Source organism: Microbacterium alcoholitolerans (assembly GCF_050408615.1).
GTDB lineage: Bacteria > Actinomycetota > Actinomycetes > Actinomycetales > Microbacteriaceae > Microbacterium.
In genome coordinates this window covers 734,814-792,035 of record NZ_JBNTKD010000001.1, presented here as the reverse complement: position 1 = coordinate 792,035, position 57,222 = coordinate 734,814, and the positions used below count along the sequence as shown (strand labels likewise).

51 protein-coding genes (2 of these 51 running past the window's edge) are annotated in these 57,222 nt (G+C 68.6%); 40 read left to right on the top strand and 11 right to left on the bottom strand.

Going from position 1 to position 57,222, the window contains the following annotated elements; genetic code table 11:
- From ACQUSX_RS03855 to ACQUSX_RS03790, 14 genes are all read left to right on the top strand, one after another.
- A protein-coding gene (locus tag ACQUSX_RS03855) for an MraY family glycosyltransferase (RefSeq protein WP_428905644.1) crosses the window boundary here: on the top strand, window positions 1–1,085 show its 3' portion. Its footprint begins 112 nt before the window's first position; 1,085 of the gene's 1,197 nt are visible here — the last part of the coding sequence; its start codon lies off the left edge, out of view; it ends in the stop codon at window positions 1,083–1,085.
- Window positions 1,082–1,591 carry a Cg1360 family ATP-synthase-associated protein gene (locus tag ACQUSX_RS03850; protein ID WP_428905643.1) on the top strand — a complete coding sequence of 170 codons (510 nt, stop codon included), beginning with the start codon at window positions 1,082–1,084 and terminating at the stop codon, window positions 1,589–1,591. Before ACQUSX_RS03855 ends, ACQUSX_RS03850 begins: the two co-directional genes overlap by 4 nt.
- A 116-nt stretch (window positions 1,592–1,707) precedes the next feature.
- Window positions 1,708–2,517, top strand: a complete 810-nt coding sequence (gene atpB / locus ACQUSX_RS03845; protein ID WP_428905642.1) for a F0F1 ATP synthase subunit A — start codon at window positions 1,708–1,710, stop codon at window positions 2,515–2,517.
- A 45-nt stretch (window positions 2,518–2,562) separates the two neighbouring features.
- A complete protein-coding gene (atpE, locus tag ACQUSX_RS03840; RefSeq protein WP_067198640.1) occupies window positions 2,563–2,799 on the top strand; it encodes an ATP synthase F0 subunit C in 237 nt (78 codons plus the stop codon).
- Between the two features lie 27 nt (window positions 2,800–2,826).
- Window positions 2,827–3,366, top strand: a complete 540-nt coding sequence (locus ACQUSX_RS03835) for a F0F1 ATP synthase subunit B (RefSeq protein WP_428905641.1) — start codon at window positions 2,827–2,829, stop codon at window positions 3,364–3,366.
- Complete coding sequence (locus ACQUSX_RS03830) at window positions 3,366–4,154, top strand: F0F1 ATP synthase subunit delta (RefSeq protein WP_428905640.1); 789 nt, start codon at window positions 3,366–3,368, stop codon at window positions 4,152–4,154. The genes ACQUSX_RS03835 and ACQUSX_RS03830 overlap by 1 nt, the downstream gene beginning before the upstream one ends.
- Window positions 4,155–4,204: 50 nt before the next feature.
- A complete protein-coding gene (gene atpA / locus ACQUSX_RS03825) occupies window positions 4,205–5,845 on the top strand; it encodes a F0F1 ATP synthase subunit alpha (protein WP_428905639.1) in 1,641 nt (546 codons plus the stop codon).
- A 19-nt stretch (window positions 5,846–5,864) separates the two neighbouring features.
- On the top strand, window positions 5,865–6,761 hold the full coding sequence (locus tag ACQUSX_RS03820; protein WP_428905638.1) for a F0F1 ATP synthase subunit gamma: 897 nt from the start codon (window positions 5,865–5,867) through the stop codon (window positions 6,759–6,761).
- Between the two features lie 26 nt (window positions 6,762–6,787).
- Complete coding sequence (gene atpD, locus ACQUSX_RS03815) at window positions 6,788–8,242, top strand: F0F1 ATP synthase subunit beta (protein WP_428905637.1); 1,455 nt, start codon at window positions 6,788–6,790, stop codon at window positions 8,240–8,242.
- 2 nt (window positions 8,243–8,244) lie between these two features.
- On the top strand, window positions 8,245–8,505 hold the full coding sequence (locus tag ACQUSX_RS03810) for a F0F1 ATP synthase subunit epsilon (protein ID WP_428905636.1): 261 nt from the start codon (window positions 8,245–8,247) through the stop codon (window positions 8,503–8,505).
- Between the two features lie 76 nt (window positions 8,506–8,581).
- Window positions 8,582–9,322, top strand: coding sequence for a YaaA family protein (locus ACQUSX_RS03805; RefSeq protein WP_428905635.1), 741 nt, complete (start codon window positions 8,582–8,584; stop codon window positions 9,320–9,322).
- 1,155 nt (window positions 9,323–10,477) lie between these two features.
- The gene (locus ACQUSX_RS03800; protein ID WP_428905633.1) at window positions 10,478–11,461 is read left to right on the top strand and encodes an aldo/keto reductase; all 984 of its coding nucleotides are present in this window, start codon (window positions 10,478–10,480) and stop codon (window positions 11,459–11,461) included.
- A 72-nt stretch (window positions 11,462–11,533) separates the two neighbouring features.
- On the top strand, window positions 11,534–12,358 hold the full coding sequence (locus ACQUSX_RS03795) for a PP2C family protein-serine/threonine phosphatase (protein ID WP_428905632.1): 825 nt from the start codon (window positions 11,534–11,536) through the stop codon (window positions 12,356–12,358).
- Window positions 12,359–12,416: 58 nt separating this feature from the next.
- Window positions 12,417–15,134, top strand: coding sequence for an FtsK/SpoIIIE domain-containing protein (locus ACQUSX_RS03790; protein ID WP_428905631.1), 2,718 nt, complete (start codon window positions 12,417–12,419; stop codon window positions 15,132–15,134).
- 45 nt (window positions 15,135–15,179) lie between these two features.
- Here the strand turns inward: ACQUSX_RS03790 and ACQUSX_RS03785 are convergent, their stop codons facing one another.
- Window positions 15,180–16,175 carry an asparaginase gene (locus tag ACQUSX_RS03785; protein ID WP_428905630.1) on the bottom strand — a complete coding sequence of 332 codons (996 nt, stop codon included), beginning with the start codon at window positions 16,173–16,175 and terminating at the stop codon, window positions 15,180–15,182.
- 40 nt (window positions 16,176–16,215) lie between these two features.
- Here ACQUSX_RS03785 and ACQUSX_RS03780 point away from each other — a divergent pair, with 40 nt between their 5' ends.
- On the top strand, window positions 16,216–16,692 hold the full coding sequence (locus ACQUSX_RS03780; protein ID WP_428905629.1) for an OsmC family protein: 477 nt from the start codon (window positions 16,216–16,218) through the stop codon (window positions 16,690–16,692).
- A 9-nt stretch (window positions 16,693–16,701) separates the two neighbouring features.
- Here ACQUSX_RS03780 and ACQUSX_RS03775 read toward each other — a convergent pair whose 3' ends face one another.
- Window positions 16,702–17,478: a lysophospholipid acyltransferase family protein gene (locus ACQUSX_RS03775; protein ID WP_428905628.1), complete on the bottom strand. Its 777-nt coding sequence runs from the start codon at window positions 17,476–17,478 to the stop codon at window positions 16,702–16,704.
- Between the two features lie 115 nt (window positions 17,479–17,593).
- On the opposite strand from ACQUSX_RS03775, the gene ACQUSX_RS03770 reads away from it, so the two are divergent.
- Both ACQUSX_RS03770 and dxr read left to right on the top strand, forming a co-directional pair.
- Window positions 17,594–18,541 carry an FKBP-type peptidyl-prolyl cis-trans isomerase gene (locus tag ACQUSX_RS03770; RefSeq protein WP_428905627.1) on the top strand — a complete coding sequence of 316 codons (948 nt, stop codon included), beginning with the start codon at window positions 17,594–17,596 and terminating at the stop codon, window positions 18,539–18,541.
- A 35-nt stretch (window positions 18,542–18,576) separates the two neighbouring features.
- Window positions 18,577–19,665, top strand: coding sequence for a 1-deoxy-D-xylulose-5-phosphate reductoisomerase (gene dxr, locus ACQUSX_RS03765; RefSeq protein WP_428905626.1), 1,089 nt, complete (start codon window positions 18,577–18,579; stop codon window positions 19,663–19,665).
- Here the strand turns inward: dxr and ACQUSX_RS03760 are convergent.
- Entirely contained in the window at window positions 19,653–21,266 is a 1,614-nt protein-coding gene (locus ACQUSX_RS03760) for a Mur ligase family protein (protein WP_428905625.1), read from the bottom strand. The genes dxr and ACQUSX_RS03760 overlap by 13 nt on opposite strands.
- 85 nt (window positions 21,267–21,351) lie before the next feature.
- Between ACQUSX_RS03760 and ACQUSX_RS03755 the strand changes: the two genes are divergently transcribed.
- Both ACQUSX_RS03755 and ACQUSX_RS03750 read left to right on the top strand, forming a co-directional pair.
- A complete protein-coding gene (locus ACQUSX_RS03755) occupies window positions 21,352–22,668 on the top strand; it encodes a M50 family metallopeptidase (protein WP_428905624.1) in 1,317 nt (438 codons plus the stop codon).
- Window positions 22,669–23,766 carry a hypothetical protein gene (locus ACQUSX_RS03750; protein WP_428905623.1) on the top strand — a complete coding sequence of 366 codons (1,098 nt, stop codon included), beginning with the start codon at window positions 22,669–22,671 and terminating at the stop codon, window positions 23,764–23,766.
- 33 nt (window positions 23,767–23,799) lie between these two features.
- Here the strand turns inward: ACQUSX_RS03750 and ACQUSX_RS03745 are convergent, their stop codons facing one another.
- The gene (locus ACQUSX_RS03745; protein WP_428905622.1) at window positions 23,800–25,680 is read right to left on the bottom strand and encodes a chorismate-binding protein; all 1,881 of its coding nucleotides are present in this window, start codon (window positions 25,678–25,680) and stop codon (window positions 23,800–23,802) included.
- 215 nt (window positions 25,681–25,895) lie between these two features.
- On the opposite strand from ACQUSX_RS03745, the gene ispG reads away from it, so the two are divergent.
- The 3 genes from ispG (at window position 25,896) to ACQUSX_RS03730 (ending at window position 28,815) form a co-directional block, all read left to right on the top strand.
- Window positions 25,896–27,047, top strand: coding sequence for a flavodoxin-dependent (E)-4-hydroxy-3-methylbut-2-enyl-diphosphate synthase (gene ispG / locus ACQUSX_RS03740; protein ID WP_428905621.1), 1,152 nt, complete (start codon window positions 25,896–25,898; stop codon window positions 27,045–27,047).
- A gap of 60 nt (window positions 27,048–27,107) precedes the next feature.
- Window positions 27,108–27,974, top strand: a complete 867-nt coding sequence (locus ACQUSX_RS03735) for a hypothetical protein (protein WP_428905620.1) — start codon at window positions 27,108–27,110, stop codon at window positions 27,972–27,974.
- A 127-nt stretch (window positions 27,975–28,101) separates the two neighbouring features.
- Window positions 28,102–28,815: an alpha/beta fold hydrolase gene (locus ACQUSX_RS03730; protein WP_428905619.1), complete on the top strand. Its 714-nt coding sequence runs from the start codon at window positions 28,102–28,104 to the stop codon at window positions 28,813–28,815.
- 12 nt (window positions 28,816–28,827) lie between these two features.
- Here the strand turns inward: ACQUSX_RS03730 and ACQUSX_RS03725 are convergent, their stop codons facing one another.
- Both ACQUSX_RS03725 and ACQUSX_RS03720 read right to left on the bottom strand, forming a co-directional pair.
- Window positions 28,828–29,655 carry a phosphotransferase gene (locus ACQUSX_RS03725; protein WP_428905618.1) on the bottom strand — a complete coding sequence of 276 codons (828 nt, stop codon included), beginning with the start codon at window positions 29,653–29,655 and terminating at the stop codon, window positions 28,828–28,830.
- Window positions 29,656–29,672: 17 nt separating this feature from the next.
- On the bottom strand, window positions 29,673–31,091 hold the full coding sequence (locus ACQUSX_RS03720; RefSeq protein WP_428905617.1) for an RNB domain-containing ribonuclease: 1,419 nt from the start codon (window positions 31,089–31,091) through the stop codon (window positions 29,673–29,675).
- A 60-nt stretch (window positions 31,092–31,151) separates the two neighbouring features.
- Here ACQUSX_RS03720 and ACQUSX_RS03715 point away from each other — a divergent pair, with 60 nt between their 5' ends.
- The 3 genes from ACQUSX_RS03715 to ACQUSX_RS03705 all read left to right on the top strand — a co-directional run bounded on the left by ACQUSX_RS03715 (window position 31,152) and on the right by ACQUSX_RS03705 (window position 34,822).
- Window positions 31,152–31,922, top strand: coding sequence for an isocitrate lyase/PEP mutase family protein (locus ACQUSX_RS03715; protein ID WP_428905616.1), 771 nt, complete (start codon window positions 31,152–31,154; stop codon window positions 31,920–31,922).
- A gap of 43 nt (window positions 31,923–31,965) precedes the next feature.
- A complete protein-coding gene (locus tag ACQUSX_RS03710; protein WP_428905615.1) occupies window positions 31,966–33,717 on the top strand; it encodes a proline--tRNA ligase in 1,752 nt (583 codons plus the stop codon).
- Window positions 33,718–33,787: 70 nt separating this feature from the next.
- Window positions 33,788–34,822 carry an LOG family protein gene (locus ACQUSX_RS03705; protein WP_428905614.1) on the top strand — a complete coding sequence of 345 codons (1,035 nt, stop codon included), beginning with the start codon at window positions 33,788–33,790 and terminating at the stop codon, window positions 34,820–34,822.
- Between the two features lie 11 nt (window positions 34,823–34,833).
- Here the strand turns inward: ACQUSX_RS03705 and ACQUSX_RS03700 are convergent, their stop codons facing one another.
- The gene (locus ACQUSX_RS03700; protein WP_428905613.1) at window positions 34,834–36,189 is read right to left on the bottom strand and encodes a flavin monoamine oxidase family protein; all 1,356 of its coding nucleotides are present in this window, start codon (window positions 36,187–36,189) and stop codon (window positions 34,834–34,836) included.
- A 125-nt stretch (window positions 36,190–36,314) separates the two neighbouring features.
- Between ACQUSX_RS03700 and nusA the strand changes: the two genes are divergently transcribed.
- The 4 genes from nusA (at window position 36,315) to rbfA (ending at window position 41,083) form a co-directional block, all read left to right on the top strand.
- Entirely contained in the window at window positions 36,315–37,298 is a 984-nt protein-coding gene (nusA, locus tag ACQUSX_RS03695) for a transcription termination factor NusA (RefSeq protein WP_428905612.1), read from the top strand.
- A 60-nt stretch (window positions 37,299–37,358) separates the two neighbouring features.
- Entirely contained in the window at window positions 37,359–37,631 is a 273-nt protein-coding gene (locus tag ACQUSX_RS03690) for a YlxR family protein (RefSeq protein WP_428905611.1), read from the top strand.
- A gap of 94 nt (window positions 37,632–37,725) precedes the next feature.
- Window positions 37,726–40,521, top strand: a complete 2,796-nt coding sequence (gene infB / locus ACQUSX_RS03685; protein WP_428905610.1) for a translation initiation factor IF-2 — start codon at window positions 37,726–37,728, stop codon at window positions 40,519–40,521.
- A 133-nt stretch (window positions 40,522–40,654) separates the two neighbouring features.
- Window positions 40,655–41,083 carry a 30S ribosome-binding factor RbfA gene (rbfA, locus tag ACQUSX_RS03680; RefSeq protein WP_428905609.1) on the top strand — a complete coding sequence of 143 codons (429 nt, stop codon included), beginning with the start codon at window positions 40,655–40,657 and terminating at the stop codon, window positions 41,081–41,083.
- 79 nt (window positions 41,084–41,162) lie between these two features.
- Here the strand turns inward: rbfA and ACQUSX_RS03675 are convergent, their stop codons facing one another.
- Window positions 41,163–42,059, bottom strand: coding sequence for an HhH-GPD family protein (locus ACQUSX_RS03675; protein ID WP_428905608.1), 897 nt, complete (start codon window positions 42,057–42,059; stop codon window positions 41,163–41,165).
- Between the two features lie 37 nt (window positions 42,060–42,096).
- Here ACQUSX_RS03675 and ACQUSX_RS03670 point away from each other — a divergent pair, with 37 nt between their 5' ends.
- The 7 genes from ACQUSX_RS03670 to ACQUSX_RS03640 all read left to right on the top strand — a co-directional run bounded on the left by ACQUSX_RS03670 (window position 42,097) and on the right by ACQUSX_RS03640 (window position 49,046).
- Window positions 42,097–42,759: a hypothetical protein gene (locus ACQUSX_RS03670; protein ID WP_428905607.1), complete on the top strand. Its 663-nt coding sequence runs from the start codon at window positions 42,097–42,099 to the stop codon at window positions 42,757–42,759.
- Between the two features lie 19 nt (window positions 42,760–42,778).
- Window positions 42,779–43,672 carry a tRNA pseudouridine(55) synthase TruB gene (gene truB, locus ACQUSX_RS03665; protein WP_428905606.1) on the top strand — a complete coding sequence of 298 codons (894 nt, stop codon included), beginning with the start codon at window positions 42,779–42,781 and terminating at the stop codon, window positions 43,670–43,672.
- Window positions 43,669–44,037 carry a hypothetical protein gene (locus tag ACQUSX_RS03660; RefSeq protein WP_428905605.1) on the top strand — a complete coding sequence of 123 codons (369 nt, stop codon included), beginning with the start codon at window positions 43,669–43,671 and terminating at the stop codon, window positions 44,035–44,037. Before truB ends, ACQUSX_RS03660 begins: the two co-directional genes overlap by 4 nt.
- A 44-nt stretch (window positions 44,038–44,081) precedes the next feature.
- Window positions 44,082–44,501, top strand: a complete 420-nt coding sequence (locus tag ACQUSX_RS03655; RefSeq protein ID WP_428905604.1) for a hypothetical protein — start codon at window positions 44,082–44,084, stop codon at window positions 44,499–44,501.
- Window positions 44,498–45,442 carry a bifunctional riboflavin kinase/FAD synthetase gene (locus ACQUSX_RS03650; protein WP_428905603.1) on the top strand — a complete coding sequence of 315 codons (945 nt, stop codon included), beginning with the start codon at window positions 44,498–44,500 and terminating at the stop codon, window positions 45,440–45,442. Before ACQUSX_RS03655 ends, ACQUSX_RS03650 begins: the two co-directional genes overlap by 4 nt.
- Before the next feature lie 201 nt (window positions 45,443–45,643).
- A complete protein-coding gene (locus ACQUSX_RS03645) occupies window positions 45,644–47,791 on the top strand; it encodes a DEAD/DEAH box helicase (protein ID WP_428905602.1) in 2,148 nt (715 codons plus the stop codon).
- 226 nt (window positions 47,792–48,017) lie between these two features.
- On the top strand, window positions 48,018–49,046 hold the full coding sequence (locus tag ACQUSX_RS03640; RefSeq protein ID WP_428905601.1) for a 6-phosphofructokinase: 1,029 nt from the start codon (window positions 48,018–48,020) through the stop codon (window positions 49,044–49,046).
- A gap of 144 nt (window positions 49,047–49,190) precedes the next feature.
- Here the strand turns inward: ACQUSX_RS03640 and ACQUSX_RS03635 are convergent, their stop codons facing one another.
- Together ACQUSX_RS03635 and ACQUSX_RS03630 are read right to left on the bottom strand one after the other, a co-directional pair.
- Window positions 49,191–50,039, bottom strand: a complete 849-nt coding sequence (locus ACQUSX_RS03635; RefSeq protein WP_428905600.1) for a DUF559 domain-containing protein — start codon at window positions 50,037–50,039, stop codon at window positions 49,191–49,193.
- A gap of 239 nt (window positions 50,040–50,278) precedes the next feature.
- The gene (locus tag ACQUSX_RS03630) at window positions 50,279–52,384 is read right to left on the bottom strand and encodes a S9 family peptidase (protein ID WP_428905599.1); all 2,106 of its coding nucleotides are present in this window, start codon (window positions 52,382–52,384) and stop codon (window positions 50,279–50,281) included.
- Between the two features lie 151 nt (window positions 52,385–52,535).
- Here ACQUSX_RS03630 and ACQUSX_RS03625 point away from each other — a divergent pair, with 151 nt between their 5' ends.
- The 4 genes from ACQUSX_RS03625 (at window position 52,536) to ACQUSX_RS03610 (ending at window position 56,823) form a co-directional block, all read left to right on the top strand.
- Window positions 52,536–53,996 (top strand): inorganic phosphate transporter, encoded by a 1,461-nt coding sequence (locus ACQUSX_RS03625; RefSeq protein WP_428905598.1) that lies wholly within the window; start codon window positions 52,536–52,538, stop codon window positions 53,994–53,996.
- A complete protein-coding gene (locus tag ACQUSX_RS03620) occupies window positions 53,993–54,322 on the top strand; it encodes a peptidase (protein WP_428905597.1) in 330 nt (109 codons plus the stop codon). The genes ACQUSX_RS03625 and ACQUSX_RS03620 overlap by 4 nt, the downstream gene beginning before the upstream one ends.
- 71 nt (window positions 54,323–54,393) lie before the next feature.
- The gene (locus tag ACQUSX_RS03615) at window positions 54,394–55,311 is read left to right on the top strand and encodes a phosphodiesterase (RefSeq protein ID WP_428905596.1); all 918 of its coding nucleotides are present in this window, start codon (window positions 54,394–54,396) and stop codon (window positions 55,309–55,311) included.
- A 51-nt stretch (window positions 55,312–55,362) separates the two neighbouring features.
- Complete coding sequence (locus ACQUSX_RS03610) at window positions 55,363–56,823, top strand: aspartate ammonia-lyase (protein ID WP_428905595.1); 1,461 nt, start codon at window positions 55,363–55,365, stop codon at window positions 56,821–56,823.
- Window positions 56,824–56,888: 65 nt separating this feature from the next.
- On the opposite strand, the gene ACQUSX_RS03605 is transcribed toward ACQUSX_RS03610, so the two are convergent.
- A protein-coding gene (locus ACQUSX_RS03605; RefSeq protein WP_428905594.1) for a fumarylacetoacetate hydrolase family protein crosses the window boundary here: on the bottom strand, window positions 56,889–57,222 show its 3' end. Its footprint extends 536 nt past the window's final position; 334 of the gene's 870 nt are visible here — the last part of the coding sequence; its start codon lies off the right edge, out of view — the gene reads right to left on this strand; its stop codon occupies window positions 56,889–56,891.

Sequence of the window (57,222 nt, the reverse complement as noted above, 5' to 3'; positions counted from 1 at the left end):
GCGACGTGCACAAGACGCCGACCCCTCGACTGGGCGGCATCGCGATGTTCATCGGCATCGCCTCCGCGATCCTCGTGTCGGCCGCCAATCCCTTCTTCGAGCGGGTGTGGGTGCCGCCGCAGACGCTGTGGTCGATCCTCGGCGCGGCGCTGCTCATCGCCGTGGTCGGAGTGATCGACGACCTGCTCGACCTGGACTGGATGATCAAGCTGGCCGCGCAGTTCCTCGCGGCGGGGATCATCACCGTCGGCGGCGGGCTGCAGATCCTCTCCCTGCCCGTCGGCGACATGATCCTGGTGTCGAGCTGGGTCAGCATCTCGATCACGATGTTCGCGATCGTCGTGGTGATGAACGCCGTGAATTTCATCGACGGGCTCGATGGGCTGGTGGCAGGCGTCTGCCTCATCGCGAACGGCATCTTCTTCGTCTACGCCTACATCCTCACCCGCGACTCCGGCGCCACCACCTACTTCAACCTCGCGACGTTCCTGGCCGCCGTGCTGATCGGAGCCTGTCTCGGCTTCCTGCCCCTGAACTGGAGCCCGGCGAAGCTGTTCATGGGCGACTCCGGAGCCCTGGTGCTGGGTCTGCTGATGGCCACCTCCGCGATCGCGCTCACCGGCCAGGGAGACGTGAACGCGTTCGACCCCGAGCAGTTCGGCCGCTCCCAGCTGCTCGGGGCGTTCATCCCGATCGTCCTGCCGCTGGTGATCGTCATGCTGCCGCTGCTCGACTTCGGGCTGGCGGTGTTCCGGCGCATGCGCGCGGGCAAGTCGCCCTTCGCGCCCGACCGCAAGCACCTGCACCATCGGATGCTGGATCTCGGCCACCGCGACCGCGACGCGGTGCTCATCTTCTACGCGTGGACGGCGGTCATCTCGCTGTCCGTGCTGCTGATGTACATCGCCACGCGCCAGGACTGGCCGGGCGGCTATCTCGTCGGCATCGGCTTCGGCGTCCTCGGAGTCGCCGCCTGTCTGTTGGTGACCCTCATGCCGCCGGCGCGCCGGCCATCCTCCGACGCCGCACCGCCGGCATCCGACACCTCGCCCACCTCGATCCCGACACCCATGGAGCCCCGATGACCCCGAGCCCCGTTTCCAGCAATCCGATCCTGCGGCGCACGCTGCTGTGGTCGGCCGCATCCGCAGCGGTGCTGGCTCTCGTCGCGGGTGGGATCGGCTATGCCGTCGCCGGCATGAACGGACTGTGGAGCGGGCTGCTCGGCGTCGTGCTCGCCGTCCTGTTCCTCGGGATCACCGCGGGCAGCATCCTGTTCGCCAACCGCTGGTTCGGCGACCCGCTCTACGTGCAGCTGTTCTTCGCGATCGTGCTCGGCGGCTGGCTGCTCAAGCTCGGCATCTTCCTCGTCGTGATGATCGTGCTGGCGGGGCAGTCCTGGGTCGTTCCGCTGGTGTTCTTCCTCTCCATCGTCGCCGGCGTGGCGATGTCTCTCATCGTCGACGTGATCGTGCTGACGCGCATGCGCCTGCCCAACGTCAGTGACATCTCGCTGCCGACCGTGAACCCCGAAGACGAGACGCCGGAAGGCTCGGATGGAGCGGGTTCCGCGGCATCGGAGGGGAAATGAGTCTGGTAGTGTTTTATCCGTGCCCGCCGCTCGTTCTGCGAGCGCTTGCGCTGTGATGCACACCGTCCCTCGTCGCCCCGGTTCAGACCGGTGACCCGAAGCTGGAGCCCGCGCTGTTGAATCTCGCTGCGACCCTGATCCCTCGCCCGATCGCCGGAGACGGTGAATTCCACGGTCCTTCGATGGACGAGTTCTTCCCCGAGACTCTCTTCAAGGTCTTCGGAGTCATCGATGTGAACCGCATCCACCTGATCCAGCTGCTCTCTGTGATCGCCGTGGTGCTCATCCTCTGGCTCGGCACCCGTCGCATGACCGTGGTGCCCGGCCGCTTCCAGAGCCTGGTCGAGATGGGCCTCGGATTCGTCCGCGGCGGCATCGCCCACGACCTGCTCGGACGCAAGGACGGCGACCGCTTCCTGCCGATCCTCACGACGATGTTCTTCATGATCCTGTTCATGAACATCACGGGGATCATCCCCTTCCTGAACATGCCGGGAACCGCGATCATCGCCGTGCCGCTCACGCTGGCCATCATCAGCTACGTGACCTTCATCTACGCAGGCATGAAGAAGAGCCCGCTCGGGTTCTGGAAGAACTCGCTCTTCCCGTCCGGAGTGCCGTGGCCGGTGTACATCATCGTCACGCCGCTGGAGTTCATCTCCACCTTCATCATCCGGCCGATCACGCTCACGCTTCGTCTCATGATGAACCTGGTCGTCGGTCACATGATCCTGGTGCTGTGCTTCGCAGCCACCCAGTTCTTCTTCTTCACCGCGGGCGGCGGATGGGCCCTCCTCGGTGTCGGAACCCTCGCCTTCGGTGGCGCGTTCACGATCTTCGAGATCCTGGTCGTCGTCCTGCAGGCCTACGTCTTCACCGTCCTCACCGCGATCTACATCCAGCTCGCGGTCGCAGAAGAGCACTGAAAGGGTCAGCCCACCAGCTGACCAGAATCGAAAGGAAACACCCCCGTGGACGCAACTACGGTTCTCGCTGACATCAACGGTCACCTCGCAGCGGTCGGCTACGGCCTCGCAGCAATCGGTCCGGCCATCGGTGTGGGCATCGTCGTCGGCAAGACGATCGAGGGCGTCGCCCGTCAGCCCGAGCTGGCCGGCCGCCTGCAGGTCCTCATGTGGATCGGTATCGCCTTCACCGAGGCGCTTGCATTCGTCGGCATCGCCGTCGGATTCATCCCCTTCCCGTAATCCGCACCGAGTTCTGAAGGAGACAGGATGCTGAACGCTCTTGTCACGCACCTCGCCGCGGAGGAAGCGCCTAACCCGCTGATTCCCGCGTGGTACGACATCATCTGGTCGGGGCTGTGGTTCATCGTCATCCTCGTCGTGGTGTGGAAGGTCGCACTTCCGCGGCTCACCGCAATGCTCGACGAGCGCTCGGCCGCCATCGAGGGCAACATCGCCAAGGCTGACGAGGCTCAGAAGCAGGCTGAGGAGGCGCTGGAGGAGTACACCCGCCAGCTCGCCGAGGCACGCACCGAGGCCGGTGAGATCCGTGAGGCCGCCCGCGAGGACGGCAAGAAGATCGTCACCGAGGCCAAGGACGCCGCGACTGCTGAGGCGAACCGCATCACCACCGCCGCTCACACGCAGATCGAAGCCGAGCGTCAGGCCGCCTTCGTGTCCCTCCGCAGCGAGGTCGGCACGCTCGCGATCGACCTCGCAGGCAACGTCGTCGGGGAGACCCTGACTGACGACAGCCGTGCGACGGCCGTCGTGGACCGCTTCCTGGCCGACCTCGAGAAGGCGAAGTAATGGGCAGCGCGACCACTCAGGCACTCGCGGCATCGACGGACGCGCTTGCCGCAGCGTCGGGCCTGACCCTCGACAGCGCGGCCGAGCTGTTCGCAGCCGCCCGCGCCATCGGGGACTCGGCCCAGCTGAGCGGCGCGCTCGCTGACCCTGCTGCTCCTGCTCAGGCGCGCACGGCGCTGGTCACAGCAGTGTTCTCCGGTGCTTCGGCACCGGTTCGCACGCTGCTGACCGCCGTCGTCGCGGAGCGCTGGTCGTCGGCATCCGATCTCGTCGACGGTGTCGAGGAGCTCGCGATCCGCGCGACCGCGATCTCGTCGGCGAAGGACGACGTCGCCGGGGAGCTCTTCAGCTTCTCGCGCATCGTCGCGGCCAACCCCGAGCTCGAGCTCGCGCTCGGCAGCCGCCTCGGCGACGCGGCGGCGAAGGGCGCGCTGGTCGAGGAGCTGCTCGGCACGTCGGCGTCGCCTGCGACCGTGCTGATCGCGTCCTCGCTGGTGCGTCAGCCGCGGGAGCGCCGCGTCCGCCAGCTGCTCTCCCGTGCGATCAGCATCGTCTCCGCACAGGACGGCCGCACGGTCGCCACGGTCTACACCGCAGCACCGATCGCCGTCGCGCAGGAGACCCGTCTCCGTGATGCGCTGGCACGCCGCTATGGGGGCGAGATCTCCATCAACCAGGTGATCGACCCCACCGTCGTCGGAGGCCTGCGCGTGCAGATCGCCGATGACGTCATCGACGGCAGCATCTCCGCCCGACTCGCCGACCTTCGCCAGAAGCTCGCGAGCTGAACTACTCGACGCGGGGAACCGCGCACACCCAGACACACAAAGGGAAGACAATGGCAGAACTATCGATCAGCCCCGACGTCATCCGTGACGCGCTGAAGAACTTCGCCGACGCCTACGAGCCCTCCGGGGCAGTGGCGACCGAGGTCGGCACCGTCATCGACGCGGCCGACGGCATCGCGCACGTCGAGGGGCTGCCGGGCGTCATGGCCAACGAGCTCGTCACCTTCGCGGACGGCACCAAGGGCCTGGCTCTGAACCTCGACGAGCACGAGATCGGCGTGGTCGTCCTCGGCGACTTCACCGGCATCGAAGCAGGTCAGGAAGTCACCCGCACCGGCGAGGTCCTCTCGGTCCCGGTCGGCGACGGCTACCTGGGTCGCGTCGTCGACCCGCTCGGCAACCCGATCGACGGCCTCGGCGCCATCGAGACCGAGGGCGTGCGCGAGCTCGAGCTGCAGGCGCCGGGCGTCATGCAGCGCAAGTCGGTGCACGAGCCGATGCAGACCGGCATGAAGGCCATCGACGCGATGATCCCGGTCGGCCGCGGACAGCGCCAGCTGATCATCGGCGACCGTCAGACCGGCAAGACGGCCATCGCGATCGACACGATCATCAACCAGAAGGCCAACTGGGAGTCCGGCGACGTGAACAAGCAGGTTCGCTGCATCTACGTCGCCATCGGTCAGAAGGGCTCGACCATCGCTTCGGTGAAGGGCGCCCTCGAAGAGGCCGGCGCGCTGGAGTACACCACGATCGTGGCCGCTCCCGCCTCGGACCCCGCAGGCTTCAAGTACCTGGCGCCCTACACCGGCTCGGCCATCGGCCAGCACTGGATGTACGGTGGCAAGCACGTGCTGATCATCTTCGACGACCTGTCGAAGCAGGCTGAGGCGTACCGCGCCGTGTCGCTGCTGCTGCGCCGCCCGCCGGGCCGCGAGGCATACCCCGGCGACGTCTTCTACCTGCACTCGCGTCTGCTCGAGCGCTGCGCGAAGCTGTCCGACGAGCTGGGCGCCGGTTCGATGACGGGTCTTCCCATCATCGAGACCAAGGCGAACGACGTCTCTGCGTACATCCCGACCAACGTGATCTCGATCACCGACGGTCAGATCTTCCTGCAGTCCGACCTGTTCAACGCCAACCAGCGTCCCGCTGTCGACGTCGGCATCTCGGTCTCTCGAGTCGGCGGTGACGCTCAGGTCAAGTCGATCAAGAAGGTCTCCGGAACGCTCAAGCTGGAGCTGGCCCAGTACCGCTCGCTCGAGGCATTCGCGATGTTCGCATCCGACCTCGACGCGGCATCGCGCCGTCAGCTCGCACGTGGTGCGCGTCTGACCGAGCTGCTGAAGCAGCCGCAGTACTCGCCGTACCCGGTCGAGGAGCAGGTCGTCTCGATCTGGGCCGGAACCAACGGCAAGCTCGACACGATCGAGGTCGAGGACGTGCTGCGCTTCGAGCGCGATCTGCTCGACTACCTACGTCGCAACACGAGCATCCTCGACACGCTGCGCGAGACCAACGTCCTCGACGACGACACGGTCGCAGAGCTCGACAAGCAGACGGATGCCTTCATCCTGGAGTTCCAGGGTGGCAAGGGTCACGCCATCGGCGCCCCGGGCCACGAGGAGCACGCTGCCGCCGAGGCGGAGGACGTCAACCAGGAGAAGATCGTCAAGGGTCGTCGCGCGTAATCGCGTGAGGTACTGATACATGGGCGCTCAACTCAGGGTCTACAAGCAGAAGATCTCTTCTGCTCAGACGACCAAGAAGATCACGAAGGCGATGGAACTCATCGCGGCTTCGCGCATCCAGAAGGCGATGGCACGCGTCAAGGCGTCCACCCCCTTCGCGCGGGCCGTGACGAGGGCCGTGTCGGCCGTCGCGACGCATTCGAACGTCGATCACCCGCTCACCCGCGAGCCCGAGAACATCCGCCGCTCCGCGGTGGTCATCTTCTCGTCGGATCGCGGTCTCGCAGGAGCCTTCAACTCGCAGATCCTCCGTGAGGGTCTCGAGGTGGCCGAGCTGCTGCGCGAGCAGGGCAAGGAACCGGTGTTCTACCTCATCGGCCGCAAGGCCGTCGGGTACTTCCAGTTCCGTCGGATCGAATCGGCTGCCGAATGGACCGGCGACACGGACACCCCGTCGTTCCACACTGCCGAGGAGATCTCGCAGACGCTGCTCGACGCCTTCTCCCGCGGAGGAGAGGCCGGCGGTGTCGACGAGATCACCCTCGTGTACAACCGTTTCGTCAGCATGATGACGCAGTCGCCGGAGAACGTGCGTCTGCTGCCGCTGGAGATCACGGAGTCCGACGACTCGGAGGCCGGCAACACGGTCTACCCGCTGTACGAGTTCGAGCCGGATGCCGAGACCGTGCTGGACGCGATCCTGCCGGTGTACATCCAGAGCCGCGTGTTCAACGCGCTGCTGCAGTCGTCCGCTGCCAAGCAGGCGGCGACGCAGAAGGCGATGAAGTCGGCCAGCGACAACGCCGACAAGCTGATCACCGACTACACCCGCCTTCGCAACAATGCGCGACAGGCCGAGATCACCCAGCAGATCGCCGAGATCGTCGGTGGCGCCGACGCTCTCGCATCCAGCTGACAGACCCTCAGGAAAGAGACGAAGAAATGACCCCCACCGCTACGGCTGACCAGCCCGCGACCGCGGTCGTCGGGCGCGTCGCACGCGTCAACGGTCCGGTTGTGGACATCGAGTTCCCGCACGACTCGATTCCCGACATCTACAACGCACTCAAGACCACGATCACCATCGGTGACGAGTCCACCGAGATCACGCTCGAGGTCGCTCAGCACCTCGGCGACGACCTGGTCCGCGCCATCGCCCTCAAGCCCACTGACGGCATCGTCCGCGGCCAGGAGGTGCGCGACACCGGTGAGGCGATCTCGGTGCCCGTCGGTGACATCACCAAGGGCAAGGTCTTCAACGTGATCGGCGAAGTCCTCAACGGCGAGCCCGGCGAGACCCTCGAGGTCACCGAGCGCTGGCCGATCCACCGCAAGGCGCCGAACTTCGACCAGCTGGAGTCCAAGACCCAGATGTTCGAGACCGGCATCAAGTCGATCGACCTTCTCACCCCGTACGTGCTGGGTGGAAAGATCGGCCTGTTCGGCGGCGCCGGTGTCGGCAAGACCGTCCTCATCCAGGAGATGATCCAGCGCGTCGCACAGGACCACGGTGGTGTGTCCGTGTTCGCCGGTGTCGGTGAGCGCACCCGTGAGGGCAACGACCTGATCCACGAGATGGAGGAGGCGGGCGTCTTCGACAAGACCGCCCTCGTCTTCGGTCAGATGGACGAGCCGCCGGGGACGCGTCTGCGCGTCGCCCTGTCGGCCCTGACCATGGCGGAGTACTTCCGCGATGTTCAGAAGCAGGACGTGCTGCTCTTCATCGACAACATCTTCCGCTTCACGCAGGCCGGTTCCGAGGTCTCGACGCTGCTGGGCCGCATGCCCTCCGCAGTGGGTTACCAGCCCAACCTCGCCGACGAGATGGGTGTGCTCCAGGAGCGCATCACCTCGACGCGTGGTCACTCGATCACCTCGCTGCAGGCGATCTACGTGCCGGCCGATGACTACACCGACCCCGCTCCGGCGACCACGTTCGCGCACCTCGACGCCACGACCGAGCTGTCTCGTGAGATCGCGTCGAAGGGTCTGTACCCGGCGATCGACCCGCTGACCTCGACGTCGCGGATCATGGACCCCCGCTACCTGGGTGACGACCACTACCGGGTGGCCACCACGGTCAAGCAGATCCTCCAGAAGAACAAGGAGCTGCAGGAGATCATCGCCATCCTCGGTGTCGACGAGCTCTCCGAAGAGGACAAGATCGTCGTGTCTCGTGCACGTCGCATCCAGCAGTTCCTCTCGCAGAACACCTACATGGCCAAGAAGTTCACCGGCGTGGAGGGCTCGACCGTCCCGCTCAAGGAGACGATCGAGTCGTTCGACGCGATCGCCAAGGGTGAGTTCGACCACGTGGCGGAGCAGGCCTTCTTCAACGTCGGCGGCATCTCTGATGTCGAAGAGGCGTGGGCGAAGATCCAGAAGGAGAACAGCTGACCATGGCACTGCACGTCAGTCTGGTCTCCGCGGACGCGGAGGTCTGGACGGGAGAAGCGAGCCTCGTGGTCGCCAAGACCGTCGAGGGCGAGATCGGCTTCATGTCCGGTCACGAGCCGGTGCTGGCCATCCTTGCCGAGGGCCAGGTCCGGATCACGCAGACCGACGGCACCAAGGTGCTCGCCAACGCCCAGGACGGCTTCCTCTCCATGGAGGGCGACGCCCTGACGATCGTTGCCGGCAACGCCGCGCTGATCGCCTGACAGCAATCCACTCAGCGTCCGTCCTCGCCCCGCGCATCGCAGGGCGAGGACGGACGCTTTGGTCTGTGCGGAGAACATGAAGATCCTGCTGCCCCCATCCGAGACGAAGCGCGCCGGCGGCACCGGCGCGCCGCTGCGGCTCGACGACCTCGCCCTGCCTGCGCTGCGCGAGGAGCGCGCAGTGCTCGTCGACGCGCTGGTGTCGCTGGCGCACGACCCTGTCGAAGCCCAGCGCGTGCTCAAGCTCAGCGACCGTCAGGCCGGCGAGATCGAGCACAATCGGATGCTGCGCACGGCGGTGACCATGCCCGCGATCGACCGCTACACGGGCGTCCTGTACGACGCACTGGGCGCCGCGGGGATGGACGCCGCGGCACGCAGGTGGCTGGGGGAGCACGTTCTCATCCACTCCGCGCCGTTCGGCCCCGTGGGCGCGCTCGACCTGCTCCCGGCCTATCGCCTCGCCGCGGGAACGTCGCTTCCCGGCGTCCCGCCGCTGCGCCGGCACTGGTCCGCACCCACCTCGGCGGCACTGGCGGATGAGAGCTTCGTGCTGGATCTGCGCAGCGAGTCGTATGTCGCACTCGGACCGATCCCGGCATCCGTTCCGTCGGCGTACGTGCGCGTCGTGACGGGCACCGGCCGCGCTCTCAACCACTTCAACAAGAAGGCGAAGGGCGAGCTGGTGCGCGCGCTGGCCACGACGCGGCCCAGAGCGCGCACGCAGAAGGGCCTGCTCGAGTGGGCCGCGCAGCAGGGCATCCGACTGGTCGCGACACCTCAGGCCGGTGTCCTCGATCTGATTGTCGCCGGCTGACGACACGCGCGGTGCGCGGCGCACCGCGGCTGTCGTTGCCCGGCGCGACGGCGCACCAGTAGCATGGCCGGTGCGACGCACGTCGCCGGGGAGCGCTATGGCTTCCTTTCGAACAAGGGATGTGAGCAACACATGGATTATTACGATCCGTATGGCTACGGGGGTCTGGTCGCGCTCTTCGCAGTGATCGGCCTCATTCTGCTGATTCTGGGGCCCGTCATGTACGTCGTGATGTCGCTCTTCCTGATGAAGCTCTTCGAAAAGGCGGGCGTCGAGGGCAAGTGGCGTGCATGGGTTCCCGTGTACAACGCCATGATCTTCTTCAAGCTCGGTGACATGAGCCCGTGGCTGGTGCTGTACGCGATCGGTGCGAGCCTGGTGCTCTCCTGGATCCCGGTCATCGGCTGGCTGCTGCCGCTGGCGACTCTCGCCATCTCCGCGATGGCCGCCTGGCGCGTCGGACTGAAGCTGCAGAAGGAGGCCGCATGGGTCATCCTCTACGTGCTCCTCTCGCCGGTCTGGCTCGGCATCCTCGCCTTCGACCGTTCGCGCTGGAACCCGGCCGTCGCGCCGGCTCCCTGGGCCGGCAACGGCTTCCTCGCCGACCGCACCGTCTGGGACGGCGTCCCCGTGCAGCCTTCGCAGTCCGTCACGCCGCCGGCGCCCGGCTACGCGCCGCCGCAGGGTTACGTTCCGCCGCAGGGCTACACGCCGCCCGCACCGCAGGGCTACGCCCCGCCGGCACAGCCCGGCTACGGCGCACCGCAGCCTCCGGCACAGCCCGGCTACGGCGCACCGCAGCAGCCCGCGCCCGGTGCACCGGTCCCGCCCCCCGCTGCGCCGCCCGCACCGCCCACGACTCCGCCGACAGCGCCGCCCGCGCCGCCGGCGGCGCAGGCGGCGCTGTCGGCGGAGTCGTGGGCGGTGCGGGCGGCGCAGCAGGGGGCGGGACCGGTGCACCGGTCCCGCCCCCCGCTGCGCCGTCCGCACCGTCCACGACTCCGCCGACAGCGCCGCCCGCGCCGCCAGCGGCGCCCGCCGATCCGCCGGCCGATCCCAACCAGCCGCCGGTGTGAGCCGATGAGATGTGAGGAGCCCCCGACTCGTGTCGGGGGCTCCTCGTCGTCCCGGGTGCGCATTCGATACGGTGGACGCATGGCAATCTCGCAGCGCCGCGTCGGCGCGTCCGGTCTCGTCGTCTCCGCGGCCGGGCTCGGCTGCAACAACTTCGGTCGCGCGGGAACAGTCACCGAGACCGTCGAGGGTACGCGCGCCGTGATCGACGCAGCCCTGGCCAGCGGCGTATTCTTCTTCGACACCGCCGACATGTACGGCGCTGATGCCGGGCGCAGCGAAGAGCTCATGGGCGAGGTGCTCGAAGGACGACGCGACCGCGTGGTGCTCGCGACGAAGTTCGGTCACGAGCGCGACATGGGCTATGACTTCCCGGCCGGTCGCGGATCGCGTCGATACGTGCGCCTCGCCGTGGAGCAGTCGCTGCGCCGGCTGCGCACGGATTGGATCGATCTCTACCAGCTGCACCTGCCCGATCCGCTGACGCCGATCGCCGAGACGATCGACGCCCTCGACGAACTCGTCGCGGAGGGGAAGATCCGCTACTACGGACACTCGAACCTCGACGGCTGGCAGATTGCCGAGGCGGAGTTCACTGCGCGGACCCGTTCCAGCGGGCGCTTCATCTCCGCTCAGAACCACTACTCGCTGCTGGCTCGTGCGGCAGAGCGCGAGGTGCTGCCGGCAGTCAACCGTTACGACCTGGGCTTCTTCCCGTACTTCCCGCTGAAGAACGGGCTGCTCACCGGCAAGTTCACCCGCGACGGGGGCCCCTCTGACAGCCGCATCATGCAGACTCGATCGCACATCTGGGCGGATGCCCCGTGGGACGCGCTCGAGGCATACCGGTCGTTCTGCGATGAGCGAGGAATCACCATGCTGCAGGCGACCTTCGGGTGGCTGCTCGCGCAGCCCGGCGTCTCCAGCGTGATCGCCGGTGCCACGACACCCGCACAGGTGGAGGCGAACGCCGCGGCAGCGGATGCGTGGGCGCCGACGGCATCCGACCTCGCCGCGATCGACGGGCTGTTCCCGCTGCCCGAAGACCCTGCAGCGCAGATGTGAGCCGGGGCACCATTACGATGATTGAGTACCCAGCGGCCCGCGTGCCGCACGCCGGCCCGACGGAGACCACCCGTGCCTGAGACCACAACGCAGACGCACCGCGTCAGCGACGACCTGCAGCTCGCCTGGGCCGGGGTCACGGACCGCGGCCGGCGCCGCGAGAACAACCAGGACGCGTATCTGGCGAAGTACCCCCTGTTCGTCGTCGCCGACGGCATGGGCGGGCACGCCGGGGGAGAGATCGCCAGCCAGAGCACGGTTGCGCGGCTGGAGGAGATGGTCGACGCGGGCGAGATCTCGGCAGAGACCATCGAAGCGGCGCTGCGCAGCGCCGTCGCCGACATCCACAGCCATCCGGAGACCACGGACGAGGGCACCGGCACGACGCTGACCGGGATCTACCTGGACCGCGACGACGACGGCGCGTGGCGCTGGGTCGTGCTGAACATCGGTGACTCGCGTGTCTACCTCGAGCGCGACGACCGGCTCATCCAGGTCACCACGGATCACTCGGTCGTGCAGGAGCTGATCGCCTCGGGCAAGATCAGCCCCGAGGAGGCCGATGGGCACCCGTACAGCAACGTGATCACCCGCGCGGTCGGCGCGAGCGAACTCGTGCCGCCGGATTACGTGGGAGTGGACCTGCATGATCAGGATCGGCTGATCATCTGCTCCGACGGCCTCACCAAGGAGCTCACCGACTACGGCATCCTGCATTTCCTGCGTGAGAACCCCGACCCCGGTGCCGCCGTGGACGCGATGGTCGACGCCGCGCTCGAGAACGGCGGTCGCGACAACGTGACGCTGATCGTCCTGCGCGTGCTGTTCTCCTCCCAGGACGCGGAACGACCGGCCGCAGGCGACTCCTCCTCCACAACAGCAGAGATCGCGGAATAGACGGGTCGGCCTGTGGAGAGGCCGGATCACGGGGTCGCCATGCGCTCGAATGGGACGCATGGATGCCACCACGATCGTTCTGCCCGCAGCGCCCGCTGACCCTCGTCGTCCGCCGCTCCCTCTGCTCGCGGCCATCGTCCCGGTGATCGCGGGCATCGTGCTGTGGCTGGTGACCGGCTCACTCTTCGCTCTCTGCTTCGCAGCCCTCGGGCCGCTCATGCTGATCGCCTCCTTCCTGGACGGAATGCGCTCGCGCAGGAAAGAAGCGCGTCGCTCGAAGCTCGAGGTCGACGCCGCCTGGCAGCGTGCCGAGGCAGAGCGCGAGCGGCTGCACCTGGAAGAGCACGCTGCCGCCTGGCGACGCGAGCCCGACGTCGCAGCGTGCATCGCAGAACCACCGCTGCGCGGTCACACTCCACTCGACCGGAGCACCCGAGTGGTCATCGGCCGCGGTCGCGTTCCCAGCAGGGTTCGGGCCACCGGCGGCGACGACGAGCGCTCGCGCTCCTTCCGGGAGCGGACGCAGCAGCTCGACGATGCGCCCATCTCCGTCGAGCTCGGAGGCGGGGTGTGCGTGCGGGCGCCGGCGCCGATCGCGGCCGCGGTCGTCCGCGCGATGGTCGCCCAGCTCTGCCTGAGGTTCGGTCCCGCACAGCTGGGTCTCATCGGCGCCGACGCCGAACGTTGGGGGCTTGCGGCACTGCCGCACGTCGATCGCTCACGTGCGAGGTTTGTGCTGCGACTCGGCGACACGGCCGAGCGAGCAGATGCGGCCATCTGCATCCGGACGTCGGGGGAGGAGCCGCCGGAGGGAATCACCACAGTGCTGGACTGCGCGGTCCCCGTCCGTGCGCGCGTGCGCACCCCGCAGGGAACGGCGGAACTCGCGGTCGAGGCGCTCTCGGAGCAGCAGGCGAACACCATCGCGGCGACGATCGCCGAACGAGACGGCGGTGGCGCCTCCGTTCCCGACGCCCTGGCCATGTCAGAGGTCGAACCCGCCCCCGCGACGGGTCTGTCAGCGGCCTTCGGGCACGGCGAGCACGGCGAACTCGTGGTCGACCTCGTCGACGACGGTCCGCACGCGATCGTCACCGGCATGACGGGAACGGGCAAGAGCGAGCTGCTCACGAGCTGGGTGACGGCGATCGCCCGCTCCCACTCGCCGGAGGACGTCTCTTTCGTGCTGATCGACTTCAAGGGCGGAACGGCGTTCGACCCGGTGCGGGTGCTGCCGCACGTCGTCGCCGTCATCACCGACCTCGACGCGGAGGGAGCCCGCCGCGGGGTGGGCAGCCTCACTGCCGAGCTGCGGCGCCGAGAGGCGGCGCTGGCTCAGGCGGGTGCGCGCGACGTGCGCGATTGCGCATCGCTGGCGCGACTGGTGATCGTCGTCGACGAGTTCGCCGCGCTGCTGCAGGAGCATCCCGATCTGGGTGCCGTCTTCACCGATCTCGCCGCCCGAGGACGTGCGCTCGGAATGCACCTCATCCTCGGCACGCAGCGCGCGAGCGGCGTCGTCCGAGACGCACTTGCGGCGAACTGCCCGCTTCGGCTCAGCCTTCGAGTCGCCGAGCAGGCGGACAGCCGTTTCGTGATCGGGTCGGATGCTGCCGCATCGCTCCCCGGCGGACCGGAATCCCGTGGACTGGTCTTCGTGCGGCGGCCGCGGGATGCCGAGGCGCTCACCGCGCGCGTGGCGCTCACCACGCCCCCGGATCTGCGTGCCGCGGCGCAGCGGTGGAGCGGAAGCACGGCGGGGGCGAGTCCATGGCTGCCTCCGCTGCCGACGCGACTGTCCGTTCCCGATGACGCCTCCCTCGGCGAAGAGGTCGTGCTCGGCCTCGCCGACGAGCCGGAGAAGCAGCGGCAGCAGTGGATCACGCTCGCCGGCGGGGAGGGACTCGCGCTGATCGGCGGTCCCGGCGCGGGCAAGAGCACTGCCCTTCGCGCGCTCGTCGCGCAGCTGCCCGACGCGGTGGTGATCCCCGCGGATCCGGAGGGTGCGTGGGATACCGTCGCGGAGCTGGCGACTGGAAGGCACGGTCCAGTGCTGTGCGACGACCTCGATCACCTGGTCGCCCAGTATCCGCCCGACTACGCGCAGCAGTTCCTCAGCCGGTGGGAGGCGATCGTGCGCGCGCCGGCGACGACCGTGATCGCGGTGTCCCGGGTGTCCGGACCGGCCGGGCGTCTGATCGACGCGCTGCCGAATCGCGCGCTGCTGCGGCTCGCCAGCAAAGTCGAGCACATCGCGGCTGGCGGCGAGACGGCAGCGTTCGACCCGCGGCGCGCGCCGGGCCGCGCGTGGATGGCGGATCGGGAGGTGCAGCTGTGCTGGGCTCCGGTGCTCGACGAGAGCGAGGCCCATGCCGTGCCGCCGCGACCGTGGCATCCGACCGGGGAGACCTCGGCCGTGGTCACGGCTGCCGTAGACGCCACGGTCGCCGTGCTCGCGGCCGCGCACGCCGGTCATCGCGTGCTCGCCCTGGACGAACTGGGACAGTCGGATGCCATGGCTCCGGCCGCCCGGACGACATGGGCAGCCGCGAGCACGCCGTCCATCATCGTCGGCGACCCGGAGCAGTGGCGGCTGCAGTGGGCGCGCCTGCAGGCGGTGCGCACGGGCGGCGAGCTCGTGATCGCCGCGGAGAACCCGGCGGAGCTGCGACAGCTCGCCGGCGTGCGTGAGCTGCCTCCGTTCGCCCATGCGCACGCCGACCGTGCCTGGGCGGTGCAGCCCGGTCGTCCGCCACGGCGAGTGCTGCTCGGCTGAGGCTCCGAGCTCTGGGCTCAGAGCTCGGAGCTCAGAGCTCTGAGTTCACAGATCCGGGCTGAGCCGGATCGCACCGACAGGCTCTCCGCCGCCGAGCACCGTGAGCGGCAGCGCGGCCTCGAGCGCGCCGACGTCGCCATCGCCCAGGGCGCCCGCACGCGCCAGCAGCGCCGCAGCGACGAGGGTCGCCGCGCGCCCGTTGCCGTCCAACATCTTCAGAGCGACGGTGGCGCCGTTCGGGGCGACCATCACCATCACCCCCTCAGCGCCGCCCTTGGCGAAGACGCCGAGCGTCTCGATCGCGATCGTGTCGGGCTCGCCGGGACCGGCGATCGTCCACGGATTCTCCCGCACCGCGCGCACCAGGGTGCCGGCCACACGATGCAGGGCGAAGGGGGACCGCTCCGAGGCGGATCCGATGCGGTGGATGCCGCGCGCGAGCGCGGTCAGCGTGACGGCGAAGACGGGGGCACCGCATCCATCGATCGAGGTGTGCGCGACCTTCTCACCGGTCAGTCGCTCGACCACTTCCCGGATGTGCACCTGCAGCGGGTGCGACGGGGCGAGATAGCCGTCGGTCGGCCAGCCGGTGGCGACGCATGCGCGCAGCATGAGAGCGTGCTTGCCGGAGCAGTTCATCCGAATCCGCGACTGCTCTGCATGATCGCGCACCATCTCGCGGCGCGCGCCGGCATCCGACGGCCATGCGGGAGGGCAGGCCAGGTCGTCCTCGGTGAGTCCTCCCGCGGCGAGCACCTCGCGGACCACCTCGACGTGCCGATCAGTGCCGCTGTGGCTCGCAGTGCCGAGCGCCAGCTGCTCGCCATCCAGAGCGGCGCCGGCAGTGACGGCCGCGACCGCCTGCAGCGGCTTGAGGCTCGAACGGGGCAGAATCAGCGCGTCGGCGTCGCCATGTGCTGCGACCACGTCGCCGTCGGGCGACAGCACGACCGCGGCGCCCGCGTGGCGGGACTCCACGAAGCCGCTGCGCTCCACGACGGCGAGTTCGACAGCATCACGGACAGTCAGGGTCTGCAGCACCAGACCAGCCTAACGCCGCCTGTCGTGGCAGACTTGCGGCATGCCACCGCTCGGAGAACACCGATACGAACTCACGGCGACGTGGACGGGGAATCGCGGCACCGGCACCACCGGCTACCGCGACTACGCACGCGACGTCACCATCGAGGTGAAGGGCAAGCCCGATCTGCTCGCGTCAGCGGACAAGCCGTTCCGCGGCGACAGCAGCAGATGGAATCCGGAGGACATGCTCGTCGCTGCTCTGTCGGAATGCCACCTGCTGGCGTATCTGCACGCGTGCGTCACCGCCGGTGTGGTCGTCACCGCGTACCGCGACGACGCAACAGGCCTGATGCGCGAGGACGGCAGTGGTGGCGGAGCGTTCGTCGAGGTCACCCTGCGCCCGCAGGTGACCGTGGCCGAGGCCTCCATGATCGAGGCGGCGGAGAACGCGCACCACCAGGCGCACGAGTGGTGCTTCATCGCCAACTCGGTGAACTTCCCGGTGCATCACGAGGCGGTCGTCACCGCCGCTTGAGCGTGATGCTCAGCGACGCTCGTGGGGCAGCGCCTGCTTGATCTTCTCGAGCGGGTTCGCCGCCGGCGGCTCGTTGTAGACGCCGGCGAGCTCCTGCTCACTGAGGGCGTGGATCGCCGACATGATCTCGTCGGTCGCAAGTCGTCGCGCCCTGCCGCTGTCGGCCCCGCCGTGTTTGGTGACGTCGATCGGCTCGCCGAACCGCACGGTCACCTTCTCACTGAGCGAGGGCATCTTCGCGCCGACCGGCATGACGCGATCGGTGCCGATCAGTCCGACCGGAACGACCGGCGCCCCCGTCTGGAGCGCGAGGAAGGCGACACCCGTTCGGCCCTTGTAGAGGCGCCCGTCCGTGGATCGGGTGCCCTCCGGGTACAGCGCGACGGCCAGACCCTCATCCAGCAGTTGGCGCTGCTGGTCCAGGGCATCCAGAGCGGCCTTGCCGGCGCCGCGGCGCACCGGAATGGCGCCGACGGACGTGAAGAACTCCCGCGACAGCGCCCCCTTGAAGCCAGTGCCCTCGAAGTAGCTCGCCTTCGCCAGGAAATGGACAGGGCGGGGAGCCGCCACCGGAATCGCCATCGAGTCGATGAACGACAGGTGGTTGCTGGCGAGGATCACCGCGCCCGTGCGGGGGACGTTCTCGCGGCCCTCGATGCGGGGACGATAGATGAGTCGAGCTAGGGGACGGGCGATCATCCGCCCCACCGCGTACTTGAAACCCGCGTGCCGGGGCGAGTGCCCCTCGGAGCTCTCCTCGGTCTCGGGCGACTGCTCAGAAGTCATCAGACGAGCTTATCCAGCGGTCCATGCCGATCACGGCATGGCGCCGGGCGTTCAGCGACGACAAAGCCTGATGCGTCACGATGGGAGTCCCCATTCACGATCCCGAGGTCTCATCGTGCGCCTGCGCCCCTTCGCCGTCCTGTCCACTGTCGCCGTGTCGGCCCTGCTGCTGGCGGGCTGCGCCGGTGACTCCGGGGCATCGCCCTCCGAGACCCCGACGGCCAGCGCCGATCTCTGCGAGCAGGTCGCCGCACCGGGCGCCGTCTCCGACGGCGTCACGGTCGAGGGCGAGTTCGGCGAGCCATCGACCGCGAAGTTCGAGCTCGAGCAGGAGGTCCCCGAGCTCCAGCGGACGGTTCTCACCGAGGGCGATGGCGACCGGATCGGCGAGGGCGAGTACGTCAGCTACGCGATCAGCGCCTTCGACTCGACCAACGGCGAGCGCATCGGCGATGCGGGATACGGCGACGCCGAGATGCTGCCGCAGGACGTGCTCGCCAACCCGACGCTGGCGCAGGTGATCGGCTGCGCCACGGTCGGCTCGCGTCTGGCGGTGGCGTTCCCCGCCCAGAACGGCGCGCCCAGCGAGATCTACATCGTCGATGTGCTCAAGGCCGTTCCGTCCGCCGCATGGGGCGAGAAGCAGGACCCCACCGACGGGATGCCCACGGTGAAGCTCGCCGAGGACGGCGAGCCCGACGTCTCGGTCCCGAACACCGACGCGCCGAAGGAGCTGCAGATCTCGGTGCTCAAGCAGGGCGACGGCACCGAGGTCGCGGACGGCGACACCACGCTGCTGCACTACTACGGCGTCGACTGGGAGACCGGCGAGACCTTCGACTCGTCTTGGTCGAAGGGCGCGCCGCTGTCGATCCCGGGCAACACCTACGTCCCCGGTTTCGTGCAGGCGCTCGAGGGCCAGAAGGTCGGCTCGCAGGTGCTCGTCGTCATCCCGCCGGCTCTTGCCTACGGCGAGGACCCCGAGGCGCACGACCTCGGCGGGAAGACCCTCGTGTTCGTGATCGACATCCTCGCCACGCAGCACGCACCCGCCGCACAGTGATCCGCCGGCGGATGCCCTCGGCATAGGCTGAGGGCATGCGCCGCATCATCGTCCTCGGTTCCACCGGTTCCATCGGCACCCAGGCACTGGATGTGATCCGAGCCAATCCGCGCCGTTTCGAACTGGTCGGCATCGCCGCGGGGACGAACGCCGAGCTGGTCGCCCAGCAGGCGGAGGAGTTCCGCCTCGAGCACACCGCGCTCGGGGCAGCCGACGCTGAGCAGCTGGTGCGCGATGTCGAGGCGGACGTCGTGCTCAACGCCATCACCGGCTCGATCGGTCTCGGAGCGACTCTCGCGACGCTCAAGGCCGGTCGCACCCTCGCACTGGCGAACAAGGAGTCGCTGATCGTCGGCGGCGAGCTGGTCCGTGCGGCCGCAGCCGACGACCAGATCGTCCCCGTCGACTCCGAGCACTCGGCCCTGGCGCAGGCGCTTCGCGCGGGAACGGATGCCGAGGTGCGGCGGCTGGTGGTGACGGCGTCCGGCGGGCCCTTCCGCGGCCGCAGCCGCGGCGAGCTCACCGACGTCACGCCCGCCGAAGCGCTCGCGCACCCGACCTGGGACATGGGCCGGATGGTCACGACGAACTCCGCGACCCTGGTGAACAAGGGCCTGGAGGTGATCGAGGCGCACCTGCTCTTCGACGTGCCCTACGACGACATCGAGGTCGTCGTGCACCCGCAGTCGATCGTGCACTCGATGGTCGAGTTCGTCGACGGGTCGACGATCGCCCAGGCATCCCCACCGGACATGCGTCTGCCGATCTCACTCGGACTGGACTGGCCGCACCGCGTCGGGGGAGTCGGTCGTCCACTGGACTGGCGGCAGGCGACGAGTTGGACGTTCGAGCCGCTCGACGACGAGGCCTTCCCCGCCGTCACGCTCGCGAAGTCGGTCGGACGAGCGGGAAAGACCTTTCCCGCGGTGTACAACGCCGCCAACGAGCAGGCCGTGCACGCCTTCCACGACGGCCGCCTGACGTTCCTCGGCATCGTCGACACGATCGCCCGCGTCATCGACGCGCACGACGCGCCGGACGAGCTCACGCTCGAAGCCCTCGCCGAAGCCGAGCGCTGGGCGCGCGAGAAGGCGGATGCTCTGATCGCGGCTCAGTCGGAATAGGGCACCGGCCAGCGCGAATCCGGCACCCGCCAGCCGGCCGCCTGCAGCGCGCGACGGGCGAGCTCACGCGCCGAGTAGGGCGTGCGCACCCCGCGGATGTCGCGGTAGTCCTGATGACCCGGTCCCGCCCACAGGACGGCATCCCCGTCCGACACCATCCCCACGGCGGCGACGATCGCAGCCTCGGGCGGTGAGACCTCATGGATCTCAGCATCCGGCCGCGCCCGGCGGGCACCCTCGATCAGCGTGGCGCGGATGGAGGCCGGGTCCTCGAAGCGCGGATGGTGGTCGGTGACGATGAGGATGTCGCTGCCTTCCACGGCAGTGCGTCCCATGTCGAGCCGCTTCGTGGCATCCCGATCGCCGTCTGCGCCGAACAGCATGAGCACGCGCCCGGGAGTCACGCGGCGCACGGCGGCCAGCGTCTTCTCGAAGGCATCCGGGGTGTGGCCGAAGTCGACGTACACGGCGGGCCCCGACTCACCGGAGACGAACTGAGTGCGACCGGGCAGGTAGGCGAAGATCTGACCGTCGCGGGCGAGCGCCGCCGCGATGCGGTCCCAGTCGTAGCCGCCCTCGACGAGCATCACGATCGCGAGCCCCGCGTTGGCGGCCATGTGCGGGCCGATGACCGGCACGACCGTCGTCAGCGAGCGGCCCCCGGGGCCGGTGAGCGTGAACACCGTGCCGCTCTGCCGCTCGTCGTCGATCGTGACGACCCAGTCGGCGCGCTCAGCAGCATCCGGATCGGCGGCGATCGCCGGCGTGCCCACGGTGACCACCGGGATGCCCGAGTGCGCAACCACGCGCGCACCGGAGGAGGAGTCGAGGTTGACGACGCCGCGCCGCGCGCGCTCGGGCGTGAACAGCGGCAGCTTCGCCTGGAAGTACTCCTCCATGTCGGCGTAGTCGTCGAGGTGGTCGTGGGAGAGGTTCGTGAACCCGGCCACGTCGAAGACGATGCCGTCGACGCGGTGTCGCGAGAGCGCCTGCGCGCTGACCTCGACCGCGACCGCCTCGACTTCGCGCTCGCGCATCAGTGCGAGCAGCGCGTGCATCTCGGACGCCTCCGGGGTCGTCAGCCGTGACACGATCACCTGGCCGGCGATGTGTCGTTCGGCGGTCGACGAGAGCCCGGAGACGACGCCGATCTGATCGAGGATGCCCTGCAGCAGATGCGAGACACTGGTCTTGCCGTTGGTGCCGGTGGTGCCGAACAGCACGGGCAGTGAATCGGACGCCCCTGTTCCGTACACCCAGGCGCTGAGGTCGCCGAGGACCGCCCGCGGGTCGTCGACGATGATGACCGGCAGGCCGGCGGATGCCGCGATATCAGCGCCTTCCGCATCGGTGATCACGGCGACGGCGCCCTGATCGGCGGCGGTCTGGGCGAACTCCGCGCCGTGCCGGTTGACGCCCTTGATCGCGACGAACGCCTCACCGGCGCGGAGGTCGGCAGTGGCGAGCGTGATCCCGCTGAGGTGCACGTCGGCGAGGTCGCCGCGGACGTCACGAGCGAAGCGGTCGGCGAGCTCGGTCAGGGCGCGACGGGGTGGGTCGGCGGGACGGAGCACGGGGGGCAGAGATGGCTGAGTGGTCATATCGGATCAATGATCTCACGCACGGCCGCTCTCGCGCGGCGGGCGGGCACAGCGGATTCCTCACCGCTGGCACTACCGTGGACGGGTGGAGATACTGCTGTACCTGGGCGGCATCCTGTTCATGCTCGTCGGTCTCGGCGTGTCGATCGGGCTGCACGAGGTGGGCCATCTGGTGCCCGCCAAGCTGTTCGGCGTGCGCGTCGGCCAGTACATGATCGGCTTCGGGCCGCGGCTGTGGTCGAAGCGGTTCGGCGAGACCGAGTACGGGTTCAAGGCGCTGCCACTGGGCGGATTCATCTCGATGTCGGGCATGTACCCGCCATCGACCAAGAGCGGCCCGGCGAAGGGACTGTTCGCCTCGCTGGTGCAGGATGCCAGGACCGCCAACGATGAGACGATCGCCGAGGGCGCGGAGGAGCGCGTCTTCTACCGGCTGCCGGTGTGGAAGCGCATCATCGTGATGCTCGGCGGGCCGCTGATGAACCTGCTGCTCGCGATCGTGATCTTCACGATAATGGCGTCTGGCATCGGCGTGCAGCAGGCCAGTACGACCGTCAGCGCTATCAGCGAGTGCATGCTGCCGGCCGGCACCGCGCAGGAGGAGTGCACAGCGGATGACCCGCCGTCGCCGGCTGCCGAGGCGGGCTTCGAGCCGGGCGATGTGCTGGTCAGCTTGGACGGCACGCCGGTGGACACCTTCGCACAGGCATCCGAGATCATCCAGGCATCACCAGGCGAGACGCTGGACGTCGTCGTCGACCGGGGCGGCGAGACGGTCTCGCTGAGCCTGACGCCGGAGGAAGCCGAGCGCGGTGAGGTCGACGCGAACGGACAGCCGGTGCTGGATGAGAACGGCGAGCAGGTCACGCGCTCCGTCGGCTACGCCGGGATCTTCTCGCAGCTCGAATACGCCCCGCAGCCGATCGGCACCGGAACAGAGCTCGCCATGCAGCAGGCCGGGGCGGTGACGTCACTGGTCATCAACCTGCCGGCCAAGCTGTGGGATGTCGGCGTCTCGCTGTTCACCGACCAGGAGCGCGACCCGAACGGGCCGCTGAGCGTCGTCGGCGTCGGCCGCATCGCCGGTGAGGTCGCCGCGGCGGATGCCCCGGTGCTCAACCGTCTCGTCGTGCTGATGAATCTGCTCGCGGCGCTCAACATCGCCCTGTTCGTCTTCAACCTGGTGCCGCTGCTGCCGCTGGACGGCGGACACATCGTGGTCGCCCTGTGGGACGGGCTGAAGCGCGCATGGGCGAAGCTGACCGGGCGGCCCGCGCCGAAGCCGGTCGATGCCACCAGGCTCGTTCCGCTCACCGTCGTCGTCGCGGTGCTGCTGATCGGCATGGGGGCGCTGCTGCTGCTGGCCGACATCTTCAAGCCGATGAACATCCTCGGAGGCTGAGTGCAGATTCAGACGGACGCAGCGACCGCGATGCCGCTCGTTCGCCGTGCCTCGGTGATCCGACGCGTCTCGTGGCGGATCTGGCCATGGATGAACTGGCTTCTGCCTGTAGGGTTCTGCCTGGTCACGCTCATGACGGGGCGGGGTGTGCTGCCGCTGCTGGTCATCTTCGGCTCACCGGTGCTGATCCTCGCGGCGGGCCTGCTCGGGTCGCTGCCCCGGCTCATGCTGCGCAGACAGGGTCTGGCAGCGGCGACTCCGGGGGCCATCGTCTGGTTGCTGATACTGCAGTGGTGGAGCTGGGTGGGCATGGCCGTCGCGATGCCGGATGACACGTTCGTGAGTGCGCGTCCGTCACCGCTGCAGCGGCTCACGGGGCAGGGGCTGTCGGACGATTTCTCGATGGGAGTCTTCGCGGGATCGATCGTCGTCGGAGCGGCCAGTTGGGTCGCGGTGCTGATTCTGTCGTCGAGGGTGCCCGAGCCGCGTCGCCTGCGAGGGTGGGACCGGGTCGCGTGGTCTGCCGCAGCGGCGGGTCCGGCGCTGCTGATGCTCGCCGGTTCGATCGGCGTGGGCGCCGTTGAGGTTCAGACGGATGCTGCGGGGGAGCGGCCCGGTCAGGTGCGCCAGCTGAGCGCAGCGGAGCAGGTCGATCGTGCACAGGAGAGGTACGACGCTGCTCAGCAGATCGTCTCCGAGCTGCGGGGGATCGCCGCGGCGGGTCGCTGGGAGGCGAACGCCGCTCGAGCCGAGTCCATGAACGTCGACGGCAGAGGATGGGAGTCGTACCGGCTGCTCATCGACTTCTCGCACGATGCGACTCCCGATCTCGTGGTCGACCGCGACGCGTTCGCGACCGTGCTCACGTCGGCCGGCTGGTCTGTCACGCGGGCGGATGCCGTCCCGCTGCGCATCGATGCCCGCGATGCGCAGGGGGCGAGACTCACGATGGAGCAGCAGGGGGACACGCCGCTGCGGATCATGGTCACGACGGAGTCCTGGTGGCAGTCCGCGGATGTGCCGGTGACGGCTGAACTCGGACGAGGCGGGGATATCGGCGGCGGGTATGCAGCCGAAGAATGGCCGCGGCTGCGCTGATCCGGTGCGATCGGCGCCACCACGGTGCGGCGCTCAGCTGAGGGCGTGACCGACCAGCCGCTCGAGCGTGGCGATCCCATCGCGCGAGAGGATCGACTCCAGATGACCCTGGATCGACGCGAAGCCGTCTCCGCGCAGCGCGTAGACATCGCCGCTGACGGCATCCGCCGACACCTCGGCGTCACCGCGCTGTGTGGTTCCGACGGGAACCCGAGCCGTGAACGTGTTGTAGAAGCCGACGGACGCCTCCTGCCCGAATACCGGTACGACCTTCTGCACGCCCTGGTACGGGGCGTCCAGCGGAACCAGGTCGATGCCGAGGCTGTCCGCGAGGATCTGATGGCTCAGGCACACGGCCAGCAGCGGCGCGCCTTCGTCGCGGCGCCGGGCGACCACCTGCTGCATGCGCGCGATGCGGGCCGACGCGCCGTCGCGCGGGTCGCCGGGTCCGGGGCCCGCGACGACGAGATCGGCAGCATCGATCGCCCCGTCGGGCACGGCATCCCAGGCAGCGATCTCGACTTCGAGGCCGAGGTGATGAAGCTGATGCGCCAGCATCGTCGTGAAACGGTCCTCCGCGTCGACGACCAGGGCGGTGCGCCCAGTGAACGCGTCGGCGCCGTGGGCATCCTGCGGCTGCATCCAGAAGTCGGCGAGACGCGTGTTGCGGGATGCCAGCAGCGCGGCGATCTCGGGATCGTCGCCCAGACGACCCTCGGCGGGCGCGTCGTCGTCCCGCGCCTCGGCGACATGGTCGCGCTCGATGGCGCCGATCGCGCCCAGAACGCCAGCGGCCTTGCCGTGCGTCTCGTTCACCTCGCCGATCGGATCGGAGTGGCGCACGAGCGTCGCTCCGACCGGAACACGCAGGTGACCGTCCTCGACGTATGCGGTGCGGATCAGGATGGGTGCATCCAGATCGTGGCCACCCTCGCCGTTCGGGGTGAACAGCGCTGCGACGCCCGAGTAGTACCCGCGCGGTGTGCGCTCGTGCCGGCGGATCACCGCACAGGCGTTCTGCATCGGCGAGCCGGTGACCGTCGGCGCGAACATCGTCTCGCGCAGGATGTCACGCGGGTCGAGCCGGCTGCGACCGCGCAGCATGTACTCGGTGTGCGTGAGCCGCGACATCTCCTTTAGGTGCGGACCCGTGATGCGACCGCCGTCCGAGCACACCTGGCTCATCATCTTCAGCTCTTCATCGACGACCATGAAGAGCTCCTCGGTCTCCTTCGTCGAGGTCAGGAACTCGGTCAGCGATTCTCGGGTCGCGCCCCCCGCGGGGTGACGGAATGTGCCCGAGATGGGGTTCATCGTCACGATGCCGTCGCGGGCGACGACGTGCGCCTCGGGGCTCGCTCCCACGGCGACCTGACCCGGGGTCACGACGGCGAAGGTCCAGTACGCGCCGCGCTCGTGCTCGAGCAGCGCGCGGAACCAGGTGAGGGCCGCGACGCGGTCGTTCGCCTCGAAGCTCGCGCGATAGTCACGGCGGATCACGAAGTTCGCCCCTTCGCCGCGTCCGATCTCGTCGGCGATGACGCGCTCCACGACCTCGGCGTACTCGTCGTCGGAGATGTCGAATCCGCCGCCGCGCAGCGCGATGGCATCCGACGGCAGCGAGGCGACGAGCTCTTCGATGTCGAGGCGTTCGTGCTCGTCGACCAGCAGGCAGCGCAGGGGAGTGCCGTCGTCCTGGGCGACGAAGCCGCGCTCGCGCACCTGCCGGTACGGCACCAGCGCGAACACCTCGCGGGGTCCGCCGGGCCCGTCCAGCGGGATATCGGCCAGTGCGTCGACGTCGACGACATCGCCGGTGAGGAGCTCGGCGCCGCCGTCGCGGGCGATGAGCACGAACGAGCTCTCGGGGTCTGCGGCGAGATCCCGGATGCGAGCGGGCAGAGCTGAGGTCATCGATGGCTCCTGTGATCGGGCATCCGGTGCGGGAAAGACGAAGACCGCCCCGGGAGGCGGTCTGGTTCTGAGTTCGCGAACGCACCGCCTAGCAGGCGGGCCACCAGGTGAGGTTCGCGGACATGGGCCGAAAGTACCACATCGGGCATCCGATGCCGACTCCTGTGACGTCGGGATTCGGGCGTTGCACAGCGCCGGCGTCGTAGGCTGGAGAGGTGCCCGCAGTGAATCTTGGGATGCCGCGCGTCCCCGAAGTCCTCGCCCCTCGCCGCAAGTCCCGCCAGATCCGGGTCGGCAAGGTGCTCGTCGGCGGCGACGCCCCCGTGAGCGTCCAGTCGATGACCACGACGAAGACCACCGACATCAACGGCACGCTGCAGCAGATCGCCGAGCTGACGGCATCCGGCTGCGAGATCGTGCGCGTGGCGGTGCCCTCGCAGGACGACGCGGATGTGCTGCACATCATCGCCAAGAAGAGCCAGATCCCGGTCATCGCCGACATCCACTTCCAGCCGAAGTACGTCTTCCAGGCGATCGACGCCGGCTGCGGTGCCGTCCGCGTCAACCCGGGCAACATCCGCAAGTTCGACGACCAGGTGGGTGCGATCGCCGCTGCGGCGAAGGCCGCCGGTGTGTCGCTGCGCATCGGCGTGAACGCCGGATCGCTCGATCCGCGCCTGCTGCAGAAGTACGGCAAGGCGACGCCGGAGGCGCTCGTCGAGAGCGCCGTCTGGGAGGCGTCGCTGTTCGAGGAGCACGACTTCCACGACTTCAAGATCTCGGTCAAGCACAACGACCCGGTCGTCATGGTCAAGGCCTACCGTCAGCTCGCCGAGCGCGGTGACTGGCCACTGCACCTGGGCGTCACTGAGGCGGGTCCCGCCTTCCAGGGCACGATAAAGAGCGCCACGGCGTTCGGCATCCTGCTGGGCGAGGGGATCGGCGACACGATCCGCGTCTCGCTGTCGGCACCCCCCGCAGAAGAGGTCAAGGTCGGGCACCAGATCCTGCAGTCGCTGAACCTGCGCGAGCGCAAGCTCGAGATCGTCTCGTGTCCGTCGTGCGGTCGCGCCCAGGTCGACGTCTACACCCTCGCGGACGACGTCACCGAGGGCCTGAAGGAACTGACGGTGCCGCTGCGGGTGGCAGTGATGGGCTGCGTCGTGAACGGCCCCGGCGAGGCGCGCGAGGCCGACCTCGGCGTCGCCTCCGGCAACGGCAAGGGCCAGATCTTCGTCAAGGGCGAGGTGATCAAGACCGTGCCCGAAGCCGACATCGTCAAGACGCTGATCGAAGAGGCGAACCGCATCGCCGCCGAGATGGGTGCGGACGCGCCGATCGGGACCGCCCAGGTCGTCACCGGCTGAGTTCGTCACCGGCTGAGTTCGTCACCAGCTGAGCCGCATTCGTCGCGTAGCGTTGGCAGCATGCAGTCGACGCGCGTCTCGTTCCCCGACGGTTCCATCACAGGCGAGGGCGAGGTGCTCCTGGTCGACCGGGAGGCATCCGTCGTCGTCGTGGATGCCACGCCGTTTCACCCGATCGATCACACCTGGCCGGATCAGCCGGGCGACTCCGGCACGATCAGCGCCGGAGCAGCGACGGCGAGGGTGGCGGAGGCTGTCATGGCGGCGGTGAGCGATGAAGGCGCACTGGCGGTCGGCACCGAGATCCCCGTCAAGCGCGGCGCGGAGGGCTGGACCTGGCTGGTCGGTCATCGGATCGAGGACGCGATTCCGGATGAGATCGCGGTGGGCGCGCGGGCGACGCTGGCTGTGGATGCTGGGCGCCGGGCCGCTCTGAGTCGCGGCCATACGGCCTGTCATCTGGCATCGCTGGCGCTGGATGCGGCGCTGGCGGATCTGTGGCGCAAGGAGATCGCGACGGACCCGCTGGGCAACCCGGACTTCGAGGGCCGTGCGAACCAGTCGAGTCGCATACACGCGGACGGCAGCGTTGACGAGTACCGGCTGGGCAAGAGCCTGCGCAAGGCCGGCTTCGACTCCGAGGGCTTTGCCGCGTCGCTGGCCGACCGCGAGGAGCGCATCAACGCGCGGCTGGCATCGTGGGTCGGCTCGGCCGGGGCGAGCCGCATCGATGTAGACGGACCGAGCATCATCGACCGCCGCACGTGGCGGTGCGAACTGCCCGAGGGGGCGGTCGGCTTCCTCTGCGGCGGAACGCACGTCGGCTCACTCGACGAGTTCTCGTCGATCTCGGTGTCGCTGGATCTCAGCGATCCGCAGCTGCTGGTGATGACCACGACGGCGACGCCCGCGGCATCCGATCACTGATCACACCGCGGGGTGCCCCGCCGCAACTCCGGAGATCCGCAGGATTTCGGGCGGTTCATCCCCGATTCGGTCTGGCCCCGGGCAGATCTCCGGAGTTATGGCGGGCACCGCGTGATTGACTGGCCGGATGCTCCTGCACGCGATCGAGACCGGAGAGGGCGGCCGCGTCGCCCTGCTGCTGCACGGAATGATGGGCTCAGCGGAGAGCTGGTGGCGCATCGCGCCGGCGCTGGAGCGAAACGGCTTCCGGGTCATCTCCCTCGATCTTCCCGGACACGGCATGTCTCCGCGGGATGCCGACTGCTCCATCGCCTCGGTGGCGGATGACGTCGTCGAGACCGTGCGATCTCTCGCACCGGGAGCGCGCATCGACGGCATCGGGCATTCGTACGGTGGGACAGTTCTGGCCGCCGTCGCCGAGCGGATGCAGATCGCGCGCGCGATCTACGTAGACACGGTGTGTGCGTTCGAGGGCGGCGAAGATCAGCAGGCGCTCGCCGCACAGTACGAGGCGGACCGTCGCAACCGAGCCGACCCCGCCTGGCTGCGCTCCAGTCGCCCGTTCTACAGCGAGACCGATGCCATCGTCGAGGCGCGCGCGGCCGGACGCTTCGACCCGATGACGGCGGCGTCGATCTCCTCCAGAGCGTCGGTCGAGCACCTCCCGGCACCCGGATCGATCCTGGTGCGCGCCGAGCCCAGCAGCTTCGTGACAGACGCCGATGCCGAGCGTCTCCGGGGACACGGCGTCGATGTCAGGGGCATCCGCGGCGCCGCGCACACCGTCTGGTACAGCCACTTCGACGAGTTCTGCGGAGTCCTTCCCGAGATGTTCGGCTGACAGAGCACCTGCTCAGAACGCGGTGAGCGCTTCCGCCAGCATCCGATGCCCCTGCGCTTCGAAGACCTCGTCGCTGACCTGGAACGCCCAGCACGCGGTGCCGACGGCTTCGCGCAGCGCCTCCATGCGTCGACGCTCCGGAACCCGAGGGTCCTCGCCGTACCCCTCGAAGAACGCCGACTCCAGATCCGGACGGCCACGCCACTGCCTGGCCGCGAGCCTGGTCAGATCGGTCGCTGCCGGTCGGAACGCGAAGCGCCCGAAATCGATGACGCGGACGGAGCCGCCGTCGATCAGCCAGTTGCGCGGCTGCCAGTCCCCGTGTGTCGGCACGACGTCAACGGGCGGAGCCGGGTCAGCCATGAGAATGCCGCGGGCGCGCGCCGCCGCCGCGGCATCCACCCTGTGCTCTCCGTCCAGCCACGCCACAGCGCGCGCGTTCGCTCGCGTCTCGTGCTCGGCATCGGTCCGCAGTGCCTGATCGTGCAGGCGCCGCAGCAGAGCGCCCGCCTGCGCGTAGGTGCTGGGATGCCCTTCGGCATCCGTTCCCTCGACAAGCACACCCGGCAGATACTCCAGCAGCAGCACCCGCTCGCGGGCATCCGAATCGATCAGTCGTGCTGCGTGTCCCGTCGCCACGAGCGGCCGCGTCCACCCGTCGTGCGCGTCGATCTCACGGCCGATGTGGTGATTCGTCTCGTCTCCCGCCTTCACCACGACGTCGCCGCCGCGGCCGCGCAGGTGCAGCACGATCGATGCGACGAGATTCCACGACATGTCGCGCACAGACTCGACGTCGCCCAGGTGCGCCTCCACCCACGCGGACTGCGCACGGCTCAACCGGCCACCATGCCCGCTCACGCGGCGAACTCGACCGCGCCCTTGGCGATGTCGGCGCTCACCAGTCGCAACGACACCGTCTCGCCCGGGATGGTCCCGGCAGGCACGGGAGCCGTCGCGGTCACCGCGGGTTCGGCCATCTGCACCGCCGCGCGTTCCTCGCCGCGCATCTCGATCACGGTCGCCTCTACCGTCTGACCGATCAGCGGCCGCAGCAGCGCCGCCTCCACCCGGTTGATCGTGTCGGCATTGAGCCGGGATGCCCGCTGACCTGACTGCTGCATGAGCTCCGGCAGCTCCGCCAGCGACTCCCGCGCCCATGACGGAGCTTCCCGACCGTTCGAGAGCGCCAGGCAGATCGCCAGCGACCAGCGGTCGACGAGCCGCCGCAGGGGAGCGGTGGCATGGGCGTACGGCGCGGCGATCGCGGCCTGCTGGATGTCATCCGGCACGCTCCCGTCGAAGGTGACGTAACCCGCACCGCGGAACAGGGACGCCGCGGCCTCCAGCACCGGCAGCGTCAGGGAGTCGGCGCGGTCGAGGCTGCGCAGATACTCGCCGTATCCGCCCTCGGCCCACGGACGCCCGAGCGCTTCGGTCTGGTGACGGAACCGCGCGAAGGCCTGTTCGTCGGGCGCCGGCATCGTGCGCAGCACGCCGACCTCGGCATCCACCATCAGCTCGGCCGCGGCCATCCCGGTCATCAGCGAGAGCTGTGCGTTCCAGTCCTCGACCGGCAGCGGCTGACGGCGCTCGATCACATAAGTGCCGTCCTCCTTCTGCACGACCTCCTCATCGGGCAGGTTCAGGCTCGCGCCGCCGCGGGTGGACTCCTGTGCCTGGCGCAGGAGTCCCACCTCGCGCAGCAGGGCGATCGGACCCTCCTCACCCCGGTCCAGCGCAGCCTGCGCGGTGACATAGTCGAGCTGCGCACGCGACCGGATCAGCGCCCGCTCCAGGCGGAACTGCGAGACGAGGCCGCCGTGGTCCAAGCTGAACGTCCACACCAGCGCGGGCCGCTCGACGTCCGGCAGCAGCGATGCGCGGTTCTCCGAGAGCACGCGCGGATGCAGGGGGATGCTGCCATCTGCCAGATACAGGGTCTGGCCGCGCAGGCGCGCCTCGGCATCCACCGCGCCACCCGGCCTCACGAACGACGGAACATCGGCGATCGCATACCGCACCCGGAAGCCGTTCCCGGCGCGTTCGAGGTGGAAAGCCTGATCCAGGTCCTTCGAGCCCGCGGGGTCGAGCGTGACGAACGGCACCTCGCGCAGGTCGAGCTCGGGCTCCGGCGCGCTCGCCGCCTCGGCTTCGGCCAGAGCTTCTGCTGAGAATTCGGTCGGCGCATCGATCTCGACGCGCAGCTCGGCGAGAGCTGCAGCGAGGTCACTCTGCGCGGCTGAAGGGGCGACGTGCGATCGGCGCTGAGGCATGCTCCCACCCTACGCAGGGTCCGCGGCCCCGCACTCCGTGCCGCGCAGTACCGTGGAGTCATGACGAACGCAGACAAGGCACGCACGCTGGTCGGACTGTACGAGGCGCCGGAGATCCTCCGAGTCGTCAACATCTGGGACGTCGTCTCAGCGAAGGCCGTCGCCGCGCTCCCCGAGACGCGCGCACTGGCCACCGCCGGGCACTCGATCGCCGCCACCTTCGGGTATCCGGACGGGCAGATCCCGCGGGAGATCATGATCGACATGGTGGGCCGCATCGCGGCATCCGTCGACCTGCCGGTCTCCGCCGATCTCGACGACGGCTACGGCGACGCGGGGGAGACGACCCGTCTCGCGATCGGCGCCGGCATCGTCGGCGCGAACATCGAGGACCGTCTGAAGCCGCTCGCGGAGTCGGTCGCGCAGGTCGAGGCGATCGTCAGGGCCGCCGAGGCGGAAGGGGTTCCCTTCGCGCTCAACGCGCGCACGGATGCCATCGTGCGCGGCGGTGACAAGCCGCTCGACGACAAGCTCGCGGATGCGGTCGAGCGAGGTCGCGCGTTCCTCGACGCCGGCGCCACGGCCGTGTTCGTGCCGGGTGTGCTCGACGCCGACGCGACGCGCGCGCTCGTGGAGGGGATCGGCGTGAACAAGGTCAGCGTGATCGGCCTGCCCGGCGCGCTCGCCGCAGCCGAGTATGAGGCGCTCGGCGTCAGCCGCATCTCGTACGGCCCGGTCACGCAGCGCGTCGCACTGACCCGGCTGCAGGACCTGGCGACCGACCTGTACGCGAACGGCGTGATCCCGGAGGACACTCGCGCGCTGAACTGACACCGCGGCAAGGGCGGGTGGGCGCGGTCACTAGAATCATCTCGTGGTCACTCGTCTATCGAAATTCTTCCTCCGCACGCTCCGTGAAGACCCGGCAGGCGCCGAGGTCGCCAGTCACAAGCTGCTGATCCGCGCCGGCTACATCCGGCCGCAGGCGGCCGGCATCTTCGCCTGGCTGCCACTGGGTCTGCGGGTGAAGTCCAAGATCGAGGCGGTCGTCCGCGAAGAGATGAACGCGGCGGGGGCGCAGGAGGTGCACTTCCCGGCTCTCATGCCGCGCGAGCCGTACGAGGTTACCGGTCGCTGGGAGGAGTACGGCGACCTGCTGTTCCGTCTGCAGGACCGCAAGGGCGGCGACTACCTGCTCGCCCCGACCCACGAAGAGGCATTCACGCTGTTGGTGAAGGACCTGTACTCGTCGTACAAGGATCTGCCGCTGTCGATCTATCAGATCCAGGACAAGTACCGCGACGAGGCGCGCCCCCGCGCCGGCCTGCTGCGCGGCCGCGAGTTCACGATGAAGGACGCCTACTCGTTCGACTCCTCGGACGAGGGGCTCGACGCGAGCTACCAGGCACAGCGCGACGCGTACGAGCGCATCTTCCAGCGCCTCGGCCTGGAGTACGTCATCGTGCAGGCGGATGCCGGTGCGATGGGCGGCTCCCGCAGCGAGGAGTTCCTGCACCCGACGCCCGTCGGCGAGGACACGTTCGTGCGCAGCGAGGGCGGCTACGCGGCCAACGTCGAGGCCTACACGACCACGCCCCCGGCCGCCGTCGACTGGGACGACGCCGCAGAGGCGACCGTCTTCGACTCGCCCGACACTCCGACCATCGAGACGCTCGTCGCTCACTCCAACGCCGTGCTCGACGGCGACTATACCGCCGCCGACACGCTGAAGAACGTCGTGCTCGCCCTCATCCACCTCGACGGCACGCGCGAGCTCGTCATCGTCGGCATCCCCGGCGACCGCGATGTCGACATGAAGCGCGCCGAAGTGGCCTTCGCGCCGGCAGAGGTCGAGCCCGCCACGGACGCCGACTTCGAGCGGAACCCGCTGCTCGTGCGCGGCTACATCGGGCCGTGGTCCGCGACGGGCGCCGTCCTCGGCGAGGAGTCCGCGACCGGCATCCGCTACCTGGTCGACCCGCGCGTGGCTGACGGCACCCGCTGGATCACGGGCGCCAACATCGACCAGAAGCACGCGCACACGGTCGTCGCCGGGCGCGACTTCGTCGCAGACGGCACCGCCGAGATCGCCAGCGTCCGCGACGGGGACCCGGCGCCGGACGGGTCGGGACCTGTCACGATCGCGCGCGGCATGGAGATCGGGCACGTCTTCCAGCTCGGACGCAAGTACGCCGAGGCGCTGGGACTGAAGGTGCTCGACGAGAACGGCAAGCTCGTGACCGTGACAATGGGCTCGTACGGCATCGGCGTGACGCGCATCCTCGCGATCATCGCCGAGCTGAACAACGACGACAAGGGCATCATCTGGCCCGCATCCGTCGCGCCGTTCGACGTGCACGTCGTCGCCGCCGGACGAGACCAGGTCGCCTTCGACGTCGCTGAGGACATCGCCGCGCAGCTGGAGGCCGCACGCCTCGAGGTGCTCTACGACGACCGTGTGAAGGTGTCGCCAGGAGTGAAGTTCGGCGACGCCGAGCTCGTCGGCGTCCCCAAGATCGTCATCGTCGGCCGCGGCGCAGCCGACGGCCAGGTCGAGCTGTGGGATCGTCGCACGGGCGAGCGCGAGACCGTATCGGCGGCGGATGCCGTCGCGCGCCTGAGCTGATCCGCTCCGGCGCAGGACTCGCCCGCCGCGGTCGCGTCCTGCCCGTGACGGGCTGTGACAGGCTGAGAGCATGACCGATGCCTCTGTCACCGACGATCTGCGCCGCGAGATCACCGAACTCCTCGATCTCGTCGGCATCCGTGCCGAACGCGGATTGATCACGCGGATGCTGGAGACGTCGCTGCTGCTCGGCGTGGAGAACACCGAGCGGCTCAACCTCAAGATCGCCTCGTCGGCGCTGCGTGAGATGCACGAGGCGTTCCGGCTCTTCCAGCCCTTCCACGGTGTGCCCAAGGTGACCGTCTTCGGATCCGCGCGCACCGGCCACGACGATCCACTGTACGTGCACGCCCGCGACGTCGCCGCGGCGCTCGCCGAGGACGGCTGGATGGTGGTGACGGGAGCCGGCCCCGGGATCATGCAGGCGGCGGCTGAGGGCGCCGGTTCGAAGATGTCGCTCGGTGTGTCGATCCGGCTGCCGTTCGAAGAGGCGGCCAACACGATCATCACCGAGAGCGAACAGGTCGTCGCGATGAAGTACTTCTTCACGCGCAAGCTGATGCTCATCAAGGAGTCGCAGGGCTTCATCTGCCTCCCCGGCGGCTTCGGCACCATGGATGAGATGTTCGAACTGCTCACACTGCAGCAGACCGGCAAGGCCGAGCCGATGCCCATCGTGCTACTGGACGAACCGGGCGGCGGATTCTGGACGGGCCTGAAGACCTACGTGGACGAGCAGCTCGTGCCCGCGGGAGTCATCTCGCCCGGTGACATGGACCGCGTGCTGATCACCGACTCCGTCACCGAGGCGGCAGCGAGCGTCACGGGGTTCTGGCGGAACTACGACTCCCTGCGCTGGGTCGGCGACCGCCTGGTGCTGAGGCTGGTGCATGAGCCGACGGATGCCGAGATCGAGAGCCTGAACGAGCGATTCTCCGGCATGTGCTCACACGGACGCATCGAGCGCATCGAGGCGTTGGGTGCGGAGCGCACCGACGGGGATGTCGTCGACCTGCCGCGACTCGCCATGTATCTCGAGCAGCGCAGCGTCGGCTCGCTGTTCGCGCTGATCCGCGCCATCAACGAACTCCCGTCCGCAGGCTGAGCTCGTCGAGCTCAGCGACTCTGCGTCCTCTCCCGCGCGACGATCCCGGCTGCGAAAGCGGGGAGATCCACGCGGCGACCGAGTACGCGCTCCGCCGCCCGATGCCCTGAGCAGTACGCGGCTCCGACCGTCGCCGGCTCCTGACCCCAGGTGGCCTCGCCGGCGAAGTGCAGCACGCCGTCGACCGGCCCGGAGGACGCGTCGTGATCGCGATGGGACGCGCCGGTCGGCAGATGCGAGTACGAACCGGCTGAGAAGGGATCATCGCCCCAGTTCGTCACCCACTGGGCGATCGGCTGCGCCACCGCATCCCCGTACAGGTTCCGCAGCGCGAGCAGCACGTCCGCGACCACCTCGTCCTCGGTCAGCTGCTGCATATGCCGCCCCAGGGGGCCGGCGGCGAAGGTCAGCAGCGTCGGAATCCCGCTGATCGCCGAGACGTCGTACCAGGAGTGCCATCGTTCCCCGGCCTCGCCGAGCGCGCGGATCAGATAGCTGCCCTCCGGCCAGAACCGCTCGGGGAACTGCAGGAAGATCTTGTTGAACACGCCCACGCCCAGCCGCGCGATGGGTCCGGCGACTTCGTCCGGCAGCGGAGGATCGAACGCGATCGAACCGCCCTTGAGCACGCCGAGCGGCACCGTGACGACGACGGATGCCGCCGAATACTCGCCTCGGGTCGTCGTCACCCTCACTCCGCTCGCCGAGCGGCTCACCCGCGTCACGATCTCACCGAAGCGGATGTCCAGCCCGGCGGCGATGCGAGCGGGGATCTCGTCGTAACCGCGCCGGAAGATCACTTCGTCGCCGTCGATGCCGTCCTCGTCGAGACCGTGGGCATCGAGGTCGCCGATCCAGGCGCCGCACTGCTCCTCGACGCGGTGACGGAAGAACTCCCGGATCTCGTCGATACGCTCGGCGTCGAGACCGGATGCGTCCAGTGCGCGCTCGGTGACGTCCGCATACGTCTCGCCGGGGAATGATCGCGCGATCACATCCACGAGCATCCGGTCGACGGCTTCGGCGTCCGCGATCCACTGCGCGCTCGCCGCGGCGCTCATCAGAGCGCCGTCGCCATCGAAGTGGGTCATCATGCGACCACCGACCTGAAAGCTTCCGACGGTGTACTCCAGAGTCGGGATGCCGAGCACCCGCACGAGGTCCCACAGCGGAGAGTCTTCGATGCCGTGCACCCACGACGCGCCGAGGTCGGCGGGGAACCCGCACGTGCGGTCGGTGTGCATGCGACCGCCGACCCGATCCCGGCCCTCCAGCACGACGACGCGCATCCCCGCGTCGCCCAGCATTCGAGCGCAGGTCACGCCGGCCATGCCCGCGCCGATGACGATCGTGTCGTGAGGCTCCATGTCGCACAGTATGCGGGCAGGCGGATGGTCCCGTCCAGCATCGTCGACGCCCGTGGTTTCGGCTATTCTGTTCTGATGCCCGTGGAGCGTTCTCGCACGGGGAGAGCTGAATAGGGAGGCCGCTGATGGACATCGAACTCGCACTGCTGCGCGGAATCGAGAAGGAGAAGGCGATCCCCTTCGATGAGCTGGTGTCGATCATCGAGCAGGCGATCCTGACTGCATACGGCAAGCACGTCTCGCCCGACGGCGCCATCCCCGAGGGCGTGCGCGTCGAACTGGACCGCAAGAGCGGTCACGTCGCCGTGATGCAGCCGGTGCGCGACGAAGAGGGCGCGATCATCGGCGAGGAGGAGACGACTCCCGAGGACTTCGGGCGCATCGCCGCCTACGCGGCCAAGCAGGTCATCAGCCAGCGGCTGCGCGACATCGCGGACGACGCCGTGCTCGGAGAGTTCCGCGGCAAGGAGGGCGACATCGTCGCCGGCGTCATCCAGCAGGGCCCGAACCCGCGCATGATCCACGTGGACCTCGGCACCGTCGAGGCGATTCTTCCGCCCGAAGAGCAGGTGCCGGGCGAGGAGTACACGCACGGCAAGCGGCTTCGCGTGTACGTGACGAGCGTGGCCAAGGGCATGAAAGGCCCGGCCATCACCGTCTCGCGCACCCACCCGGGCCTTGTGCGCAAGCTGTTCGCTCTCGAGGTGCCGGAGATCGCCGGCGGTCTCGTCGAGATCGTCTCGCTCGCCCGTGAGGCCGGTCACCGCACCAAGATCGCGGTCAAGGCCAACGACCCCTCGGTGAACGCCAAGGGATCGTGCATCGGCGAGATGGGTCGCCGCGTGCGGGCCGTCACCGAGGAGCTGGCGGGGGAAAAGATCGACATCGTCGACCATCACCCCGACCTCGCCACCTTCGTCGCCAACGCGCTCTCACCCGCGAAGGTCACCTCGTCCTTCGTGCTGGATGCCAGCATCAAGGCGGTCCGCGCGCTCGTCCCCGACTACCAGCTGTCGCTGGCGATCGGCAAGGAGGGCCAGAACGCCCGCCTGGCGGCCAAGCTCACCGGCGCCAAGATCGACATCCAGCCCGACAGCGTGATGGAGTGACGCCACGCCGAACGCTCATCATCGGTGAGCCGGGTTCGGACGATCACGGCGAGGTGTAAGATGGAACCTGTACGAACGTGTGTCGGTTGCCGCGATCGTGCCTCTCGAACCGCCCTGGTCAGGGTGGCTGTGCAAAACGATGAGCTCGTCTTCGACGAGCGAGCCGTTCTGCCCGGGAGAGGTGCATGGCTGCATCCGACTCCTGAATGTCTCGAAGCCGCGCTGCGGCGACGGGCATTCGCACGAGCACTTCGCGTTCCGGCGTCCATCGGGTTCCCCGAGGCGGCGGACGTGCAGACCATCGAACGACATCGTCCGAGAAACAAAGGCTGAACGGCTATGGAAACAAAGTGAACGGCTCGAAATGAGACCCGTCCGCGACTAGTGGTCTGCCCTGCCTGGGCGGACCGACCCAGACAGGAGAATTGTGGCTGCCAAACCACGTGTGCATGAGATCGCCGCTGAACTCGGCGTCGACAGCAAGTTCGCACTCGCGAAGCTCAAGGAGCTCGGCGAGTTCGTGAAGAGCCCGTCCTCGACGGTCGAGCCTCCGGTGGCGCGCAAGCTGCGCGCCGCGATCGAGGCCGATCCGGCGGCGAAGGCCGAGAAGGCCGAAACCAAGCCTGCGGCGAAGTCCGAGGCCAAGACCGCAGCAAAGGGCGGTGCGGCGCCGAAGGCGCCGACCCCCGGTCCCAAGCCCGGACCGGCCAAGAAGGCCACCGATGCGCCTGCGGCTGAGCCGACGGCTCCGGAGACCCCGGCGTCCGCAAAGGCGGAGACGCCGCAGAGCGAGGGCGTCGCCCCGAAGCCCGGTGCAGGTGCGCCGAAGCCCGGTGGCAACGCGCCCAAGCCCGGCGGAAGCGCCCCCCGATCCGGTGGTGCTCCCAGCCCCGGCGCGCCTCGCCCCGGAAACAACCCGTTCTCGTCCGCTCAGGGTATGGGCGCACGCCCGGCAGGACCCCGGCCGGGAAACAACCCCTTCGCTTCGCAGCAGGGCATGGGCCAGCGACCGACGCCGGGGAACATCCCGCGTCCGCAGGCTCCGAGCCCCGGCTCGCCCCGCGTCGGCGCTCCGCGCCCCGGTCGTCCCGGTGGCGCCCGCGGCGGTCAGGGCGGTCGTCCCGGTGCACCGTTCCAGCAGCGCACCGGCGGCCCCGGTCGTCCCGGCGGCGGCGGTCCCGGTGCTGGTGCCGGCGGCCCCGGTGCACGTCCCGGTGGCGGTTTCGCCGGTCGTCCCGGCGGCGGCGGCGGTCGCGGTCGCGGCCCCGGTGGCGGTACCGCAGGTGCCTTCGGCAAGGGCGGCGGCAAGAGCAAGCAGCGCAAGTCGCGGCGGGCGAAGCGGCAGGAATTCGAGATGCGGTCGGCGCCGGTCGTCGGCGGCGTCAACGTCTCGAAGGGCAACGGCGAGACGATCCGTCTTCGTCGCGGTGCGTCGATCGCCGACTTCGCCGACAAGCTCGAGGCGCTGCGCGGCTACACCGTGCAGCCCGGAACGCTCGTCACGATCCTCTTCAACCTCGGCGAGATGGCCACGGCCACCGAGTCGCTGGACGAGGCGACCTTCGAGGTCCTCGGTGAAGAGCTCGGCTACAAGATCCAGATGGTCTCGCCCGAGGACGAGGACAAGGAGCTCCTCGAGGGCTTCGGCCTGAACCTCGAGCAGGAGCTCGCGGAAGAGGACGAGGACGACCTCGAGATCCGTCCCCCGGTCGTCACCGTGATGGGCCACGTCGACCACGGTAAGACCCGACTGCTCGACGCGATCCGTCAGACGAACGTCATCGAGGGTGAGGCCGGCGGCATCACCCAGCACATCGGTGCGTACCAGATCTGGACCGAGCACGACGGCATCGAGCGTGCCGTGACCTTCATCGACACCCCCGGTCACGAGGCGTTCACCGCCATGCGCGCCCGCGGTGCACAGGTCACGGATATCGCGATCCTGGTGGTCGCGGCCGACGACGGCATCATGCCGCAGACGGTCGAGGCGCTCAACCACGCTCAGGCGGCCGGTGTGCCGGTCGTCGTCGCGGTCAACAAGGTCGACAAGCCCGAGGCCAACCCGGCCAAGGTCCGTCAGCAGCTGACCGAGTACGGCCTGGTCGCGGAGGAGTACGGCGGAGAGGTCATGTTCGTCGACGTCTCGGCTCGTGCCGGCACCGGCATCCAGGAACTGCTCGACGCGGTTCTGCTCACCGCTGACGCCGGTCTCGACCTCACCGCGAACCCCAACAAGGATGCACGCGGTGTGGCCATCGAGGCGAAGCTCGACAAGGGTCGCGGTTCGGTCGCCACCGTGCTGATCCAGTCCGGAACGCTGCGCGTCGGCGACTCGATCGTCGCGGGCACGGCGTACGGTCGCGTCCGGGCGATGCTCGACGAGAACGGCGAGTCGGTCGAAGAGGCCGCGCCGTCGCGTCCGGTCCAGGTGCAGGGTCTGAACTCGGTCCCGCGCGCCGGTGACGTCTTCATCGTCACCGATGAGGACCGCATGGCACGCCAGATCGCCGAGAAGCGTGAGGCCGTCGAGCGCAACGCCCTGCTGGCCAAGGCCCGCAAGCGCATCTCGCTCGAGGACTTCACCCGTGCTCTCGAAGAGGGCAAGGTCGAGACGCTCAACCTCATCATCAAGGGTGACGTCTCGGGTGCCGTCGAGGCGCTCGAGGAGTCGCTGCTCAAGATCGAGGTCGATGACTCCGTCCAGCTGCGGATCATCCACCGCGGTGTCGGTGCGATCACCGAGTCGGATGTGAACCTGGCGACGATCGACAATGCGATCATCGTGGGCTTCAACGTCCGCCCGGACACGAAGGCCCGCGAGGCCGCATCCCGAGAGGGTGTCGACGTTCGGTTCTACTCGGTGATCTACTCCGCGATCGACGAGATCGAGAACTCGCTCAAGGGCATGCTCAAGCCCGAGTTCGAAGAGGTCCAGTCGGGTGTGGCAGAGATCCGCGAGGTGTTCCGCTCCTCGAAGTTCGGCAACATCGCCGGTGTCATCGTCCGTTCGGGAACGATCACGCGCAACGCCAAGGCGCGCGTCATCCGCGACGGCGTGGTGCTCGCCGATGGCCTGGCCATCGAGTCGCTGCGCCGATTCAAGGACGACGTCACCGAGGTCCGCACGGACTTCGAGGCGGGTATCGGCCTCGGCAAGTACAACGACATCCAGGTCGGCGACGAGATCGAGACCACGGAAATGGTCGAGAAGCCTCGCGGCTGACATCTGGTGCTGCTTCGGCGGCCGACTTCTCCTCCTTCGCAGAGTGGGGCCCCTACCCCAATGCTCAGGACGAGAAGCCGGCCGCCTGCGCGGTTCTCAGCAGAACATCGCTCGGAAGGTATAGGAATAAGGCATGGCTGGAGAACGACAGGCACGACTCGCGGATCGCATCCGCGTCATCCTCGCCGAGCGTCTCGAGAAGGGGCTGCGCGACCCGCGGCTCGGGTTCGTGACGATCACAGACGTCCGCGTCTCGGGCGACCTTCAGCACGCCTCCGTGTTCTACACGGTGCTCGGCACTGATGAGGAGCGCGTCGCCAGCGGTGCGGCGCTCACCTCGGCCACCGGCCTGCTGCGCAAGGAGGTCGGACGACAGCTCAACGTGCGCCTGGTGCCGACGCTGGAGTTCATCCCGGACGCGCTTCCGGAGAATGCCGGGCACATCGCCGACCTGCTGCGCGAGGCGCGCGAGCGCGACGCAGAGGTGGCGAAGCTCGCATCCTCGGCCACCCACGCCGGGGAGGCCGACCCGTACCGTCGCGACGACGAGCCCGAAGCCTGATCACAGTCGGGACTGATCGCAGCCGCTGAGATCAGCGAGGCCTGAGATCAGCGAGGCCTGAGATCAGCGAGGCCTGAGATCAGCGAGGCAGCGCGAGCATGCCCTCCGATGCCTCGATGAGACCGTCGGCGATGAGGGAGTCGATCGCTCGATCGCGCTGGACGGCATCCGCCCACGCCGTGGCGATCTCCTCGGCTGCCATGCGATGCCCCGGCGCACCGCGCAGCATCCGCAGCACCGTGCCGCGCACCTGACGATCCGACCCCTCGTAACGGGCCTGACGTCGACGCCGGTCGCCGGTGTCGGGCCGCCCCGCCGTCAGCCACGCGCACGAGGCCGCGATCGGGCACGCCTCGCACTTCGGCGCTCGCGCCGTGCACACCACGGCGCCGAGCTCCATCATGGCGGCGTTGAACACTGCGGATTCCTCGACGTCGTCCGGCAGCAGGTTCGACATCCGCTCCAGGTCGCGCGCCGAGGGCGGATCGGGCTGAGAGCGCGCATCGACGGCCCTCGTGATCACCCGTCGCGTGTTCGTGTCGACGACCGGGTGGCGGTCGCCATAGTGGAAGACCGCCACTGCCCGCGCCGTGTAATCTCCGATTCCGGACAGAGCCAGCAGCGCTGTCACGTCCCGCGGCACGACGCCGCCGTGCTGCTCGACGACCTGCGCCGCGGCGCGATGCAGCCACAGCGCGCGGCGCGGATACCCGAGATTCGCCCACTGGTGCACCACCTCGGCGGGCGTCGCCTTCGCCATCTCGGCGGGGGAGGGCCACCGCGTCAGCCATGCCTCGAGGTGCGGGATCACGCGCGCCACCGGGGTCTGCTGCAGCATGAACTCGCTGACCAGCGTTCCCCACGCGCCGTACCGATCGGCGAACTCGGCGCGCCGCCAGGGCAGATCCCGCGCGCTGCGCGCGTACCATTCCCTGAGATCGAAGCGCCATGCGAGGGGGATCGTCGGCGCGGGCATCATGCCAGCCTATTGGGCCTGAATCGGAGGGAGCGTCATGAACGGGAATTCGAAGAGGAACGCCGCGAGACTGCGCGGCACGGCGATGGTCGGCGCCGCACTGTTGGCCGTGGTGCTCACGGGCTGCGCGAGTGACTCGACAGCGCCCGGCGGGACGCCGGAGCCATCGCTCACATCGGCAGCACCCGTCGAGTCGGCGACGCCGACATACACTGCGACGCCGACAGCGGATGCCGGGGACCCCGCGGGCTGGACCGTGAGCGAGACCGGCGTGGGGCCGATCGAGCTGGGCGCTGAATTCGAAGAGGCGCGCGCCGAGGTCCCGGCGTGGACCGTCGAGGACGCATGCTCGTGGACGGCGTTCTGGAACGACCCGGACGGCACGGTGACGGCCTACTTCGCGGAGGACAGTGAGGCACCTGACGGTGTCGCCACGATCGATGTGGCCGCGCTCACAGACGCGGTCGTCCCGGAGGACGCGCCGCGCACCGCTGAGGGCATCGGGCTCGGATCCACGAGCGAACAGGTGCATGCCGCCTACCCCGATGCGGTCGAGCAGACGGCGACGGTCGGTGACGCCACGCTGCTGCGCGTGGGTGAGCCGGGCACGATCTTCTTCACCTTCCAGGCGGGCTCCGACGTCGTGTCCGCCGTCACGGTGACCTCACGGGACGAGCCGCCCTACGAGGTGTGCGGCTGACGCACTCTAAGCTGGAGGGATGGTCTCGCCCGCAATCCTGCTCGTCGACAAGCCCGGCGGGCTGACGAGTCACGACGTGGTCGCCCGCACGCGGCGCGCGTTCGGCACCCGCAAGGTCGGTCACGCCGGCACGCTCGATCCGATGGCGACCGGCCTTCTCGTGATCGGGATCGAGGGCGCCACCAGACTGCTGACCTACATCGTCGGCGCCGACAAGACATACACCGCGACGATCCGGCTCGGAGTCGGATCCACCACCGACGATGCCGAGGGCGAGCTGCTCGAGCAGGCGCCCGCGGATGCCATCGCAGCGGTCGGCGCCGAGCGGATCGCACACGAGATCGCAGCATTGACCGGCGCCATCTCGCAGGTGCCGAGCTCCGTCTCGGCGATTAAAGTCGACGGCAGACGCGCCTACGACCGGGTGCGCGCCGGGGAAGAGGTCGCTCTCGCGGCGCGCCGGGTGACCGTCACGCGCTTCGAGATCCTGGAACGTCGCGACAGCGCGAGCGCCATCGACCTCGACGTCGTCATCGACTGCTCCTCCGGCACGTACATCCGCGCGCTCGCTCGCGATCTCGGCGCGGCACTCGGCATCGGAGGGCACCTGACGGCGCTGCGCCGCACACGGGTCGGCGGCTTCGACGTGACGGATGCCGTCGCAGTCGACGCCCTCGCCGGAGCCCCGACATTGACCGCCGCCGCCGCGGCGGCCCGAACCATGCCCGTGCTGAACGTCTCCGCGGACGAGGCGAGGGACCTGCGCCACGGCAAGCGGCTGCACGGACAGGCCACCCGCCTGACGGCATCCGAAGTCGCGGCGGTCGACCCGGACGGAGAACTCGTCGGGGTCGTCGAGACGCGAGGCTCTGACATCAAGAGCGCAATGAATATGCCGGAGGTGCAGGGATGATCCTGTGGTTCACCGTCGTCCAGATCGCCGTCGCGTGCGCGGCCGGCCTGTTCTGTCTGATCGCCGGCTTCGCCGGCCGGCGACCCAGTGATTACACCGTCGGCAGCCTGGTGCTGGTCGAGGTGCTCCTGCTCGCGCAGGTCGTCATCGGGATCGTCGCCCCGCTGACCGGAAACCCGCCCACTGGCGACCTGCTGGAGTTCTGGGTCTACCTGATCGCCGCCGTGCTGCTGCCACTCGGCGGGATCGCCTGGGCGCTGCTGGAGCGCGGCAGATGGAGCACCGTCGTGCTCGGGGTCGTCGCGATCTCGCTCGCCATCATGCTGTGGCGGATGCAGATGATCTGGACCGTGCAGGTCGCGTGAGCCCGAAATCGACCTCGCTCGACGCGGATAGAATGGACGACGCCATGTCCCACACCGTTTCGCGCGCCCGAATGACGGGCATCGGCCGCGTTCTCGTCATCGTCTATGCCGTGATGGCGATCGGCGCCACAGGTCGCAGCTTCGTGCAGATCGTCCGCAGGTTCGAAGAGGCGCCGCTGGCGTACTCGCTCTCCGCCACGGCCGCGGTCGTCTACATCCTTGCGACCCTCGCGCTCATCCTCGCGGACCGGCCGGGCTGGTACCGGATGGCGTGGATCGCCATCGTCTTCGAGCTCTCCGGCGTCATCGTCGTCGGCGCGCTGAGCTTCCTCGCCCCGTCTCTGTTCGCGCACGACAGCGTGTGGTCGTACTTCGGCATGGGGTACGTCTTCATCCCGCTCGTGCTGCCCGTCTTCGGGATCTGGTGGCTGGTGAAGAACCGCCCGGAGAGGGTCCGGGCATGATCGTCTTCCGTGACCCTGCGGAAGTGCCGGCAGACTTCGGGCGGACCGTCGTCGCTATCGGCAAATTCGACGGTGTGCACGTCGGCCACCGAGCCGTCATCTGGAAGGTCCGCGAGGACGCGCAGGCGATCGGCGCCCGTGCCGTCGCCGTCACCTTCGACCGAAACCCGCTCGAGGTGCTGCGCCCGGAGCTGTGTCCCGAGAACGTCGTGGCCGTCGATCGCAAGCTCGAGCTGCTCGGTGAGCTCGAGCTGGATGCGACCCTGGTGCTCACCTTCGATCGCGAGCTCGCATCCGTTCCGGCAGAGGACTTCGTGCGCACCATCCTCGTCGATTCGCTGCATGTCACCACCGTGCTGGTCGGGCGGGACTTCCGCTTTGGCCGCGGTGGTGCAGGGACTCCGGATCTGCTGCGCGAGCTCGGCCCGAAGTACGACTTCACCGTGGACGTCGTCGACGATGTGTTCCCCGAGGGTGAAGGTCGTCGCGTATCGTCGACCTGGATCCGGGAACTGCTGGCGGAGGGCGACGTCGTCCGGGCCGCCAAGGTGCTGGGGCGACCGGTCACCGTCGCAGGTGCGGTCGTGCACGGCCTTAAGCGCGGCCGCGAGCTCGGCTTCCCGACCGCGAACCTCTCCGAGATGGTCGACTCGCTGGTTCCCGCCGACGGCGTCTACGCCGGGTGGCTCGTCGACCACGACACGGGCATCCGGCATCCGGCGGCCATCTCGGTGGGGACGAACCCCACCTTCGACGACGTCGAGCGCCGCCAGGTCGAGGCGCACGTCCTCGACGAGGCGGGCCTCGACCTCTACGGCCACCACGTCACGGTCGAGTTCAGCGATCATCTGCGCGGCATGGTCGCCTTCGAGGGCATGGAAGCGCTCACCGCGCAGATCGCAGCCGACGTCACCGAGGCACGCATCCGTCTCGGTCTCTGAGTCCGTTCCGGCCCGACATGGCGTCGCATCTGTCGGCATCCGGGCCGGATGCTCTAAACTCGGTGTAGGTGCAACGGCTGCCGCGCTGCGCGCGCACGTCGTGAACCGCCCGTCCGCACGGTCCTGGCTCGCGCCACACGCGGATCACAGTATCGAACCGAAGGCCCCTTCGGCGCTTCGGCACTCACGCTCAGGAGGAGCATGCCGACCACGGCAACCGCCGCATCGCGGCGAAAGAAGACGTCTCGTCGCGACGAAGAGGCGCCGCTGATCCCGATCCTCGCGCGCAAGGTCCGCGAGATCGAGGCGAAGGCCCAGCGAGCGAAGCTGGGCCCCACCAACCGCGTCAAGTTCCAGGTGATCGCATTCCTCGTCCGCGAGGAGCGGGCCAGGGTGAAGGCCGACGACGAGCTGACGGATGCGGCCCGCGCCGAGCTGCTCAAGCGGCTCGACGGCGTGGCCACGATCCTGGCGAAGACCGCGGCTCGGGACACGTCCTTGATCCAGCTGCTGGAGGCTGACCAGGCCACCTCGCCCGTGGCGAAGAGGATGCGACGCGACTGGCTGCTGGAGTCGGGTGCCGAGCTCGCCCCGGAAGAGCTCGTCATCACCGACATCGCCCCCGTGCGTGCGCCGGTGGTCCCCGCGGCTCTCGCGGAGAAGCAGGTCACGCCGCCGTCCGTCGAGTCGCGCCAGCTCGCGAACCCGTTCCTCGCTCCCGATCTGACCCCCCGTGCCGAGGCTGTGCCGCGGCGTCGTCTGGATGGCTGGGAGCTGATGGGTCCGCTGTACAAGGCGTTCGAATCGGGCGCCGGCGGGGGAGCGGCGACCATGGATCTTCCGCCAACCCCCGAGTACGACCACATCTCGCCGAAGGGCCGCGAGGTGATGGTGCACCAGTCGCGCTTCGTCGAGTCGGTTCGCGCCGGGCATCGCAGCTTCCTGCTGGCGGATGAACCGGGCCTGGGCAAGACCGCGCAGTCGGTGCTCGCGGCATCCGTCGCCGAGGCCTATCCGCTGCTGGTCGTGGTGCCGAACGTCGTGAAGATGAACTGGGCGCGCGAGGTCGAGCGCTGGACGCCGCAGCGTCGCGCCACGGTCATCCAGGGCGATGGCGCCGACATCGACGCCTTCGCGGACGTATTCATCGTGAACTACGAGATCCTCGACCGCCATTTGTCGTGGCTGAGCTCGATCGGCCTGAAGGGCATGGTCGTCGACGAGGCGCACTTCATCAAGAACCTCTCGTCGCAGCGTTCGCAGAATGTGCTGGCGCTGGCGACGCGCATCCGCGAGCGCGAGCGCGACCCGCTGATGCTCGCCCTCACCGGCACCCCGCTGATCAATGACGTGGAGGACTTCGACGCGATCTGGCGCTTCCTCGGCTGGACGAACGGCGAGAAGCCCGGCCCCGAGCTGATGGAGAAGCTGGATGCCACCGGGCTGACGCCCGCCGACAAGTCCTTCTACGCCGAGGCCCGCGAGGCCGTCATCTCGATGGGCATCGTGCGGCGCAAGAAGAAGGATGTCGCGGCGGACCTTCCCGACAAGCTCGTCGCCGACCTTCCGGTGCAGCTCGATGACGAGTTCGGTCGCAGCATCCGCCAGGCCGAGCGCGAGCTGGGCGAGCGGATGGCTGCGAAGTACCGGCGCATCGTCGAAGCCCGCACCGCGACGCATGGATCGACGGCCCCCGCAGGCGAGATCGATGACGACATCGTGCGTCTGGTGGCGCACAACGAACTCGAGGAATCGAAGGCTGCCGGCACCGGCGGAGACAACGTCTTCACCATGGTGCGCAAGATCGGGCAGGCCAAGGCGCTGCTCGCCGCCGACTACGCCGCTCAGCTGCAGCGATCGGTGCAGAAGGTGGTCTTCTTCGCCAAGCACGTCGACGTCATGGACCAGGCCGAGGCGCACTTCGCGGCTGCCGGGATCACCGCTGTCTCGATCCGCGGCGACCAGACGACGCCGGCTCGCCAGCAGGCGATCGACTCCTTCAACAACGACCCCGAGGTCGGCATCGCGGTGTGTTCGCTCACCGCGGCCGGGGTCGGAGTCAACCTGCAGGTCGCCTCGAACGTCGTGCTCGCAGAACTGAGCTGGACCGCCGCGGAGCAGACGCAGGCGATCGACCGCGTGCACCGCATCGGTCAGGATGAGCCCGTCACCGCGTGGCGGATCATCGCGGCGCACACGCTCGACACGAAGATCGCCGAGCTGATCGACCAGAAGCAGGGTCTCGCGGCACGCGCGCTCGATGGTGAGGCCGCTGAGCAGGAGCCGAGCGAGTCAGTGCAGATGGCCGCCCTGATGCACCTGCTGCGTGAGGCGCTCGGCGCAGCCTGAATCGTCGCACCACGCGAAGGGGGCGTTAAGAACTGAGGTTCTTGACGCCCTCTTTTGCGCTTCATGGCATCCGGTGGTCAAGTTTCCAAGATCGACGGAGTCGGAGGAGCAAGATCAGCGGTTTTCGTCGGGCGTGGAATGGCATCCGATGCTGTTCCGCACTAGTGTCGAAACAGGCAGCGTCGCCTCTTCTCCTTTCCGTCCCTCACAGCATGAAGGCAGCAGCATGAAGATCGGCATCCTCACCAGCGGCGGCGACTGCCCCGGCCTGAACGCGGTCATCCGCGGCATCGTGCTCAAGGGCACCACGAACTACGACCTCGAGTTCGTCGGCATCCGCGACGGGTGGCGCGGTGTGGTCGACGGCGACTTCTTCCCGCTCACCAGGCACGAGGTGAAGGGCCTGTCTAAGGTCGGCGGCACGATCCTCGGCACGAGCCGCACCAACCCCTACGAGGGTGCGCGCGGCGGCGCCGAGAACATCGCCAAGACGCTGGCGGCTCACGGCATCGACGGCATCGTCGCGATCGGCGGTGAGGGCACGCTGGCTGCAGCCGACCGGCTGGCGAAAGACGGCATCAACGTTCTCGGCGTGCCGAAGACCATCGACAACGATCTGCGCGCGACCGACTACTCGTTCGGCTTCGACACCGCCGTCAATATCGCCACCGACGCGATGGACAGGCTGCGCACCACCGGCGACTCGCACCAGCGCTGCATGGTCGCCGAGGTCATGGGGCGCCACGTCGGCTGGATCGCGCTGCACGCGGGGATGGCCGCCGGCGCGCACGTCATCTGCATCCCCGAGGTGCCGATGTCGATGGATGAGATCTGCGATCTCGTCACGAGCGCTCACGATCGCGGCCGCGCCCCGCTTGTCGTCGTCTCGGAGGGCTTCACGCTCACGGGCATGGAAGAGGCGTACAGCGACAAGGGCATGGATGCCTTCAACCGCCCGCGCCTCGGCGGCATCAGCGAGGTGCTGGCACCCGAGATCGAGCGCCGCACCGGCATCGAGACCCGCTCGACAGTGCTCGGCCACATCCAGCGCGGCGGTTCGCCGTCCGGCTTCGACCGGGTGCTCGCGACGCGGCTGGGCCTCAACGCCGCCGATGCCCTGGTCGACGGCGCCTGGGGGCAGATGGTCGCCATGCGGGGGACGGACATCGTTCGCGTGCCGTTCGCCGAGGCCCTCGGCGAGCTGAACACGGTGCCGCTGGCCCGCTATGAAGAGGCCTCCGCCCTCTTCGGCTGAGCCGGTCGCTCTGGCGGCTTGGCCGCCGTCCGGCGGCCCAGTTCGGCGTTCGACATCAGGCGATTCGACGAGCGCAGGCTCGTTTTCGGGAAATGTGCCTGCTGCGGGCGGATCGCCTGATCTCAACGGCCGGATGCCACGGACTCAGCGTCCCGGAGCGCGGTGCAGCCCCTGCGCTAAGGCGCGCAGCACGGTCTGACGCACGTAGTCCGGATCGCGCATGACCTGCTGATAGTCGAAGCGGAGCACGGTGTAGCCCTGCAGCGTGAGCCGCGCATCGGCGCGGATGTCCCGCCGGCGATCCTTCGCGGCGCGGTGGAACTCGAAACCGTCGATCTGCACGACCAGACGCTTGCCGATCAGAGCGTCGACCGGATGCCCGTCGAGCCACACCTGCTGGACGACGTCAACTCCGCAGGCGCGCATGAGCTGTACGAAGCGCGTCTCCGTTCCGGCATCCGACAGTTCGCCGACGGTGGCGAGAACATTCGTCGCGGCGGTGCTGCGCCACTTCGTGCGCCGGAGTTCTTCCAGAGTCACCATCTGGAGCCTGACAGCCGACTCCCAGATCACGGTGGCCTGCGCGGGCTCGAGACACCGTGCGGTCTGGAACAGCACGTTGAGAAGTGGCTCCTCGACGGTGTGCGCTGCGGTCGGCACCGGACCCTGCGCCCAGTGGAGTTTCACGGCGTCGGTCGCCAGCCGCGAGGCGTTCGTCGCGACGGACACGTGCACCAGGGCATCCGTCTTTTCCGTCCACAGCCCCGCCGAGCGTGCGGCCGTCACACACGTCACCCGCCCGCCGACCTCGGCGGCGCGACGGAAGGCAGGTGAACACTCCGCAGACACCAGCCACGAGCGACGGACCCGGGAGAGCATCCCGGAGTCGACGGCGCGGCTGATGTGGTGCGTCGTGTAGCCGGCCGCGCGCAGCTGTGAGCTGTGCGCGATTCCGTTTCGCTCGTGCATCCACTTCTCGAGGCGTGCTCTCATGCCCACGAGGATGCCTGGGCGTGGCCTTCAACAGGACCGAGGAACCCAGGATGTGTGCACAACTTCCGGCATCCGTGTGGCTGTGCAGGACATGTGCGGGAGGATATTCCGCGTTCCAGTTCAGGCGATCCGACGAGGACAGGAGGATTTCAGTGAAATCCGCCTGCTGCAGGCGAATCGCCTGATCTCGACAGCCGGATGCCGGATGCCAACCGCCGGCCCGAGACGGCTGGCCGGGCTCAGTCGGCCAGGCCGAAGGCGTCCAGCATCCAGGCGATCTCGAAGGCGCGTTCCCTCCACGCGTTGTACCGGCCGCTGACGCCGCCGTGTCCTGCTGACATCTCGCACTTCAGCAGCACGTCGTCGGCCCCGGCCTCGCGCAGCCGCGCGACCCACTTGGCCGGCTCCACGTACAGCACCCGGGTGTCGTTCAGCGAGGTCACCGCGAGGATCCGGGGATAGGTGACGCCGTCGCGGACGTTCTCGTACGGCGTGTACGACTTCATGTAGGTGTACACATCGGCGTCGTGCAGCGGGTCGCCCCACTCGTCCCACTCCACCACGGTCAGCGGCAGCGACGGGTCGAGGATCGAGGTCAGCGCATCGACGAACGGCACCCCGGCGAGCACACCCGCGAACAGCTCGGGCGCCATGTTCACCACCGCGCCCATCAGCAGGCCGCCCGCACTGCCGCCCTCTGCGATCATCCGCTCCGGGCTGGTCACGCCGGTTTCGACGAGATGGCGACCGCAGGCGATGAAGTCGGTGAAGGTGTTGCGCTTGTTCAGCTCCTTGCCGTCCTCGTACCAGTGCCGGCCCATCTCGCCGCCGCCGCGCACGTGCGCCACCGCGAAGACGACGCCGCGGTCGAGCATCGACAGCCGCATCACCGAGAATGCGGGGTCGATGGAGTGCTCGTACGAGCCGTATCCGTAAAGATGCACCGGGCGCACGCTCTCGCCGGGTTCGCCGAACGAGCGCTTCCATACCAGCGAGATCGGCACCTGCACGCCGTCGTCCGCTGTTGCCCACACCCTTCGCTGGCCGTACTCGTCGGCGTCATATCCGCCCAGCACGGGCGTCTGCTTGCGCACGTGCTTCGCGCCGGTGGCGACCTCGAGCTCGAGCACGGTCGACGGAGTCACGAACGACGTGTACCCCATCCGCAGGAACGGGGCGTGCCACTCGGGATTGCCGCCGAAGTACGCCTCGAACAGCGGCTCGTTGAAGGCGACCTCATCGAGCGCGCCGGAGCGCATATCCATCAGCGCCGCGCGCGAGAGTCCGTCGCGGCGGTACTCCACGGTCGCGAAGTCGCGGAAGCAGTCCACGTCGAGGATGCGACGCCCCGACTCGTGGGGCAGCAGCACCTGGCGGGCGCCCTGCGGGTCGGCGGCAGCCACCGAGACGAGCTCGAAGTCGAGCGCGTCGTCGTTGTGCAGGATGAGCAGGCGATCCTCGCCGTCGATGATCGCGTGGTCGACCGAGTACTCGACGCCGTCGCGTCGGGGCCACACCACGCGCGGTTCGGCGGTGAGGTCATCGACATCGATCAGCAGCTCTTCACTGGTGATCTTCGATCCCAGTGCGATCATCAGGAACTTCTTGCTGCGGGTGATGCCCGCGCCGAGCCAGAAGCGCTCGTCCGGCTCGTGGAACAGCTTCACGTCGGCATCGGCGGAAGTGCCGATGCGGTGCAGCCACAGGGTGTCCGGCCGCCAGGCCTCGTCGCGGGTCGTGTACAGGATGCCGGTGCCGTCGGGCGTGAAGAAAGCCTGAGCGGTGTTCTCGATCACATCGTCGAACGTCTCGCCGGTGACCAGATCCCGCGCGTGCACGGTGTACAGCTCAGAGCCCTCGACATCGATCGACCACAGCAGCCGGGTGCCGTCATCTGAGGCGTCGAACGCGCCCAGTGAGAAGAACTCGTGCCCTTCCGCCTCGACGTTGCCGTCGAGCAGCACCTGCTCGCCCGGCACGGGAACACCGGGTTCGAGCACCGGGGGAGTCCAGTCGTCGCCGACCGCCGCAGTGCGGCACTGGATGCCGTATTGCGCGCCCTCCTCGGTGCGGCCGTAGAACCACCAGTCGCCGCGACGAGTGGGCACCGACAGGTCGGTCTCCAGCACCCGCGATTTGACCTCCTGGAACAGCTGCTCGCGCAGCGGCTGCAGGTGCGCAGTCCTGGCATCCGTGTACGCGTTCTCCGCCTCCAGATGGGCGACGACCTCGGCATCCTCCTTGGCGCGGAGCCATTCGTAGGCGTCTTCGAACGAGTCACCGTGGTGGATGCGGGTGATGGGGCGTCGGTCTGCCACAGGCGGTCGGATGCTGGATTCGCTCACCACCCCACGCTACCCGAGGCGAGTTGACCCGCGCGGACGACGGTGGGAGGATTCTCACGGGTCTGTTAACGCATGCTGAACCCACGGTGAACTCTTCGTTCGTCACGCCGAGCCCTCGGCCCCTCCCTGGCAGTTCCAACGAAAGAGACCGGTGGAAACCGCAGCCCTCATCGTCGTGCTGGTCATCGCACTGGCATTGTTCTTCGACTTCACCAATGGCTTCCACGACACCGCGAACGCGATGGCGACGCCGATCGCCACCGGAGCACTCAAGCCCAAGACGGCTGTGCTCCTCGCAGCGGTGCTGAACCTCGTCGGCGCGTTCCTGTCGACCGAGGTCGCGAAGACCGTCTCGGGCGGCATCGTCCGCGAGGATCAGATCGACCTGTCGATAATGCCCCAGCTGATCTTCGCGGGGCTCATCGGCGCGATCACCTGGAACATGCTCACGTGGCTGCTCGGCCTTCCCTCGAGCTCCTCGCACGCCCTGTTCGGCGGTCTGATCGGGTCGACGCTCGTGGGTGTCGGACTGACCGGAATCAACTTCGGCGTCGTGATGTCCAAGGTGATCCTCCCGGCGCTGATCGCTCCGCTGACCGCCGGCCTGATCGCGTACGCCGCTACCAAGCTCGCGTACGCGGTCACCCGTCGCTACGACCGCAAGCCCGACGGCCGCGACGGCTTCCGCTGGGGACAGATCTTCACGTCGTCGATGGTGGCACTCGCACACGGCACCAACGACGCGCAGAAGACGATGGGTGTCATCACCCTCGCGCTGATCACCGTCGGCTGGCAGACCGGCGACCCCACGAGCGACGATTACCACAACCCTGAGTTCTGGGTCATCGCGGCCTGTGCCTTCACGATCGCCCTCGGGACGTACCTCGGCGGCTGGCGCATCATCCGAACCCTCGGCAAGGGCCTGACCGAGGTCAAGCCCGCGCAGGGCTTCGCGGCGGAGAGCTCCACTGCGGCGACCATCCTGGCATCCAGCGCCCTCGGCTTCGCGCTGTCCACGACGCAGGTGGCCTCCGGCTCGGTGATCGGATCCGGTCTCGGCCGTCGCGGCGCCATCGTGCGCTGGAAGACAGTCGGCCGCATCGGCGTCGGCTGGCTGCTTACGCTTCCCGCCGCCGGCGCCGTCGGCGGTCTCGCCGCCTGGCTGGTCGTGCTGTGGGGCAACTTCGGTGTGCTGATCGACGCCGTCCTGGCCGTTGTCATCATCGTCGGCCTGTACATGTACTCGCGTCGTGATGCCGTCACCGCGTCGAACGCCATGAGCGATGTGGCCGACTCGGGCCACGCCGTCGACGTGCCCGAGGTTCCCGGCCCGACCCGCCGCACCAGCCGCATGGAGCTGGTGCGCGCGCTGGAGCGTGCCGAGCGCAAGGCCGACGAGGCCGAGAAAGCCGCGCGTCGTGCCAAGAAGCTGAAGAAGGCCGGCGGTTCGCCCGCCGAGATCAAGACGGCACGGAAGGCTGCCGAGCGCGCAGCGCGCAAGCTCGAGGAGGCACAGAGGGCCGCCCAGGAATGGGAGATTCTCAGCGCGAGCCGGCGGGCCCGGGCCGAGCTCGCCGAATGGGAGCTCACGGATGAGGAGGCACAGCGATGACCATCGACTGGCTGGCGTTCGTCAGCGTCTTCATCGCGGCGTTCACCGGCGCCATGCTCGTCGTGCTGTTCTACGCGCTCGGACTGCGCCTGCTCGTTCGGAGCGGTCGTGCGCCGGTGGTGAGTCCTGCTGAGTTCACGGATGCGATCACGATCGTCTCCGACAAGGACATCCGGCGCGCCGAGAAGGCAGCCGCCAAAGCTGCCAAGCGCAGCCCACTCACGCAGGGTCAGCGCCAGCTGGCGCTGGTCGGCGCCTACGCGTGCTTCGTGGTCTGCGGCGCCGCCGTGATCGCCGGCGTGCTGATCATCGTCATCGGACACTGATCGTCGTCATCGGACACTGATCGCCACCGCGGACAGGATCGCCCGTCGGTCCCACCGCCTAGGCTGGTCGCATGTCCGCGCCCTATGTCTTCGGGAGCCACGAGCCGGCATCCCACGTCATCGTGCATGTCAGCGATCCGCACCTGCTCGCCGACGGCGCGCAGCTGGGCGGTCGCTTCGACGTCGAGCACACGCTGGCGCGCACCCTCGACGCGATACGCGCCGCGCAGGCCGACCCCGCGGCCATCGTCGTCACGGGTGACCTCGCCGATCTCGGTGAGCCCGACGCCTACCGGCGGCTGCGTGCGGCCGTCATGCCCGTGGCGGTGGAGCTCGGATGCCCGGTGGTGTGGGTCGCCGGAAATCATGACGAGCGCCCGGCGCTGCGCGAGCACCTGCTGGATCTCGCCCCCACGGAAGAGCCGGTCACGGGGGTGTGGGATCTGAGCGGGCTGCGCCTGATCGCCCTCGACACAAGCATCCCCGGCTGGCACCACGGGGATCTCGACCGCGAGCAGCTGGACTGGCTGCGTGCGCAGCTGCGGGAACCGGCCCCGCACGGCACGCTGCTGGCGATGCACCATCCTCCGCTGCCGAGTCACCTGCCGCTGTTCGACATCCTCGAACTGCGCCATCAGGACGAGCTGGCGGACGTCATCCGCGGAACCGACGTCCGCGGCATCCTGGCCGGCCACCTGCACTACTCATCGCACGGCACATTCGCAGGCGTGCCCGTCAGCGTCGCATCCGCCACCTGCTACACGATGAACGTCGCCAGGCCCGCGACCGAGGTGAACGGGATGGACGCAGCGCAGGCGTTCCAGCTCGTGCACGTGCATCCCGACACCATCACCCACACCGTCGTGCCCGTCGTGGACGCGCCGACCGCCGACTTCTTCTCGGAGGACTGGGCGCAGCGCATGTCGCGACTGACGCCGGCCGAGCGGCTCGAGGTGTTCTCCCGCAAGCCCGATCGCGGATCGGCGTAGACTTGTCGCATCCCCCGAATCCCTACTCGCCACTACCCACAAGGATGTGACATGGCTGCTGTTGCGCCTGCCCCGACCCGAACCGAGACCGACTCGCTCGGAAGCATGGAGATCCCCGCCGACGCTTACTGGGGGGTGCACACCGCTCGGGCGGAGGAGAACTTCCCGATCACCAAGCGCCCGATCTCGGTGTATCCCGACCTGGTCCGCGGGCTCGCGATGGTCAAGCAGGCCAGTGCGCGCGCGAACAAGCAGATCGGCACACTCGACGCCGAGCGGGCGGACTTCATCGACGCCGCGGCTCAGCGTGTCATCGACGGCGAGTTCCACGACCAGTTCATCGTCGGCGTCATCCAGGGCGGCGCCGGAACCTCGACGAACATGAACGCGAACGAGGTCATCACCAACATCGCGCTGGAGATGGCCGGTCGTGAGAAGGGCGATTACGCGTACATCTCGCCGATCGACCACACCAACCGCAGCCAGTCGACGAATGACGTGTACCCGACGGCCATCAAGATCGGCCTCTCGCTGAACCTGCGCTCGCTGCTGGAGGAGCTCGACCTGCTGCGCCGCTCGTTCCTCGGCAAGGCCGCGGAGTTCCACGACGTGCTCAAGGTGGGCCGCACGCAGCTGCAGGACGCTGTGCCGATGACGCTCGGCCAGGAGTTCCACGGCTTCGCCTCCACGCTCGGCTACGACCACGCCAGACTGACCGAGAACGCGTCGCTGCTGTTCGAGATCAACATGGGCGCGACCGCCATCGGAACCGGCATCACCACCCACCCCGCGTACGCGTCGGCCGTGCTGCACCACCTGCGTGAGATCTCGGGTCTCCAGCTTCAGACGGCGAGCGACCTCGTCGAGGCCACGAGCGACACCGGATCGTTCATGTCGTTCTCGTCGAGCCTCAAGCGCAACGCGATCAAGCTGTCGAAGATCTGCAACGATCTGCGCCTGCTCTCCTCCGGCCCGCAGGCCGGTCTCGGCGAGATCAACCTCCCCGCGGTCCAGGCCGGCTCCAGCATCATGCCGGGCAAGGTGAACCCGGTGATCCCCGAGGTCGTGAACCAGGTTGCATTCGCGGTCGCCGGCGCCGACATGACCGTGACGATGGCGGTCGAGGGCGGTCAGCTGCAGCTGAACGCGTTCGAGCCGGTCATCGCGCACTCGATCTTCCAGTCGATCACGTGGATGCGCCAGGCGATGTGGACGCTGCGGGTGAACTGCGTCGACGGCATCACCGCCAACCGCGACCGCCTGGGGGCGATGGTCGGCGCATCGGTCGGCGTGGTCACGGCGCTCACTCCATTCATCGGCTACGCGGCGTCGGCGGCGCTGGCGAAGACGGCGCTGCTCACCAACCGCAACGTCGCCGACCTGGTCGTCGAGGCGGGGCTCATGACACGCGAAGAGGTCACGAAGCAGATCTCGCCTGCTCGCCTGTCGGGCCTTGAGACCGTGACGGCCGCGATCCCGGTGATCGCCGCGGAGGATCTGCCGGAGAATTGACGTCGGATGCCGAAAGGGGCGCCCATGAGCTGAACAGGCTCATGGGCGCCCCTTTCGCGTCCCGCTCAGTCGAGGACGCGGCAGTTCGTCGTCAACTCGCCGATGCCGTCGATGCCCACCGTGACGGTTGAGCGGTCACGCAGGAAGATCTGCGGGTCCCTCGAGTATCCGGCGCCGCCCGGGCTGCCGGTCGAGATGAGGGTGCCGGGCAGAAGCGTGATCGACGAGGACAGGTGCGCGATCAGGGTCGCGACCGAGCGCACCATCTGACCGGTGCTCGCGTCCTGCACGGTCTGCCCGTCGACGACGGCCCAGATGTGCAGATCCTGTGGATCGGGGATCTCATCGGCGGTCACCACGACCGGGCCGGTCGGGGTGAAGCCGTCGAACGACTTGCAG

Coding starts and splice junctions, on each gene's coding strand:
- ACQUSX_RS03775 (WP_428905628.1), bottom strand. CDS start 17,478: ATGACTTCTGAGCAGTCGCCCGAGACCGAGGAGAGCTCCGAGGGGCAC.
- ACQUSX_RS03640 (WP_428905601.1), top strand. CDS start 48,018: ATGAAGATCGGCATCCTCACCAGCGGCGGCGACTGCCCCGGCCTGAAC.
- ACQUSX_RS03700 (WP_428905613.1), bottom strand. CDS start 36,189: ATGGAGCCTCACGACACGATCGTCATCGGCGCGGGCATGGCCGGCGTG.
- ACQUSX_RS03670 (WP_428905607.1), top strand. CDS start 42,097: ATGAACGGGAATTCGAAGAGGAACGCCGCGAGACTGCGCGGCACGGCG.
- ACQUSX_RS03850 (WP_428905643.1), top strand. CDS start 1,082: ATGACCCCGAGCCCCGTTTCCAGCAATCCGATCCTGCGGCGCACGCTG.
- ACQUSX_RS03660 (WP_428905605.1), top strand. CDS start 43,669: ATGATCCTGTGGTTCACCGTCGTCCAGATCGCCGTCGCGTGCGCGGCC.
- ACQUSX_RS03780 (WP_428905629.1), top strand. CDS start 16,216: ATGCCACCGCTCGGAGAACACCGATACGAACTCACGGCGACGTGGACG.
- nusA (WP_428905612.1), top strand. CDS start 36,315: ATGGACATCGAACTCGCACTGCTGCGCGGAATCGAGAAGGAGAAGGCG.
- ACQUSX_RS03675 (WP_428905608.1), bottom strand. CDS start 42,059: ATGCCCGCGCCGACGATCCCCCTCGCATGGCGCTTCGATCTCAGGGAA.
- ACQUSX_RS03705 (WP_428905614.1), top strand. CDS start 33,788: ATGACCGATGCCTCTGTCACCGACGATCTGCGCCGCGAGATCACCGAA.
- dxr (WP_428905626.1), top strand. CDS start 18,577: ATGCGCCGCATCATCGTCCTCGGTTCCACCGGTTCCATCGGCACCCAG.
- ACQUSX_RS03800 (WP_428905633.1), top strand. CDS start 10,478: ATGGCAATCTCGCAGCGCCGCGTCGGCGCGTCCGGTCTCGTCGTCTCC.
- ACQUSX_RS03810 (WP_428905636.1), top strand. CDS start 8,245: ATGGCACTGCACGTCAGTCTGGTCTCCGCGGACGCGGAGGTCTGGACG.
- ACQUSX_RS03635 (WP_428905600.1), bottom strand. CDS start 50,039: ATGAGAGCACGCCTCGAGAAGTGGATGCACGAGCGAAACGGAATCGCG.
- ACQUSX_RS03615 (WP_428905596.1), top strand. CDS start 54,394: ATGTCCGCGCCCTATGTCTTCGGGAGCCACGAGCCGGCATCCCACGTC.
- ACQUSX_RS03730 (WP_428905619.1), top strand. CDS start 28,102: ATGCTCCTGCACGCGATCGAGACCGGAGAGGGCGGCCGCGTCGCCCTG.
- ACQUSX_RS03655 (WP_428905604.1), top strand. CDS start 44,082: ATGTCCCACACCGTTTCGCGCGCCCGAATGACGGGCATCGGCCGCGTT.
- ACQUSX_RS03645 (WP_428905602.1), top strand. CDS start 45,644: ATGCCGACCACGGCAACCGCCGCATCGCGGCGAAAGAAGACGTCTCGT.
- ACQUSX_RS03805 (WP_428905635.1), top strand. CDS start 8,582: ATGAAGATCCTGCTGCCCCCATCCGAGACGAAGCGCGCCGGCGGCACC.
- ACQUSX_RS03760 (WP_428905625.1), bottom strand. CDS start 21,266: ATGACCACTCAGCCATCTCTGCCCCCCGTGCTCCGTCCCGCCGACCCA.
- ACQUSX_RS03790 (WP_428905631.1), top strand. CDS start 12,417: ATGGATGCCACCACGATCGTTCTGCCCGCAGCGCCCGCTGACCCTCGT.
- ACQUSX_RS03610 (WP_428905595.1), top strand. CDS start 55,363: ATGGCTGCTGTTGCGCCTGCCCCGACCCGAACCGAGACCGACTCGCTC.
- ACQUSX_RS03735 (WP_428905620.1), top strand. CDS start 27,108: ATGCAGTCGACGCGCGTCTCGTTCCCCGACGGTTCCATCACAGGCGAG.
- truB (WP_428905606.1), top strand. CDS start 42,779: ATGGTCTCGCCCGCAATCCTGCTCGTCGACAAGCCCGGCGGGCTGACG.
- ACQUSX_RS03690 (WP_428905611.1), top strand. CDS start 37,359: ATGGAACCTGTACGAACGTGTGTCGGTTGCCGCGATCGTGCCTCTCGA.
- ACQUSX_RS03715 (WP_428905616.1), top strand. CDS start 31,152: ATGACGAACGCAGACAAGGCACGCACGCTGGTCGGACTGTACGAGGCG.
- ACQUSX_RS03835 (WP_428905641.1), top strand. CDS start 2,827: ATGCTGAACGCTCTTGTCACGCACCTCGCCGCGGAGGAAGCGCCTAAC.
- ACQUSX_RS03720 (WP_428905617.1), bottom strand. CDS start 31,091: ATGCCTCAGCGCCGATCGCACGTCGCCCCTTCAGCCGCGCAGAGTGAC.
- ACQUSX_RS03820 (WP_428905638.1), top strand. CDS start 5,865: ATGGGCGCTCAACTCAGGGTCTACAAGCAGAAGATCTCTTCTGCTCAG.
- atpA (WP_428905639.1), top strand. CDS start 4,205: ATGGCAGAACTATCGATCAGCCCCGACGTCATCCGTGACGCGCTGAAG.
- ACQUSX_RS03745 (WP_428905622.1), bottom strand. CDS start 25,680: ATGACCTCAGCTCTGCCCGCTCGCATCCGGGATCTCGCCGCAGACCCC.
- ACQUSX_RS03830 (WP_428905640.1), top strand. CDS start 3,366: ATGGGCAGCGCGACCACTCAGGCACTCGCGGCATCGACGGACGCGCTT.
- atpD (WP_428905637.1), top strand. CDS start 6,788: ATGACCCCCACCGCTACGGCTGACCAGCCCGCGACCGCGGTCGTCGGG.
- ACQUSX_RS03650 (WP_428905603.1), top strand. CDS start 44,498: ATGATCGTCTTCCGTGACCCTGCGGAAGTGCCGGCAGACTTCGGGCGG.
- ACQUSX_RS03620 (WP_428905597.1), top strand. CDS start 53,993: ATGACCATCGACTGGCTGGCGTTCGTCAGCGTCTTCATCGCGGCGTTC.
- rbfA (WP_428905609.1), top strand. CDS start 40,655: ATGGCTGGAGAACGACAGGCACGACTCGCGGATCGCATCCGCGTCATC.